We start from the raw sequence: 57,671 nt of genomic DNA, 5'->3' as shown, positions 1-57,671 counted from the left end.
CCTGCGCCGCTGGGACGCAGGCGACCACCATGTCGACGCGCTGCGCCGGCAGCTGCAGGCGGTCGACGCCGACGGCGAGGACGCGGCGGCGTTGTGCTTCGCGCTGTACAAGGAACTGGAGGACCTGGGCGACCTGGACGGCGCCTGGAACGCGCTGCGCCAGGGCAATGCGGTGATGTGGCGGCGGCTGCGCCACGACCCGCAGGCCGACGGCGCCCAGCACGCCGCCATGGCGCGGCTGGCGGCCGGCGGTGTCTTTGCCGCGGCCGATGGCGTGGAGGACGACGGCGGCGCGCAGCCGATCTTCATCATCGGCATGCCGCGCTCGGGCACCACGGTGCTGGAGCGCATGCTCGGCAACCATTCGCAGGTGGCGTCGGCCGGCGAACTCGGCGATTTCGCCCAGCAGCTGCGCTGGGCCGCCGACCAGGCCGGACGCGCGCTGCTGGACCCGCCGCTGCTGCAGGCACTGGCGACACTGGATTACCGCGGCATCGGCCAGGGCTATCTGCGGCAGGTGCGCTGGCGGCTGGATGGGCAGCGCCGCTTCATCGACAAGCTGCCGCCCAACTACCTGCTGGCCGGGCCCATCGCGCGCGCACTGCCGCAGGCGCTGATCGTGTACGTGCGCCGCGATCCGATGGCGGTGTGCTTCTCCAACTACCGGGCGATGTTCGGCGACTCCTACGGCTACAGCTACGACCTGGATGCGCTGGCCGCGCACCACCATGCCCACGCGCAGCTGATGCGTGCCTGGCAGCGGCACCTGCCCGGGCGGGTGCTGGAGATCGACTACGAAGCGATGGTCCACGATCCCGATGCGGCGCTGGCGCAGGTGCTGGCCCGCTGCGGCCTGGCTGCGGAGCATGGCGCCAGTGACCTGACCCGCAACGCCGCGGCTACCGCCACGCTGAGCAGCGTGCAGGTGCGCGAGCCGGTGCACGCGCGCAATGTCGAGGAATGGCGGCGTTATGCCGACCGGCTCGCGCCGCTGCGCGAGCGCCTGCAGGCGCCCGGGTGAAAAGAACAGGGGCGGCCGTGGCCGCCCCCGTTCCTTCCCCTGGCCGCAAGGGCTACTGGCTGCGCCCGAAGCGCCAGTTCACTTCGAGCATGTAGGAGCGGCCGTAGCCGTTGTAGTTGAAGATGTTGTAGTACGGATAGCTGGTGTAGGTGCGGTCGCGCGGCGGCCGTTCGCCGGTCAGGTTGTTGGCGGTCAGGCTCAGCGAAACGTCGTCGGTCACCGCGTAGTCGACGGTCAGGTTGAAGGTGGTCCACGCCTTGACCCGGCCGGCGTTGTTGGCAGCGTAACCCTGGGTGCTGTCCTGCGCGGCGAAGTTCGGCGTGCGCCCGTAGCGGATGCCGTACAGGGTGGTGGTCCAGTCGCCCATCTGCCAGCCCACGGTGCCACTGAAGATGTTCTTGAACTCGGACGAATAGTACGGATCGCGCAGCAGGTCGATCACCGGGTCTTCCGGGTACTGCTGGCTCTCGTGCTTGAGGGTGACGTTGTAGCGCGCCCCCAGCATGAAGCTGCCCCACGCATCGGTGGCCCAGCGGTAGTCCATGTTGGCGATGATGCCGCTCACGTCCTCCTTGGCCACGTTGATCGGGTTCACCGCCACCGTGTTGATCTGGTTCGGCTGCGGCGCGTTGGCCCCGGCGCGGCCGATGCGCTGTAGGGCATCGACGCAGGTGGGCGAACTGGCGTCCAGCTGGCCCTGGCGGCAGGCCGCTTCGTTGCGCAGCAGCAGGTCCAGGTCGAGATCGGCGACCTTGTTGTCGATCTTGATGCGGTAGTAGTCGGCGCTGACGGTGAACTGCGCATTGGGCGACCACACCACGCCACCACCCCACGACTTGGCGGTGATCGACTTCAGGTCGGGGTTGCCGGCGCGCGAGCCACGCACCTGTTCGTCGTTGTAGGAGCACTGGCTGATCGGGACGCCGGGTTCTTCGGTGGCACAACGGTAGTAATCGGGCACGAAGGTATAGAAGCCACTGTCGCCGGCGAACACGTAGGCCATGTCCGGCGACTTGAACGCAGTGGCGTAGTTGGCGCGGAACAGCAGCGAATCCAGCGGCCGGAACTCCAGCGCCGCCTTCCACGTCGCGCGCGAATCGCTGCCGCCACCCTTGTTCTTGTAATCGTCGTAGCGCCCGGACAGGCTGGCGGTGAGCCGGCTGAAGATCGGCACGCGCAGTTCCACCGCCGCGGCCCAGTTGTCCCGCTTGCCCGCGCCCTGGGTGCCGCTCAGGCCCCAGAACTGGTCGTTGACCACGCGCGGGTCGGTGGGGTTGCTCCAGGATTGCTGGCCGGCCTGCAGCACGCCGGCGAAGCCGACGTCGCCGGCCGGCAGCGAGAACAGCGACGTGTTGGTGAACTGCAGGTTGACGTTCTGGGTCCAGGTCTTGGACTTGGTGCGGATCTCGCCCTGGAAGCTGCGGTACTGCTCCGGCGTCAGCGGCGTGTAGAAGCCCGCGTCGTTGGGTTCGTAGATCGGGTAGCCGTAATAGTCGCCCAGCTGCGGCCCCAGGAAGTGCTCGCGGAAGAAGTCTTCCACCTTGTCCTTCAGCGGCCACCACTGGCGGCTGTCGATGTGGTACTCCGAGCGCGCGTAGTAGGCGTTGTAGTCCCAGTTGGACTGGCCCACGGTGCCCTTGATGCCCAGCGCGACGTTGTAGGAATCGGCGGTCTGGCGCTCGTTGTTGAAGTCGCGGTCGCCGGTCTCCTCCGGCGAGAAGATGCGCTGGTAGCTCTCCAGGTCGCCGGTGAGGTTGTTGAAGATGTAGCCGCTGGTATCGATCGAGGGCTGCCAGAAGCGCGAACCGGAGTTGCTCTCGTTCTTGGTGCGGTTGAGCAGCACGGTGGCGTAGACGTCGGTGCTGTCGTTGAGCGCATAGTTCAGGTTGGCGTAGCCTGACGCGCTGCGCTCCTTGTTGAGGATGGTCGAATAACCCGGCTCGTAGCGGCTGCCGCAGTAGTTGCCGCGCCCGGGACGGGTGTCGTAGATGGTTGTGCCGCCGAACAGGCCGGACAGCGGCGCGCAGGCAGCGGCACCGGGATCGATGTAGGCACCATTGCTGGCGTTGTGGACGAAGGTGCGGCTGCCATAGCGCGCGGCCGGGTTGGGGTTGTCGTTGGTGGAGTCGAAGTCCTTGCGGTTGAAGCCGTAGATCGGATCCTGATTGCTCAACTGCAGGCCGGCGGTCAGGTCCAGCTTGTCCCAGCTGTGGCCGCTGGTCAGCTGGAAGCGCTGGTTGCCGCCGCCGCCGCCGTCGTAGCTGCCCATGCGGAAGCTCATCTGGGTGCCATCCAGCCGCTTCTTCAGGATGATGTTGACCACGCCGGCGATGGCGCTGGAGCCGTAGATCGACGACTGGTTGCCGGGCGCGATGTCGATGCGCTCGACCATCGAGGTGGGGATGCTGGCCAGGTCGACGAAATTGCTCTGGCCGTTGTACAGCAGCGGGTAGTCGGCCATGGGGCGGCCGTCGATCAGGACCAGGGTGAAACCCGGATCCAGGCCCAGCAGGCTGATCGGCTTGGCCCCGGGGGTGAAACCGCCGGAGAACTGGCTGTCCTGCACCGCGCCGGTGGCCAGCGGCTGCGAGCGCAGTACCTCGTAGACGTCCTTGAAACCCTGTTTCTGGATGTCCTGCGCGCTGATCGAGGTGATCGGCGTGGCGGTTTCCACCTGGACCTGCGGGATCAGCGAGCCGGTGACGGTGATGCGGTCGAGGGTCTCGACGCCCTTCTTGTCGCCGCTGTCGTCGGACTGGGCGAAGGACAGCGGCGAATGGGCGGTGATGGCGGCGCAGATCGCGGCGCTCAGCAGCTGGCGTTTCATCAGATGGATTCCTGGCTCATGGCGGGTGGACGGTGGAACCCAGTCGGACCGGTGCTCTTCCATGAGCGGGCTCGCCCGCGGGGGGCCGCGACGACGCATGCATGACCGGAGGAGGCTGGATGCGTTCACGATAATTTAACCGTCCAGGTGAAACCGCCGTGATGATTCCGGCCTTCACGAGCGCCCGGTATGCTGTCGCTATGCTGCCCAAGACCTTCGCATTTGCCCTGTTTCTGGCCACGTTCGCCGCCGTTCCCTTCGCCCATGCCCGCGGCACGATCGAGAAGGTCCAGATCAAGGGGCTGGACAAGGGCGACGACGCGGCGATCATCGAGAACATCGAGGTGTCGCTGTCGCTGTACGACACCATCGGCAAGGTGCAGGGCGAGTCGCGCCTGGAGTACCTGCTGTCGCAGGCCGAGCGGCAGACCCGGCAGGCGCTGGAGCCGTTCGGCTATTACAACCCGACCATCACCGTCGAGGCGCCGCGCGAGGGCGACACGGTGCGGGTGGTGATCGAGGTGCACAAGGGCGAGCCGGTGCGGGTGCGCCAGTCGGAGGTGGTCATCACCGGCCCGGCCGCGCGCGACCGCTACCTGCAGCAGGACCTGGAGGACTTCCAGCCGCGTGAGGGCGAGCCGTTCGACCACACCACCTACGAGGCCAGCAAGGTGGTCATCACCCGGCGCCTGTCCGAGCGCGGCTACTTCGACTCGGACTTCACCCAGCGCAAGGTCGAGATCACCCGCGCGCAGGACGCGGCCGACATTTTCCTGAGCTGGGACAGCGGCCGCCGCTACAACATGGGCCGGATCACCTTCAACCAGGACTATTTCCGCCCCGGGCTGTTCGACCCGCTGGTGTACTGGGAGCAGGGCAGTTACTGGCACGAGGGCAAGCTCGACCGCCTGCGCGAATCGCTGACCAAGCTGGACTACTTCAGCACCATCGACATCCAGCCGCGCCCGGAAGACGCCTATGGCGACGGCGAGGTGCCGGTGGACGTGAACCTCACCCTGGCCAAGCGCACCATCTACACCGCCGGCCTCAGCTATGGCAGCGAGAGCGGCCCGGGTGTGCGCGGCGGGGTGGAGCGGCGTTACGTCAACAGCCGCGGGCACAAGCTCAACACGCAGCTGGACTACGCGCAGAAGCGCAAGAGCCTGGTCACCAGCTACCGGATACCCGCATTCCTCTGGCTCGACGGCTGGTACACCTTCGCCATCAGCGCCTACGACGAGCAGACGCGCTACCTGGACATGCGCAACTTCAAGCTCATCGGCAGCCGCAGCGGCGAGATCAACGAGTACTGGACCGCGATCGCCTCGGTCAACGCGCTGCGCGAGCGCTGGCGCTACAGCTCCGGCGACCCGTTCACCGACGCGGTCTACCAGTACTCGACGCTGGTGTACCCGCAGCTGACCGCCGACTACGTGAACGTGGACGACAAGGCCTTCCCGCGCCGCGGCTTCAGCGGCAACGCCACGCTGCGCGGCGGCATCCAGGGTGCCGGTTCGGACACCAGCTTCATCCAGGCCGACGCCACCGTGCGCTGGTACATGCCGCTGGGCGACAGCGACCGCCTGATCCTGCGCGGCCAGGCCGGCACCACCTGGACCGGCGACCTGGTGGTGATGCCACCGAGCCTGCGCTACTTCGCCGGCGGCGACCGTTCGATCCGCGGCTACGCATGGCGTGAAGTGGGGCCGCGCACGCCCGCCCCGGACAAGTACGCGCTCGGCGCCAAGCACCTGGTGGTCGGCTCGGCCGAGTACGAGCATTACTTCGGTGGCGGTCCGTGGGGCGCGGCGGTGTTCGTCGATACCGGCAGCGCCTTCGACAACACCATCGACCTGCATACCGGCGTGGGCCTTGGCGTGCGCTGGAAATCGCCAGTCGGGCCGGTGCGCATCGACATCGCCCATGGCCTGAACCACCCCGACTCGCAGTTCCAGCTGTACCTGAACATCGGAGCCGACCTGTGAGCCGCCGTCCCGCGTCCGCCGCGCCTGCCGACATCACCCCCGAGGAACGCGAGGCGCGCATCGCCGAACTGCGCGCGCGGCGCCGCGCGCGCATGCGCACATTGGCGATCCGCAGCGGCATCGGCATCGGCGTGCTGGTGGTGCTGGCGTCGCTGGCGCTGTACTGGCTGCTGCAGACCGTGGCCGGCCGCGACGTGCTGCTGGCGCAGGTGGTGGCGCGGCTGCCGGCCGATTCGTCGCTGACCTGGAGCAAGGTCGAAGGCCCGCTGGCCGGGCCGCTGGTGCTGCACGACCTGGACTTCCGCTACCAGGACATCCACTTCAGCGCCGCCCAGGCCTACCTGGACCCGGACATCCGCCCGCTGCTGGGGCGCAAGCTGCGCCTGGACCTGCTGCGCATCAGCAACGCGCAGCTGGAGCTGGGGCCGCCGGAGGACAAGCCGTTCGAGCTGCCGCGCTGGCCGGACGTCCTGCCGGCCATCACCCTGCCGCTGGCGTTGCAGGCCGACACCATCGAGATCGATGGCCTGCGCATCGTCCAGCAGGATGCGCCGCCGATCGACATCACCCGTATCCGCGGTGGCCTGGAAGCCGCCGACGGCGAGTTCCGCGCCATCGGCCTGCAGGTGGACGGCAACCTGGGCGACTTCGGCATCGACGGCCACTACCTGCCGCGCCAGGATTACCGCACCGACCTCACCGTGCGCGCGCTGATGCCGGCGCGGCCGGGCCAGCCGCGGACGCGGCTGGGACTGGTCGCGCGCGGCGACCTGGCGCACATGGAGGTGGCGCTGGCCGGGTACGCGCCCAGGCCGCTGCATGCCAGCCTGGTGCTGGATGGCCGCAGCGACCCGGTGTGGAGCGTGGCCGCGCGCAGCGAGGAACTGGACCTCGGCCAGCTGGTGCCGGCGCAGTACCTGGCGCAGGCGCCCGCGCCGCTGGCGCTGGATTTCAACGCGCGCGGCCGCGGCGGCAGCGCGCGGCTGCAGGGCCGCGTGCGCCAGGGTGACCAGGAACTGGTGCTGGCGCCGTCCAATGTCGTCATCGACAACCAGGTGCTGACCGTCTCGCCGCTGGTGGCCGAGGCCTTCGGTGGCGAGCTGCGCCTGCAGGGCAGCGCCGACTTCAGCGACACGCAGAACCCCGGCTTCCGCTTCGCGGTGGTCGCCAACCAGCTGACCTGGACCCCCGCGCCCGATCCGTCGGCGCCCGGCATCACGCCGGCGCCGCTGCACCTGAAGGAAGCGCGGCTCGGCGTGGCGGGCACGCTGAAGAACTGGGCGGCGATCGGCAAGGCCGAGGTCGCGCGCGAGGCGCAGGACGCCCGCCTGGACTTCGACCTGCGTGGCAGTGACCAGCAGGCGCGCATCGAGAAGCTCGCGGCGAGCACGCCCGGCGGCTCGCTCGATCTCACCGGTTCGGCGGCCTGGCAGCCGGCGCTGTCGTGGGACGTGGATGCGCGCCTGGCCAGCTTCGACCCGGGCTATTTCGTGCCGGGCTGGGAAGGCAAGCTGTCCGGCACGCTTGCCTCCCGCGGCAAGCAGCTGCCGCCGCCGGCCGGCACCGCGGACATGCGGTTCGAGGCCACCCTGGACGTGCCGCAGCTCAAGGGCAGGTTGCGTGGCCGCAGCGTCGACGCGCGTGCCCGGCTGGCCATGCAGGGCACCCAGGGCGAAGGCGACGTGCGCCTGGTGATGGGCGACAGCCGCATCGAGGCCAAGGGCAAGGTGGGCGACCGCCTCGACGTGGATGCGCGGCTGCAGCCGTTGCACCTGTCCGACCTGCTGCCCGGCGCCAGCGGCAGCCTGGCCGGCACCCTGCAGCTGCGGGGCACGCCGGCCCAGCCGGACGTCACCGCCGACCTGCGCGGCGACGGGCTGCGCTGGGATGACTGGAAGGCCGGCCAGGCCAGCATCAGCGGCCACCTGCCGTGGAAGGGCGACAACGGAGCGCTGCAGGTACAGGCCAGCGCGGTGGAAGCGGGCATGCTGCTGGACAGCGTGCGCATCGATGCGCGTGGCAGCGTGCAGAACCTGCGGCTGGAGGCCGACACCCGCAACGAACTGGGCGCGCTCGCCCTGGGCGGCAGTGTGCGCCAGGCCGGGCAGGCATGGCGGGGCGAGCTGGCGGCGTTGCGGGTAGCGCCGGTCAAGGGCGCGCCCTGGCAGCTGCGCCAGGCCGCGCCCTTCAGCGTGCAGGGCGGCAACTTCACCCTGGCCGACACCTGCCTGGGCTCGGACACCGGCGGTGCGCTGTGCGTGGGCGCCAACTGGCCGCGCGAGGGCCTCCGGCTGCGCGGCGATGCATTGCCGCTGGCGCTGGTGCAGCCGTGGCTGCCGCCGAACGCGGGACGGCGCATCTACCTGCGCGGCGAGGTCACCATCGATGGCCAGCTGCGCCCGCGCGGCAAGGCCTGGGAAGGCAGCTTCAAGGTCGCCTCGGCCGAAGGCGGCATCCGCCTGGGCGACAACGCCCGCGGCGAACTGGTGCGCTACGACCACTTCTCCATCAACGTGGACATGCAGCCCGGCGGCATCAACGGCTACCTCGGCGTCGGTTTCCAGGGCGACGGCTTCGTCGATGCCAAGGTGCGGACCGGCTGGGAGCCGAACGCCGCGCTCAACGGCGAGCTGTACCTGAACATGTCGCGGCTGTACTGGATGGAGCTGTTCTCGCCCGACCTGGTGCGGCCCAAGGGCCTGGTCGAAGGCCATGTCAGCCTGCGCGGCACGCGTGCGCAGCCCTCGCTCGGCGGCGAGGCCAAGCTCAGCGATTTCAGCGGCGAGTTCCCGGCGCTGGGGCTGGCCCTGAGCGAAGGCAAGGGCAGCTTCACCGCGCAGCCCGATGGCTCGGCGCGCATCGCCGCCGAGGTCAGGACCGGTGGCGAGGGCGCGCTGCGGGTCGACGGCGGCCTGTCCTGGTTCGGCGACGCGCAGCCGCTGCGGCTGCACATCGGCGGCGACAAGGTGCTGGTGTCCAACACCAGCGAACTGCGCGTGGTCGCCAACCCCGACCTCGACTTCACCCTGGCCGGCACCGCCATGGAGCTGCGCGGCAGCGTGCACGTACCCGAGGCGGCGATCGACCTGGAACGCCTGGACCGCGGCACCTCGGTATCCGAGGACGTGGTGGTGCTCGACCCGGTCGATCCGGAGCAATCGCGCTCCTCGCCGCTGGACATGGACCTGGCGGTCAGCCTCGGCGACAAGGTGAAGATGAGCGGCTTCGGCCTGAAGGGCGCGCTCACCGGAAAGATGCAGGTACGCGCGCGTCCCGGCCGCGAGATGACCGCCAACGGCGGGCTGGAAGTCAGCGGCCGCTACAAGGCCTATGGCCAGGACCTGACCATCACCCAGGGCCAGCTGCTGTGGAACCACGGCATCGTCTCCGATCCGCGCATCAACATCCGCGCCCAGCGCGGCATCGGCGAGGTCACCGCCGGCATCGTCGTCACCGGCCGCGCGCAGCAACCGCGCGTGGACGTGTGGTCCGATCCGGCGATGTCGCAGTCCGAGGCACTGTCCTACCTGGTCCTCGGCCGCAGCCTGAGCATGGCCAGCAGCGACCAGGCGCAGCAGGTCAACGCTGCCTCCGCGGCGCTGTCGGCCGGCAGCGGCCTGCTGGCCGCGCAGGTCGGGGCCCGGCTCGGCCTGGACGATGCCGGGGTCAGCCAGTCGCGCGCGCTGGGCGGTGCGGTGATCGGCGTGGGCAAGTTCATCACCCCCAAGCTGTACATCGGCTATGGCGTATCGCTGATCGGCAGCGGCTCGGTGCTGACCCTCAAGTACCTGCTGCGTCGCGGCTTCGACATCGAGGTCGAATCGAGCACGGTGGAGAACCGCGGCTCGGTGAACTGGCGCAAGGAGAAATAGCCGGGCCCGCGCCCGCGCATCCGTGGCGGGCGCCCGGTGGATCCGGCGTTTACCGCCCCATCGTCCGGGCGCGGCCAGGCCCGGCGCCTGTGCGGCGGGGAGGGCCGCGCCACCGCGCAGGCTGGTTCACGGCGCGGACGCGGCGGGCACGGGCGAGACGACCGCGCCGCGCAGCACCGGTTTGCCGGCGATCACGTCGGTCCATACCAGCCGCGCGCTGCCGCGGTCGGCGAGCAGGCGCGGGAAGCCGGTACCGCGCCCGCGGCCCTGCAGGATCGCAACCTGCAGGCGGCCGAGCTCGCGGTCCAGCGAAGGGCTGTAGCGGGCAAGCCACAGCGATTGCCCGCGCCCCTCCTCGCGCAGCCACGCCAGCCACAGGCCATCGGCATCGGCCGCTACCTGCACCCGTCCCTGTACCCCGGTGCCGCGATCCGGCACGCGCGGCGCGCCGAAGCTGGCGCCGCCATCGCTGCTGTGGGCCAGGCGCAGCAGCGGTTCGCCCTGCGGCGCGGTGTACCACGCCACCCAGGCATTGCCAGCGTATGCGGTGACCGCCGGGCCGTTCACCGGGCAGGCCGGCATGACCCAGTCGTCGGCATGGACCCGCCGTGCCGGTTGCCAGCCGGCGGCCGTGCGGCGACGCAGGTGGATGTCGCGGGTCTCGCCGGCGTCGCGGCCGCGATACACCAGCAACACCCCGCTGGCGTCGGCGTGGGCTCCGGTCTGGCAGCAGTCGCAGGTCATCGGGTCCAGCTCCTGCTCGTCGTGCTTGCCCAGTTGGGCATCGAAGCGGGCGCTGCGCAGGGTCATCGCGCCTTGGCCTTGGCCGTGGCCGTCGCCGTGCCCGGTGCCCGCGGTGCGACGTCCGTCCAGCCACGCGATGCCCATGCCGTCGGCGCCTTCCGGCCACAACGAAACAAAACCGTGTTCGGTGGCGGTGGCGTCATCGTGCACGGTGACCGGCGCCGACCACTGCCGGCCGTCGGCCGAGCGCGCCAGCTGCACGTCGTAGGCATACGGGGCATCGGCCGACCTGCGCAGCCATTGCGCCCAGAGCGCACCGTCGGCACTGGCGCGCAGGTGCGGCGTGTCGGCCCAGTTCACGAACCAGTCGTCGCCACGCGCGATCTGCCGGGCCGGCTGCCAGCGGCCGCCGGAAAAGCGCGCGTAGCGCAGCTGGTGGCCCTGTGCGTCCGGCGCCAGCCACGACAGCAGCAGGCTGCCGTCGGGCGCGGCCACCAGGTCCGGCTGCGCGGCGCTGGCGTCGGCCGCCAGCGGCCACGGTTCGGCATGCAGGCGCAGGGCCTGGCCGGCAGCCGCGGCAGCGGGCGCCGGCGCATCGCCGGAGCAGGCGCCGAGCAGCGCACACGCCAGTGCGAGGGAAACGGGGAAGATGCGCATGCGCGCAGGATAGCGGCATCGTGACCGTTGGCGGTTGCCCCCCCCCACCGGTGCCCGGCTACTGTCGCCCCCTGTTCTGTACCTGCTGGAGTTCCGATGAAGCGCACACCGCTTGCCGCCGACGCGCGAACTAGGACATCTGGGTACCCTGAGGGCGAGTGATAGGTAACCGTGCGATATGCGATGACATGGCCTATACCAGCCATGCTGATGGCGCATCTACTTAATTGAACCTCATGCAGTAGCGCTATGACGATCCGTAGATCGGAAGGCTCCTGTCGGTAGATCCGGCGGCGACGGAACGTGATCGGGTGGGCGCATTCAACCACTATTGAGATGCCAATGACGATCCGTTGCCATACTGACCCCGGCGGACATGACCTCGTCGGCGGCTGGCTAGCCGTCAGTGGATTCTCTCATCGGATCCAAGCATACATACTCCCAATAGGAGCGGGCGCACCGCGCAGGTTGTTGGCTTGATTGCAGAGAACACAGTTGTGGGGGATGTGGCAGCCGCCGCGACTGTCGGTGCTTCTACGATGATTGGTGCTTCAGCCAGATCGGAAAGCTTGAGTACAGGCACCGCAGACAAAGAGCAGACCGGCCGGTGCGGTACCCACGCAGTGGAAGCAACGAGAACGGTCGTGGTCGGATAGAGATGGCTTGATGGCGGAGGTCGTATGATCTACGTGGGGATTGGACTGCTATTGCTTATGTACGGACTCCGGCTACTGCTTGGCGGCACAAGCAATGTCTACTTCGGGATCGGCGTTTTCTCTAATTTTGGTAAATATGGAACTGTGTTCGGCGTATTTTTCTTGGTGGCCGGACTTGTGTTAATCAAGGCGGCAATGAGTTCCTTCAAGAACATGCAATAAGGCGTGGGGTAGTTTCCCGGCGGCGAGTAGAGGCTCCGGGTTTTCCAGATCCGTTCTTACTGATCGCGGATGGCACCGGCCACACCTGCGCAGTATCGATCCGTCCGTCACATGGTAGTTGCCTCCAAGAGCCGCCACCGCTACCGTCGCCTGCTGTTTCTGAATCCGCTGGAGTTCCGATGAAGCGCACACCGCTTGCCGCCGCCATGGCGCTGGGCATGAGCCTGGCTGCCGCCGCCAACGCCAACGAGGGCATGTGGATGCCCACGCAGCTGCCTGGACTGGCGAAGACGCTGAAGGAGGCCGGCTTCAAGGGTGACCCGTCGGCGCTGGCCGACGTCACCGCGCCGCCGTTGAGCGCGGTGGTGCGGGTGGGCGGCGGCACCGGTGCGTTCGTGTCCGCCGACGGCCTGCTGCTGACCAATCACCACGTCGCCTACGGAGTGATCCAGTACAACGCCAGCAAGGAGCACGACACCATCAACGACGGCTTCATCGCCCAGGGCCGCGATGACGAGCGCGCGGCCAACCCGGACTACCGGGTGCTGGTGACGGTGGGCTTCGACAAGGTCACCGACGAGGTGCTCAAGGAGGCGCGCGGCAAGAACGGGCGTGCCTACTACGATGCGGTGGAGAACGCGCGCAAGCGCATCGTCGCCGACTGCGAGGCCGAGGGCGGAGTGCGCTGCTCGGTGGCCAACATGTACTACGGCAGCGATTTCTACCGCATCCGCCAGCTGGAGCTGACCGACATCCGCCTGGTCTACGCGCCGCCGCGCGCGATCGGCAATTACGGCGACGAGATCGACAACTTCATGTGGCCGCGCCACACCGGCGATTTCACCCTGCTGCGTGCCTACGTCGGCAAGGACGGCAAGCCGGCACCGTACAGCAAGGACAACGTGCCGTACCACCCGCCGGCACACCTGAAGATGTCGCTGGACGGCCCGAAGGAAGGCGACTACGCGATGCTCGCCGGCTATCCGGGCACCACCTACCGGCTGCGCACCGCCGCCGAGTTCGCCAACCAGATCGACACGGTGCTGCCGCGCCGCGTCGAGGTGTTCCAGCAACTGATCGACGTGATCGAGGCGCAGGGCAAGGGCAATGCCGACGCGCGCACCCGCTACGCCTCGCAGCTGCAGTCGCTCAAGAACAACCGCAAGCGCGCCGCCGGCGAACTGGAAGGCCTGCTGCGCAGCGACGCCAAGACCCAGCGCGCGCAGGACGAGCAGGCGATGCTGGCCGCCACCGACGCCCGCTACAAGGCCGACATCGACGCGTTGTCCGCCTCGCTGGCCGCCGAGCGCGACGCCGGCGCCGGTGACTTCCTGGTGACGCTGATGTCCAGCCAGACCCAGCTGCTGCGCTCGGCCATGCTGCTGGAGCGCCTGCGCATCGAATCGGCCAAGCCCGACGCCGCGCGCGAGAGCGGCTACCAGCAGCGCGACCAGGCGCTGATCGAAGGCGTGCTCAAGCAGGTGCAGCGCCGCTACGACCCGGCCGTGGAGAAGGCCCTGCTCACCGCGCTGCTCACGCGCTACCAGCAGTTGCCCGACGCCCGTCGCGACGCGCGCTACGACGCGCTGTTCGGGCGCACCCCGGAGCAGCTGCGCAAGGCACTGGATACCCTGTACGCGGCGACCCGGCTGGGCGACGAGGCGCAGCGCCTGTCGCGCTTTGAGGCGGCCCGCAAGGGCGGTGCGCTCGAGGCCGATCCGCTGCTGGCGGCGGCTGCCACGCTGGTGGCGGCGCAGCTGGACGCCGAACGCGAAAGCAAGGAGCGCGAGGGCGAACAGCTGCGCCTGCGCCCGTCCTACATGCAGGCGCTGTTCGCCTGGCGCGCCAGCCAGGGCCGCGCCGTCTACCCGGACGCCAACAGCACGCTGCGCATCAGCTACGGCAGGGTCGAGGCGCTGCATCCGCGCGACGCGGTCAGCTATTCGCCGGTGACCACGGTGGCCGGCATCGTCGAGAAGAACACCAACACGGTGCCGTTCGACGCGCCCAGGCCGCTGCTCGATGCCATCGCCAAGGGTGATTTCGGCAGCACCGCCGACCCGGTGCTGAAGACGCAGACGGTCAACTTCCTGACCAACCTCGATACCACCGGGGGCAACTCCGGTTCGCCGGTGCTCAATGCGCGCGGCGAGCTGATCGGCCTGAACTTCGACTCCAACTGGGAGTCGGTGAGCGCCAGCTGGTGGTTCGACCCGCGCTACAAGCGGGCCGTGCACGTGGACATGCGCTACCTGCGCTGGCTGCTGGCCAAGGTCTACCCGGCACCGGCGCTGCTGGACGAAATGGGCCTGCCGCGGGAGTAAGCGCAAGCAAGGCCGGGGCCGGCATGGTGTCTGCCGGGCCCCGGCCGCGTCCCGTCCGGCGCGCGTGGCCGGGCGGCAGCAGGACGCCACTGGCCTAGAATGGCCGGGCGAACAGGGCGGGACAGGTCGTGGGGAAGCACTGATGCAGGTGGATGGGGAACGGCCGGCAGGCGATGCCGGTTGCCGGCTGGATGGCGTACGGATCTGGGTCGTCGAAGATGATCCCGAGTGGCGCGGCATGGTGGTCGAGGAACTCGAGTACCACGGTGCCGACGTGCGCGGCATCGACAGCGTCGAGGCGCTCTACCGCGAACTGGCGGTGGACCGGTGCGACATCCTCGTGCTGGATGTCGGCCTGCCGGGCGAGGATGGATTGAGCGCCACCGGCCACCTGCGGCGGATGGATGGCATGGGCATCGTGCTGGTCACCGGGCGCAGCGGTACCGCGGACATGGCGCACGGGCTCTCGCTCGGTGCCGATGTCTACCTGCCCAAGCCGCTGGAACTGCCGGTGCTGGTGGCTGCGCTGCACAGCCTGCACCGGCGCATGTCGCAGTCCTCGCCGGCCGTGGTTGCCCCCGGCGAGGCCGTCGCCGCATGGTACCTGCGCTCGGACGGATGGGACCTGCATGCCCCCAATGGCAAGGTGCTGACCCTGACCGCGGCCGAACGCGGCTTCCTGCGCGAACTGTTCGCCGTTCCCGGCGAGGCGGTCGACCGCGAGCGGCTCATCGCCGCGGTCACCGACCAGCCCTGGGATTTCGACCCGCATCGGCTGGAGGTGCTGGTGCACCGCCTGCGCACCCGGGCGCGCAACGCCACCGGCATTGTGCTGCCGGTGCGCGCGCTGCGCGGTATGGGCTACATGCTGGTCTCCGAGCCGATCCCCGCCGCCTGAAGGCGAAAACCGGCTTCCGCCAGCCGGCGCATGTGAATTCCGGAGAGCAACGGAGATTTTTTGATACTGCCGCGTTGCCGGCAGCTGTCGAGAATCCAACCCCGACGCCGCGGCCACGCATCGTGTGGCCGGCGTGCATGGGGACCGGTATTGGAAACGAAACAGGAAACGCCGCCGGCATGCGCGCCGCAGTCGTTGCAGGGCATGCGCATCTGGGTGGTGGAGGACGACCCGGAGTGGTGTGCGCTGGTGGTCGATGAACTCGTGCGGCAGGGCGCGGCGGCCCGCGGCATGGGCAGTGCCGAAGCCCTTTACCGCGAACTGGCGGTGGCCACCTGCGACATCGTCGTGCTCGACATCATGTTGCCGGGCGAGGACGGACTGAGCGCGACCCGTCACCTGCGCCGCACCGGCGACATGGGCATCGTGCTGGTCACCGGGCGCGGCAGCGCCGCCGACATGGCGCATGGCCTGTCGATGGGGGCCGATGTCTACCTGCCCAAGCCGCTGGAACTGCCGGTGCTGGTGGCGGCCCTGCACAGCCTGCACCGGCGCATGGTGGCCGGTGGCGGTACGGCGGCCGGCCCGGCGGCGGAGCCTGCCGGCAACGGCTGGAGCCTGCGCGCGGGTGGCTGGGAGCTGTGGTCGCCCGATGGCCAGGCCCTGGCCTTGTCGACAGCCGAGCGGGCGCTGCTGCACGAACTGCTCTCATGCCCCGGCACGCCCGTGGGCCGCGAACAGCTGATCGCCGCGCTCACGCCCACGCCGTGGGATTTCGACCCGCACCGGCTGGAAGTGCTGCTGCACCGCCTGCGCGCGCGCGTCCGTGGCGCCACCCGGCTGACCCTGCCGGTACGCGCCCTGCGTGGCCTGGGATATCTGTGGGTACCCACGCAATCCTGATTCCGGCCGACCCGATGCGTGCCGCCGCACGACGCTTTGAGAGCAACTGTGAGCAAGCGTCAGGAACTGCTACTGCCTTGCCAGCGCGGGCTGTCGAGAATGCCGCCCGAATGCCCTGACCGGGTGTTCCGCGCTTGCCCGCAACGGCAGGCACCGACGACACGCAAGGCCCGGGCCGCCAGGCAGCCGGGTGGGGCGCAACAGCTGCAACGCAGGGGAAAACCCGTGTACCAAACTCACGATCAGGCCGCTCGCGCGACGTCTTCGCGCGCGCATGCAAATGGATTTGCCGTCCGCGCAATGAAGCTCGCCGGCCTGTTGGCCGCGGTCGGATTCATGGCGCCGGCCGCCAACGCCGCCGTGACCGCGACGCAGGTGACCACGGCCGCGGACATCGGCATCGGCCAGGACGTGAACGTCACGGTCGACTGGACGCGTACCAGTGCCGGCGGCGACACCATCACGGTCGTCATCCCCGCCCAGCTCGGTGCCAACCCGCCCGCGCCCCCGGCCGGTTGTACCTACACCGCGCCGAACATGGTGTGTTCGACCACCGCCGGCAGCAGCGGCACGGTGACGTTCCCGGTGCGCGGCGTGACCGCCGGCGGTTTCAACCTGACCGCCACCGGCACCTCGGGTCCGTCCGCCGCCTTCTCCGGCAACGTGCGCAACGCCGGCGACCTCACCGTGGGCAAGGCCATGACCGTGCCGGCGAGCGGCAGCCCGCTGACCGGTGGCAACAGCACCTTCCGGCTGACCCCGAACATCGCCGCCGGCGGCAACAACGTGCCGGTGGGCGGCAGCATCGTCATCACCGACAACCTGCCGGACAGCGCGGCCACGGGCTTCGTGGCGACGGCAATCAACTTCGGTGGCCCGCTGACGCCGTCGTGCACCGCGGTGGCCACGGCCAACAGCAGCCGCGTACTGACCTGTACCTATACCGCCGGCGGCTCGGCGATCACCGCCGCGCAGCTCAACAGCAGCTGGATCGAGGTCAGTGGCACCACCCGCAGCTACGGCAGCTTCGTCAACACGGCGTCCATCAGTTCCGCCAATACGCTCTATATCGACCTGGCCGCGGGCAACAACACCACCAGCCTCAACTACAACACCGAGCCGGCCACCGACCTGGCGGCGACCATCAGCAGCTCGCTGAGCAACAGCTCGGCCTCGCCCTCGTCGGGCCTGAGCAACCAGACCATCACCCTGGGTGTGACCAACAACGGCCCCATGGCGTCGGCCGCCGGTGCCGTGGTCGAGACCATCGTTCCGGCCGGTTTCACCATCGGTGCACTGCCGCCGGGTTGTACCTCCGTGCCGGCCAGCAGCCTGACCATCGCCCCGCCGGTGAGCGGCGGCACCCAGACCGGAACCTGGAACGGCACCAAGGTCAGCTGCATCGCGGGCGCGTTGAACGTGGGCGTGTCCGCCTCGTTCGTCATCCCGGTGACGCTGGACAACGTGCGCCGCACCGGCGAGTACCTGCCCGCCGTGCTGACCCTGCCGCCCGGACAGGATGATGGCCAGCCGAACAACAACAGCGCCACCCGCCGTTACTGGATGGCGCCGTCGGCGGCCGACCTGGGGCTGAGCAAGAGCAAGCCGGCCAAGGTGGCACCAGGACAGACCATCAGCACCACCCTGACCGTCACCAACCGTGGTCCGGAAACGGTCAGCTGGAGCGCCTCGCAGCCGCTGCGCGTGGTGGACTGGCTGGATCCGCGCGAAATCACCAATGCCTCGGTCACCGCCACCAACGGCTGGGTGTGCACCGTCACCCCGGCCTCGCCGCGAACCGATGGCGCCAACCCCGCGCAGACGACGCAGGTCTCGTGCGAGCTGCCCGTCCCCGGCACCATGAGCGTCGGCCAGTCGCGTTCCTTCAGCTTCGCCCACACCATCGCCGACGCCGCGACCCTGGGGCCCAACCCGGTTACGTTGACCAACATTGCCTGTACCGGCAGCGAGGTGCTGCGCCTGCTGGGGCTGGACGCGAGCAACGGCCCGCAGCCGGCGGATCCCGAGGATGCCGGCGCGACCGGCGGCATCGCCGAGAACGGTACCAACGGCCAGGACTGCCAGGCCGCCAACGGCATCGGCACCATTATCGAAGACGTCCGCGTGGGCATCCGCAAGGAGTCCTCGGTGGACGGCACCACCTGGCACGATGACGTCGCCGACGCGCCGACGCTGGCCGCCGCCGACAACGACATGCACTGGCGGATGACCATCACCACCGCCGCGGCGCAGGCGACGATCCCGAACCTGCAGGTGAAGGACGTCTACAACGGCCTGATGCGGGCCGTCGGGCAGACGCCGAACTACACCACGCCGAACATCAGTTTCACCTACGACCTGAGCCAGGCCACGGGCGCAACGCACAGCTGCCCCGCCAGTATTTCCGGCAATCCAAACTCGTACGGCCAGGGCGGCAGTACCGTCGAGTCCGGCAGTACCTACGAGCAGACCTGCAATTTCAGCAACGTGCCGGCCGGCGCCACCATCGTGGTCACGGCCACGCTGTCGCGCCCGCTGGGGGCGCCCACCGGCCAGCTGAACAACACCGCCACGCTGGATTCGACCAACGCGTTCCTGAAGGACCTGTCCGGCGGCAACGTGATGAGCGACAGCGCGCGGGTGCTGGTGCTGCCGCGTGCCGACGTGGCCATGACCAGCAAGACGGTCACGACCAGCATCCCGGCCAGCGGCGGCAACAATCCGATGGCATCGGTCGGCGAGACCGTGCTGTTCACCCTGGTCGCCCGCAACCAGGGCCAGGACCACATCGCCGCCGGCAACTTCCGTATCACCGACAGCCTGTTCACCGGCGCGGCGACGCTGGCGACGCCGGCCTTCGAGGTGCTGGAAGTCAAGCCGGCCGATGCGGCCAAGATGAGCTGCGCGGCCAGCAACCTGGCCAGCGGTTCCATTTCCTGCGTCAACGTCACGACCATCTCCCGCCATGAAGTGCAGACGGTCACCGTGCGTGCGCGCGTCAAGAAGCCGCCGAGCTACACCGGCGCGCTGGGCGACAAGCTGTACGAGAACGTCAACAACACCGCCCAGGTCCACCTGGACAACATGTGCGAGTACCGTTTCGACGGGGTCGCCAACTCCAGCGCCTGTGGCGACGCCAACGCGCAGGCGAACAACACCGCCTCGGCCGTGTTCGACGTCACCGTGCCGTCGTTCGACCTGCAGCAGGGCAAGGTGCCGGTGTTCCCCGCCGGGCAGAGCGAGTTCCGCGCCGGCGACGACCTGCGCTACCGCTTCAGCGTCCGCAACGCCGGCCCGTCGATCGCCGAGAACATCGAAATGACCGACACCCTGACGGTGCCGTCCGGGTTCAGCCTGGTACTGCAGGGCACGCCGCAGAACATGAACGCGGGCGCGGCAAGCGCCGGCTACACCCTGGCCAGCAAGACCGTTGCCTGTACCCAGGCATCACCGAACGCCGCGACGGTGTGTAGCTTCGGCACGCTGGACGTGAACGAGGAAGTGAACTTCGAACTGGTGTTCCGGCCCACCGGCGTGTCCACCGCCCCGGTGATCTTCGGCAATGCCGTGCACGTCTGCGCGGACGAGACCAACAGTTACGAATCCTCCGGCAAGTGCACCGCCGATCCGCTCCAGGCCGGCAACAACCTGGCCGCGATCAACAACGTGCTGTTCCCGAGCACCGACCTGGAAGTGGTGAGCAAGACCGCCATGGTCTCGCCGGTCGACGTCGGCCAGGCCGTGCCGTGGCAGATCGTGCTGCGCAACAACGGCATTTCCACCTCCACCCAGATGCGCGTGGTGGATACGCTGCCGTCCGGCTTCGAGTGGATTCCCGGCACCGCCCCGGGCGTGGGAACCGCCACCGGTGGCGCCACGCTGGCCGCGGCCGGCGGCACCCTGGCCGTGCAGCCCGGCCCGCCGGCGCCGGACGCGGCGGACGTCTGCTATGTCTCCAACGGCGTCGCCAGCGTCACCAGCGCGACCCCGGTTCAGCAGGTGACCTGCCACGTCAACGGCAATTTCCCGGCGGGCAGTGGCTACACCCTGACCCTGCATGCGCGTCCCAAGGCGGGCGTGTATGCCGGGCCGTGGCTGACCGACGTGGACAACCACGCGGCCGTGCAGCCGGGCAAGGACGCGGCCAACGAGGACCTGGCCAAGGACAGCAATCCGAACAACAACGAGCAGGACGGCCCGGTGCAGGTGCGCAATGCCAGCATCGGCGGCCGCGTGTTCATCGACCAGAACAACAACGGCGATACCGACGCCGGCGACAACGGCCTGGCCAACGTCAGCGTGCGCCTGACCGGTACCGACGTCTACGGCAACGCGATCGACGTCACCGTCACCACCGATGCCGACGGCGACTACGTGTTCAACGGGCTGGCGCCGTCCGATGCCGCCGGTTACACCATCAACCAGGACCAGAGCACCGTGTCCGGTGGCTACAACAACGGCCTGCCGCAGCCCAACAGCACGCGCACCGTGCGCAACGGCACCAGTACCGGCGTGACCGACAAGGGCAGCGCCGGCATCGTGGCCAGCGGTGGCGTCATCAGCGGCGTGGTGCTCGGCAGCGGCGGCCAGGGCGTGCAGTTCGACTTCCCGGAAGTCACCCTGTACACGCTGTCCGGCCACGTGTTCCTGGACAAGAACGTCAACGACGTGCGCGACCCGGCCACGGATGAGCCCATCGCCGGCGCCACCCTGGAACTGCTGGAGCTGGTCGGCGGCGACTACGTGCCCGTCACCGGTCCGACCGGGACCGCGCTCACCGACGCCAATGGTTTCTACAAGTTCGTCGGCTTGGACCCGGCCAAGACCTACGCCGTGCGCGAAGTGCTGCCGGCCGGGCACCTGAACCGGCCCAGCGCGGTGAAGCCCGGTACCTGTGGCGGTGCCGGCTGCAGCGCCGGCAGCGCGCAGACCGGCGTGGCCGGCGACGCGCCGACCACCGACCGCATCAGCGGCATCCGCCTGACCGGCAACGGCGAGAACTACGACTTCGGCGAACAGGAAGGCGCCGAGATCCACGGCCGCGTGTTCATGGATTACGACAACGACGGCGTGCAGAACGGCAGCGACGGCGGCATCGGTGGCCAGACCATCGAGCTGCGCAACGCGGGCGGCACGGTGGTCGCCACCACGACGACCGCCAACGACGGCACGTTCTCGTTCAACCAGCTGCTGCCGGGCACCTACACCCTGCACCAGCCGAACCAGCCGGCGGGCACCGCCAACGGCATCACCACCGAAGGAACGGTAGGCGGTATCGCCACCGGCACCGCGACCGGCGTGAACACCACCCCGTCGCAGATCACCGGCATCACCGTGGCCCCGGGCCAGAAGTCGCTGGAGAACCTGTTCGCCGAGATCCCGACCCGCAGCACCATCGCCGGCCGGGTGTGGATGGACAACAACGACAACGGCGTGATCGACACGGGCGAGCAGGGCATCGGCGGCATCACGGTCGAGCTGTCCGGCACCGACGTCAATGGCAACGCGGTCACCCGCACCACCACCACCGGCAACGACGGCAGCTACCTGTTCGCCGACCTGCCGGCGGGCACCTATGCCGTCACCGAGCCGAACCAGCCGCCGCTGACGCTCAACGGCCAGACGGTACCGGGCAACATCGGCGGCGTGCCGCTGGCGGGCGCCACCGCGACCGGCAAGGCCACCACGCCGTCGGCGATCGGCAACATCGTGCTGGGCGAGAACCAGCACGCGGTGCAGAACAACTTCGGCGAGATCCCGATGAACGGCTCCATCGCCGGGCGGGTGTGGCTGGACCGCAACAACGATGGCGTCATCTCGGTCGGCGAGAACGGCATCGCCGGCGTGACCGTGCGCCTGACCGGCACCGATGCCCAGGGCAACCCGGTGGTGGCCGAGGTGCGTACCGATGAGAACGGCTACTACCTGTTCGACGGACTGGCGCCGGGCACCTATGCCGTGACCGAGCCGGAACAGCCGGCAGGCACGTTCAACGGCCGTACCCGTGCCGGCAGCCACGGTGGCGACGCCACCGCGGTGACCACCACGCCGTCGGCGATCAGCGGCATCGTGCTGGGCGCCAACGAACACTCGGTGGCCAACAACTTCGGCGAGATCCCGCCGGCATCCATCGCCGGCCAGGTGTGGTACGACGACAACGACAACGGGCGCATCGACGCCGGTGAAACCGGCATCCCCGGCCAGGAGATCGTGCTGGAGGGCGTCGACGACCTCGGCAACCCGGTCCGCACCACGGTCGTCACCGACGGCGATGGCCGCTACCACTTCCCGAACCTGCGCCCGGGCCGCTACAAGGTGACCCAGCCCAACCAGCCGCCGCAGACGCAGAGCGGGCAGACGGTGCCGGGTACCACCGGTGGCGACGGCACGCCGAAGAGCGAGCCGGTTTCGGTCATCAGCTGGCTGACGCTGGAGCCGGGCATCCACTCGCAGTCCAACAACTTCGGCGAGCTCAACACCGACGTGCCCGACCTGCGGGTCAGCAAGTCGGTGGATCCGGCGACCCTGGTCACCGGCAGCGCCGCGACCTACCGCATCGTGGTGCGCAATGCCGGCCTGGCCGCGACCAGCGGCGAGTACGAGGTGCTCGACCGCCTGCCGCAGGGCGTGACCCTGGCCGATGTCCCGACGGGCGACGGCTGGAGCTGCACCGGCGCGGCCGGCGACACCCGCTTCAGCTGCCGCAGCAGCACCGTGCTGGCAGCCGGGCAGAGTGCGACGGCGGTGATCAGTGCGCTGGTGCGCGTGGGCGCCGATGCCAGCGCCGGTACCGTCAACAATGCGGTGCTGGTCGCCGGCGGCGGCGAGCCGGAATCGCGCCGCCCGACGCCGGAAGAACAGCAGGCGCTGGAAGGCGGCGACGTCGGCATCCTGCCGGTGTGCGAGGCCGAGGTGGTGCACAACGCCTGCCGCCTGCCGAGCGAACTGGTGAAGGCATGGCCGGACGTGGTGGTCAGCAAGGCCGCCGACAGCGCCGTGTTCACCGTTGGCCAGCAGGCCAGCTACCTGATCCGCGTGCGCAACATCGGCGAGCGCGCCACCGACGCCGAATACGTGGTCAGCGAACACCTGCCGGCCGGCATCGTGCTGTCGGGCCTGCCCGCCGGCGATGGCTGGACCTGTACCGGCAGCGCGGGCGAGCGCCGCTTCGAGTGCGCCAGCGCGCGCGAACTGGCTGCCGGTGCGACCCATCCGGGCGCGATCAAGGTGCCGGTGGACGTACTGCCGGAAGCCGTGCGCCAGGGCACCGTGAACAACGCGGTGGTGGTGTCCGGCGGCGGCGAAGATCCGCAGCGCAGGCCGGGCGAGGAACAGTGGAAGCAGTTCGAGGAAACCCCTGGCCAGCTCGACCTGTGTGACCCACAGATCAGCCAGAACCTGTGCCGGGTGCCGAACGAGGTGCAGGAAGCGCCGGAAGACACGCTGCTGGTGATCAGCAAGCGTGGCGACCGCGCCATGGCCGAGATCGGCGACACCGTGCAGTACACCATCGAGGTACGCCACGTGTCCGGCAGCGCCGCGCGCACGGTGAACATCGTCGACGTGCTGCCGCGCGGCTTCACCTACATCGACGGCACCGCCCGCGTCGACGGCCGCGTGCTGGACGAACCGCTGGGCAGGCCGGGTCCGCGCCTGGGCTTCGACCTGGGCCCGATCGCCGCCGGCGGCCAGCTGGTGCTGACCTACCGCGTGCGCATCGGCGTGGGCGCGCTGCAGGGCGACGGCATCAACCGCGCGCAGGCGCACGGCTGCTCGATCCCCGGCGGCTGCATCGATCCGGTGGGCCTGAACCCGCTGCCGGGTTCGACCCCGTCCAACCACGCCCAGTACCGCGTGCGCGTCACCGGCGGCGTGTTCACCGACGAGGCCTGCGTGCTGGGCAAGGTGTTCGTGGACTGCAACAACAACCACGTGCAGGACCCGGAAGAACTGGGCATCCCCGGGGTGCGCCTGTACTTCTCCGACGGCACCTGGCTGGTCTCCGACTCGGAGGGCAAGTACAGCTACTGCGGCCTGCCGCCGAACAGCCACACGCTGAAGGTCGATCCGTCGACCCTGCCGGTCGGCGCACGCCTGACCACCAGCAGCAACCGCAACCTGGGCGACGCCGACAGCCTGTTCCTGGACCTTAAGAACGGTGAGCTGCACCGCGCCGACTTCGTCGAGGGCAGCTGCGCCAACCCGGTGCTGGAGCAGGTCAAGGCGCGCCGTACCCAGGGTGAGGTGCGCGCACCGGAGAGCGAGCCCGGCCAGTCGCCGCTGCGTTTCGAAAGCAAGCCCGTCCGTGCGCCGCAGCAGGCCACGGATACGGCCAACCAGAGACCGATCGTGGATCCCAGACCCAACCCGCCCCCGGCATCGGCCGCGCAGGAGGTGCAGCCATGAGCCGCCGCGACTTCCCGCGTACGCCGCCGCGCCTGAGCCTGCTGGCCTGCGCGCTGGCTGCCGTTGCCGTACCGGCGATGGCCCAGAGCGTGGGCACCAGTACCCGCTTCACCCCGGTGCTGGGTGATGCCAGCACCCTGTACCCGCGCTCGCCGGCGAGCGTCGATGCCGCACCGGAAGCGGTGCCGGCGCGGCCGGGCCAGGTCGACTACGCCCTCAACCGCGGCGTGGACCTGGTCCGCGTCGAGGTCGACCGCGACGGTGTGCCGGCCGACGGCCAGACCCCGGTGCACGTGCGCGTGCAGCTGCTCGATGGCGAAGGCAAGCCGCTGGCCGGCCGCGCCTACGCCACCATCGAGAGCAGCGGCGGTCGCGTGCGCCTGCCCGGTTCGCGTACCGACGAGTTCGGTCCCGGTGCCAGCGATGCCGACAAGGTCACCCCCGGCGTGCAGCTGGTGGTGGAGGACGGCGTGGCCGAGTTCGACCTGCTCGCACCGCACGAGCCGCAGGACGTGGTGCTGCGCATCACCGCCGGCGGCCGCACTGCCGAGGGCGTGATCGGCTTCCTGCCGGAAATGCGCGAGCTGCTGGCCACCGGCCTGATCGAGGGCGTGCTCAATTTCCGCAACAGGTCCAATGCCGGGCTGATCTCGCCGGTGCAGCACCACGACGCCTTCGACCGCGACATCCGCCGCTGGGAGAAGCAGTTCAACAACGGCAAGGCCAATGCCGCCGCGCGCACCGCGTTCTTCGTCAAGGGTCGGATCAAGGGCGAGTACCTGCTCACCGCCGCCTACGATTCGGACAAGGACGTGCGCGGCCGCCTGCTGCGCGACATCCAGCCGGAGGAGTTCTACCCGGTCTACGGCGATGCGTCGCTGCGCGGCTTCGACGCGCGCTCGGCCGAACGCCTGTACGTGCGCATCGACAACAAGCGCAGCTACCTGCTGTACGGCGACTTCCAGACCGGTGACACGCTGGCCACGGTCACCGGCATCGGTGGCAGCGGGCCGATCCCGCAGCGCAGCCTGAGCACCTACAACCGCACCGCCACCGGCCTGGGCTGGCACTTCGAGAGCGCGCGCGCACGCGGCAACGTCTTCGCCATCGAGGACTCGCTGCGCCAGGTCATCGAGGAGTTCCGCAGCCAGGGCAGTGGCCCGTACGCGCTGCGCAACAACACGGTGCTGGAGGGCAGCGAGCGGGTGGAAGTGATCGTGCGCGACCGCAACCAGCCGACCCGCATCGTGTCGGTGCGTCCGCTGGCGCGGCTGGTGGACTACAGCTTCGAGCCGTTCTCCGGGCGCATCCTGCTCAACCAGTTCATGCCGTCCTTCGACAGCGACCTGAATCCGGTGTCGCTGCGCATCACCTACGAGCTGGACCAGCAGACCGAGAAGTTCTGGGTGTTCGGCGCCGACGGCCAGTTCAAGCTGGGCGAACGGCTGGAAGTGGGCGCCTCGGCGGTGGAAGACCGCAACCCGTACGCCGAGTTCCGCATGGGCAGCGCCAACGCCGGCTACCGGTTCGGCGAGAACACGATGCTGGTCGCCGAGTTCGCGCGCACCCGCAGCGAGGTCAACACCAGTTCGCTCAACCAGGTCGCCTCGCAGGGCCTGAAGGACGTGGTCGGCGAGGTCGAGGGCGATGCCTGGCGCGTCGAGTTCGCGCATGACGGCGACAAGTTCGATGCGCGCCTGTTCGCCGCGCGCACCGATCCGGCGTTCAACAACCCGGCGTCGCCGCTGTACGGCGGCCGCGGCGAGTACAACGCGCGCCTGGGTTACGCGCTGGGCCCGCGGCTGGAGCTGTATGTCGAGGCCCTGCGCAGCGAAGACCGCAATCCCGATGGTGGCGAGCGCGAAGCCGGCGGTGCCGGCGTGCGCGTGGCCGCCACCGAGCGCCTGACCCTGGACGTCGGCCTGCGCAGCGTGCGCGAGACCATCGGCGTGACCTCGCCGTGGTCGATGGGGGCGCCGTTCGGCCAGGCCGGCGGCCTGACCGGCGGCTTCGCCACCGGTGCCGGCGGCGGCGCGCTGGGCTATGGCCAGCAGGCGCTGGACCCGGCCACCGGGCTGATGGTCATCAATGGCCCGTCGTCCGGCAGCCTGATCACCAGCGACCTGCCGGTCGGCACCAAGCTGGAATCGGACAGTGCCCGCATCGGCCTGGGCTACCGTTTCAGCGAGAAGTTCAGCGGCGGTGCCGAGGTCGAGCAGAGCGTCAACGGCGAGGACCGCCACCGCGTGGCCGCCGGCGTCGACTACCAGGTGTTCGAGCGCAGCCGCCTGTATGGCCGCTACGAGAAGCAGACCGGCCTGACCAGCGCCTACGGCATCACCACCACCGACCGCCAGGCTGACGCGCTGGTGTTCGGCGTGGACAGCAGCTACCTGCGCGATACCCAGGCATTCAGCGAATACCGGCTGCGCGATGCGATCAGCGGCCGCGACGTGCAGGCCGCCTCGGGCATCCGCAACAACTGGGACATCCGCGAGGGCCTGCGCCTGAGCAGCTCGGCCGAACGGGTCAACGTGATCGCCGGCGACACCGGCGACAGCACCGGGCTGGCGCTGGCGCTGGACTACAGCGCCAACCCGCTGTGGCGCGGCGCGGTGCGCGTGGAGCACCGCATCTCCGAGGACGTGGCGCACACCGAGGCCAACGAGGCGTTCGATACCACGCTGCTGCAGTTCATGCTGGCGCGCAAGCTCAGCCGCGACTGGACCCTGCTGGGCCGCAACTACCTGCTGGCGACCAACTACAAGGAACGCGGCGACGTCCTGCAGGACCGCTTCCAGCTGGGCCTGGCCTACCGCGACACCGACCGCAACCGGGTCAACGCGCTGATGCGCTACGAGTACAAGCTCGAACGCGACGAAAGCGGATTGACCCTGCTCGACGGCCAGGTGGTCAACGGCACCAGCCAGGACGTGCGTACCCGCGCCCACATCGTCTCCTCGCATGCCGACTGGCATCCGTCGCGGCCGTGGTGGCTGACCGGGCGCGTGGCCGGCAAGTGGCAGCGCGACCAGTTCGCACTTGCCGACGGCGCCCGCGTCAACAGCAGCTTCCGTGCGCTGCTGTTCTCCGGCCGCATCGTCTACGACATCACCGAGAACTGGGACGTCGGCGTGCTCGGCTCCACCTTCCGTGGCCAGTCCGGCGGCAACCAGTACGCCTACGGCGTGGAAGTGGGCCGCCTGCTGCGGCAGAACCTGTGGTTGTCGGCCGGCTACAACTGGACCGGCTTCGAGGGCGACCGCGACCTCAACGGCTACGAATACACCCAGCAGGGCCTGTTCCTGCGCCTGCGCTTCAAGTTCGACGAAGACCTTTTCCGCCGTGACCCGGTGCGCTACCGCGACCCGGCCCGCTGAGGACGACCCGATGACTCTCCCGCATACCCGTTCCACCCTGTCCCGCGCGCTGCTGGCGACCGCCCTCCTGTCCGCCCTGGCCGGCACTGCCGCCGCCCAGCAGACCCGGCTCAACCCGCAGGAAAAGCGCATCACCGACGAGGCCATCCACGCCGACCTGCAGGGCTACGAAGCCACGCAGGGCCGCATCCAGGCGCTCAACGACGCCGGCCGCCCGGTGCGCGACTACCACCTGTCCAAGGCGCAGTGCTGGCTGGACGTGTCCTTCCACGAGTACACCCGCAACGACCGCAGCGCGTTCCCGCAGGAGGCGCTGACCGAGTCGGAGAAGCTGATCGTGGCCATGGAGACCGGCGTCTCGCCGATCCCGACCGATACGCCCCTGGTCAACAACGCCAAGTACCTGCGCGACGACCTGTGGCAGCGCCTGAAGGCGATCCACGGCACCCCGGGCTTCAGTTGCGCGCAGCAGGCCGTGGCCTGTGGCGAGGTCGAGCTGGTGCACGCCGGCAACGAGTTCAACCAGCAGCAGTGGCGGCACTCCAAGCCGTACATCCAGATCGCCGAAGACCTGGTCAACGATGCCGAGGCGATGGCACGCCAGTGCGCCGTGGCGCCCGCCGCCGCGGCGCCGACGCCCGGCCCGCTGATCGCCAACGTGCTGTTCGAGTTCGACCGCGATGGCCGCAAGGACATCCGTACCTACTCGCTGGAGAGTATCGACCGCGCGCTGGCCACCCTGGCCGGCGAGCAGCGCGAACTGGCCGGGGTCACCCTGGTCGGGCACGCCGACCGCATGCAGGGCAAGGGCTTCGACTACAACCAGGGCCTGTCGCAGCGTCGCGCGCAGACGGTTCGCGAGCTGCTGATCGGCCGCGGCATCGCCGCCGACCGGATCCGCTACGAATACCGCGGCGATACCCAGCAGGTGCAGCAGTGCGATGGCGTCAAGCCGCGCGCCGCGCTGCTGGAATGCCTGCTGCCCAACCGCCGGGTCGAAGTGCGCTTCGAACTGGCCCGGTAATTGCCGCGTCGCGTGAACAGCCGGGGTCCGGGTCGGTTAATGCGTGCGCGCAGCGGCCGGCGGGTCCCGGGTTCAGGGCAGGTGGGAAACCCGACCCTGGCCCCGGTTTTCGTCCCGCGCTGGCGGGGCACCGACGTCGCGCGGCGGTGCCCACGACATCGGCCGGCCGCCGCCGATCATGATCCAGCCCTGTGCCAGGGCCTGTTCCGGATCGCGCAGGATGCTGTACAGGTCGACGTTGCGGCCTTCGGCCAGGCCCCACAGCCCGGCCCAGGTGCCGGTGCCGCTGCGGCGCGCCACCTGCAGCGCCCGGCTGGCCGCGCGCAGGGTATCGGCATGGCTGGTGGCGGTGCCAGGGAACAGCGGGTGCGGGGCCACGCCGGCGGACATGCTGGGCGTCAGGCACTGGCCCGGCGCGACATCCACCTGCATCCGCTGGATGCTGCGGCACAGGTGCGCGGCCAGCGCGAACGCCGCGGCCTGGGTGGTGTTGGCGCGGATCACCACGAAGGTCGCCCCGCCCCAGCGGGCCACGTGGTCGTGCTGGTCGCTGTTGCGCACCAGTTCTTCGGCCACCGCGCGCAGCAGCAGGTCGCCGGCGGCATGGCCGTGCAGGTCGTTGAGCGCCTTGAAGCCATCGATCTCCAGCAGCAGCACCGCGCTGCGCGCGTCGCCGGTGCGCACTGACATGGTGGCGTCCAGCAGGCGTTGCGCCTCGCGCCGGTTCGGCAATCCGGTGAGCGCGTCGATGGCGCCGAGCCTGCGCAGCCGACGCTGCTGGCGGCGCATGCGCAGGTACAGGCCGCCGCCGCCCAGCAGCAGGACCGCCACCGCGGCCAGCGCTGCGTTGCGCAGCAGGCGGTCGCGGCTGGCCTCCTGGACGGCGTTGATGCGGATCGGATCCAGCGCCTGCTCGGCCGTGGCCTGCAACCTGGCCAGGCGGTTGAGGTTGTCGCCCTTCATCTGCGCCTGGTCGATCTGCCTGGCCTGGCGCAGGTAATCGCGCGCCTGGGCGGTATTGCCGAGAGCCACGCTGGTCTCCGCCAGCAGGTCCAGACTGTCGCGCGCGCCTCCGGGGAACTTGCCGGCTTCGGCCAGCGCCAGGGCCTTTTCGCCGAGATCCCGGGCCTGCTCCGGTTGCGCCTGCTCCAGTGCGATCCGTGCCAGCCGCTGCAGGGTGACGATCTGCCCGAGCGGATCATTCTGGGCCTGCCATGGCAGCACGGCCAGGAACTGCGCCCGGGCCGCCTCCAGGTGACCGCCGGCACGCTGGATCTCGGCCCGGTGGCTGCGGATCCGGTGCAGCATCACGTCCTGGTTGGACACGCGGTTGGCGATCGACTCGGCACGTGCGAAGGCACGCTCCGCCTCTTCATGGCGCCTGAGCCGCAGCAGCGTGTAGCCGTGGTTGTAGTGCAGCATCACGTCCTGCGGCAGTGGCGGCCGGCGCAGGTGGTCGGACAGCGCCAGTGCCTGTTGCTGGTAATGCAGCGCACCCTCGGGGTCGTCCATCTGCTCGGCGCGGATCAGGGCGATGCCGCTCAATGCGGTGATCTGGCTGCCCACGTCGCCTTCGGCGATGCCGCGTTCCAGCATCGATTCGAGCAGTTTCAGGCCCTCGGCGGTCTGTCCATTGCGCTGCAGCAGCGTGGCCGCCATCTGCATCGCCCGGCTGTGTTCGATGGCGGGCAGCTCCGTCGTCCGCAGCAACGCCTGCACCCGCGCCGCCGATTCCAGGCTGGCGTCGCCCTGGCCAAGCAACTGCCGGGCGAAGCCGCGGCATCCCTCGGCGCCTATTTCCACCACCGGCGGCAGCGCCGGCATGTCCAGCAGTTTCGTGGCCATCGCCAGTGCTTCGCGCGGGGCGCCATGCACCGTTGCGTGGCAGCGTCCCACCTGGTCCATCAGCCTTACGTCGGCGTCGGTGCCCTGGGCACCCGCGGGGCCGGCCGGGGCCATTGCCAGTGCCGCCCAGGGCAACAGGCTGCGGAATCGAATGACACGAAGCGGTGGGAGCATGGCGTCCGGTGTTTCCAGGCGGGGAAAGTCCGGCAACGGACGTGGCTAATATAGCCGCACTGCCTGGGCGCCGGGCGCCACATCGCGCCGCCTTCGCGGCTGCATGCCGTGCCCGCCCGGCGTGGGTGGGTGCCTGGACGACGGGCGTCCGTAATATAGCGGCAACTTTCCATGTATCGCGCGGCCATCCGCCGTGCCGGGGACTACACCCGATGCTTTCCGGAACCACCCGGCCCGGGGATCAGCCCGAGCCACCACGCGCCACGCGTGCCACCGACCGCCCACGGCGGCCTGCGGTGGTCGATGCCACCGAAGCGCGCGCCATGGCGATGCTGTTGCGCTTGCTGCTGGCCGTGGCCGGCTACCAGCTGCTGCTCCTGCTGTGGGGCGCAGCGGGCACCGCGGGGCTGGCGCAGGGGCTGGGCGTGGCCGGCATATTGACCTGCGTGGTTTCGCTGGAGCTGCTGCGGCGCCGCCGCCTGCACCTGTCGGTCCTGGTCTTCGTGGTGCTCAACCTGGTGCTGACCTCGGTGGCGTATGGCTACTGGGGCCTGCGCGCGCAGATGCACGGGCAGTTGCTGCAGCTGCTGCCGGTGCTGCTGGCCGGGGCGCTGCTGGGCCGCCGTGCGCTGTGGCTGGCGACCACCTGGCTGGCCGCGCTGCTGGCGCTGGGCGCATGGTTGGACGCGGCCGCCGCCTTCTACCTGCCGGCGCGCGTGGAGCTGGCGTTGCGCGACCTGGTGCTGGCCGGCTTCGGCACGCTGGTGGTGGCGTTCGTGCTGGACCAGTCGCTGTCCGCGCTACGCGACAACCTGCGCATCGCCCGCCGCCGCGGCGCCGACCTGGCGCGCAAGCGCGATGCGCTGCAACTGGAAATGCAGGAAAAGGAGCGCTCGCGCGAGCAGCTGGTGCACGCGCTGAAGATCGAGAACGTCGGCCGGCTGGCCAGCGGCGTGGCGCACGATTTCAACCATCTGCTGGCGCTGATCATGGGATATGCCGGCAAGGGCCGCCGCAGCGACGATCCGGCGGAGCTGAAGGCGGCTCTGCAGGGCGTGGAGTCGGCCGCACGGCGCGCCGGCGCGGTCACCCGCCGGCTGCTGGACTTCAGCCGCCAGGACGTGGCGCGGCCGCAGCTGCTGGACGCGGCACCGACCATCGCCGCGATGGAGCCGATGCTGCGCCAGTTGTTCGACGCGCGCATGGTGTTCGAACTGGACACCGGCCAGGTGCAGTGCCAGATCCATTTCGACCCGGCGCAGCTGGAGCTGGTGCTGTTGAGCCTGGCCGCCAATGCGCGGCAGGCCATGCCCGACGGCGGTACCTTCCGGCTGGCGTTGTCCTGCCCGGAGCCGGGCAACGAACTGCGGATCGAAGTGAGCGACAGCGGCCATGGCATGAGCGAGGAGGTACGGCTGCGCTGCATGGAGCCGTTCTTCACCACCAAGCCCAGCGGCCAGGGCACCGGCCTGGGCCTGGCGGTGGCGGTCAACCTGATTGCCGCGGCCGACGGCCGCATCGAAGTGGACAGCGCGCCGGGCGAAGGCACCCGGTTCCATCTGTACCTGCCGGCGCGGGCATTGTCCGTCGAGCCGGCGCCGCCGGCCGGGGGCGGCGAAACGATCCCCTGCTGAGCCGCGCCGGGCGGCCGCCACGGCGCGGGCCTGGCAGCGGCTACACTGCGGCACGGCCCGTCCGGAAACGCGTCCTTGGTCTCAAGCTGGATCCTGCTGCTGGTCTCACTCGGCTATGCCGCGCTGCTGTTCGGCGTGGCGTGGTGGGGCGACCATCGGCCGATGTATCCGGACCGGCCGTGGCTGCGGCCGGTGATCTACAGCCTTGCGCTGGCGGTGTACTGCTCGTCGTGGACCTTCTACGGCGCGGTCGGGACCGCGGTGCGCTACGGCATCGGCTACCTGCCGATCTACCTGGGGCCGCTGCTGCTGCTGCTGTTCGGCTGGCGCATCATCGAACGGCTGGCGCTGATCGCGCGCAGCGAGAATGTGGTCTCCATCGCCGATTTCATTTCCTCCCGCTACGGCCGTTCGCGGCGGCTGGCCGCGCTGGTGGCGGTGATCGCGCTGATCGGCGTGGTGCCGTACCTGGCGCTGCAGTACAAGGCGGTGGCGATGAGCCTGCGGGTACTTACCGGCGACAGCGGCGGTGGGGGCGTGCTCACCGATCCGGCGCTGTACGTGGCGCTGCTGATGGCGCTGTTCGCCACGTTGTTCGGCACCCGCCAGGTGGACGCCACCGAGCACCACCACGGCATGATGCTGGCCATCGCCCTGGAATCGATGATCAAGCTGCTGGCGATGGTGGCGGTCGGGGTGTTCGCCTACGTCTGGCTGTCCGACCGCGGCACCGCGGTGGTGGCGTCGGCGCGCACCCTGTTCGAGGGCACGCCGCCGGTGGGCTTCGTCTCGCAGACCCTGCTCAGCTTCCTGGCGCTGATCTGCCTGCCGCGCCAGTTCCACGTGGCGGTGGTGGAGTGCGGCGACGTCGGCGACGTGCGCCGCGCGCGCTGGCTGTTCGGCGGCTACCTGGTCCTGATCTCGCTGATGATCGTGCCGATCGCGGTGGCCGGCAACGCCCTGCTCGGCGGGGGCGGCGTGGTCGACGACGCGCTGGTACTGGCGCTGCCGATGAGCAGCGGCAACACCGCGCTGGCGCTGGTCGCCTACGTCGGTGGCTTCTCCGCGGCGACCGGCATGGTGATCGTGTCCTCGATCGCGCTGGCGACCATGATCAGCAACGATCTGGTGATGCCGCTGCTGCTGCGCCGCAGCGGCGACCACCGTGAGGCCGCCGACGTCGCCTCGCGCGTGTTGTGGATCCGCCGCCTGGCGATCCTGCTGCTGGCGCTGGTGGCCTATGGCTACTACCGCGGCAGCAACAACGACACCATGCTCGCGACCTACGGGCTGATGGCGTTCGCCGCGGTGGCGCAGTTCGCCCCCGGCCTGATCGGCGGCCTGTACTGGCGCGGCGCCAGCCGCCGCGGCGTCGGCACCGGCATGGCGGTGGGTTTCGCGCTGTGGATCTACACGCTGCTGCTGCCGGCGCTCAGCCATGGCGGCTGGCTGGACGTGGGGCTGGTCGAGCGCGGCCCGTTCGGCATCGGCTGGCTGCGGCCCGAACAGCTGTTCGGCCTGCGTGGCTGGGACCCGCTGACCCATGGCACGTTCTGGTCGCTGCTGCTCAACTCCGCGACCATGCTGCTGGTGTCGATGCGCTGGCGCCCGGGGGTGGCCGAACGGCTGCGCGTGGCGCCGTTCCTGGAGCCGTACGCACGGCGCCCGGCGGTGGCCGGCGACTGGCCGGCGCACGTCAAGGTGCGCGACCTGCTGGCGCTGGCCACGCGCGTGGTCGGCGACGTGCGCGCGCGGCGCGCCTTCGTCGAACAGGCGCAGGCGCTGCAGCGCGAGTTCCAGCCGGCCGCCGCCGCCGACCGCGCCTGGGTGCAGTTCACCGAACGCCTGCTGGCCGCGTCCATCGGCGCCGCCTCGGCGCGCCTGCTGCTGACCAGCCTGCTGCGCGGTTCGGGCATGGACCTGGGCGAAGTGGTGGCGGTGCTGGACGAGGCCGGGCAGGAGCTGCGTTTCAACCGCGAGATCCTGTCCACCACGCTGGAGAACATCAGCGCCGGGGTCAGCGTGGTCGATCCGGACATGCGCCTGACCGCATGGAACCGCCGTTACCAGCAGATGTTCGGCTATCCCGACGGCATGCTCTACGTCGGCCGCCCGGTCGCCGACCTGATCCGCTACAACGCCGAGCGCGGCGAGCTGGGCGAAGGCGACATCGAGATGCAGATCAACCGGCGCATCGGCCACATGCGCGCCGGCACGCCGCACGTGTTCGAGCGTACCGGCGCCGACGGCAAGGTGATCGAGCTGCGCGGCCAGGCGCTGCCCGGCGGCGGTTACGTCACCAGCTACAACGACATCAGCGACTTCAAGCGCGCCGAGCAGGCGTTGCTGGAGGCCAACGAGACCCTGGAGCAGCGCGTGGCCGAGCGCTCGCAGGCGGCCGAGGCGGCGCAGCAGTCCAAGACCCGCTTCCTGGCCGCCATCAGCCACGACGTGCTGCAGCCGCTCAACGCCGCGCGCCTGTTCGCCTCGGCGCTGCGCGACGGCCTGCAGGAGGGCGACGAGCAGCGCCACCTGGCCGAGCGCGTGGACGCCTCGCTGCGTGCGGCCGAAGAGCTGCTCGACGGCCTGCTCGACGTGTCGCGGCTGGATGCCGGCGGGCTGCGTCCGACCGTCACCGATTTCGATGCCTCGGTGCTGGTGCGCGAACTGGCCGCGCAGTACACCCCGGTGGCGGCCGGGCGCGGGCTGCGCCTGCACGTATTCGCGCGCCAGGCATGGGTGCGCAGCGACCGCCGCCTGCTGCGGCGGGTGCTGCAGAACTTCATGGCCAACGCGCTGCGCTACACCCGCAGCGGGCGCATCGTGCTGGCGCTGCGGGTGCGCGGTGGCCAGGTCGAGCTGCAGGTGTGGGATACCGGTCCCGGTATCCCCGAGCACCACATGCAGCAGATCTTCAACGAGTTCCACCGCTACCAGCAGCCGTTCGACTGGGGCGAGCAGGGCCTGGGCCTGGGCCTGTCGATCTGCCAGCGCATCTCGCGGCTGCTCGGCCATGGCCTGGATGCACGCAGCCAACCCGGCCGCGGCAGCATGTTCTCCATCACCCTGCCGCGCGTGCCGACGCCGGCGGTGGCGCCGCCGCCGCGCGCCATGCCGGCGTTCGGCGGCGACGAGGCGCTGGCCGGCCTGCGCGTGCTGTGCGTGGACAACGACCAGGAGATCCTCGACGGCATGCGCGCGCTGCTCGGCCGCTGGAAGGTGCAGGTGATCGCGGCCAGCACCGTGGACATGGCGCTGGAGAAGATCGCCGAGCGGCCCGACGTGATGCTGGTGGACTACCACCTGCACGACCGCATGGACGGGCTCGACGCGCTGGTCGCGCTGCGCGCGGCCGCCGGCCGCCCGCTGCCCGGCGCGCTGCTCACCGCCGATGGCCGCGACGAGCTGAAGCGGCTGGCGCGCGAGCGCGGCTACCGGGTGTTGACCAAGCCGGTGAAGCCGGCCTCGCTGCGTGCCTTCCTGACCGCCCTGCGCTGAGGCCATCGCGCTGGCGGACCTGCCGGCGGCGCGATGCCGCCGGCGTGCCGCAGGCCGCCAGGCAGGTGCGCCGCAGCGGCCGGGACGCGGTGTGCACGGCCGCCGCCGCGGCCCTGCGCTCAGGCCGCGCCGTGCAGGTGCTCGTACAGGATGCTGGCGCCGATGACGATCAGGATCACGCCGCCGACGATCTCCGCGCGCTTTCCGACCAGCGCACCGAGCACGCGGCCGAGCATGATGCCCAGGGTCACCATGACCAGCGTGCACAGGCCGATGACCAGCGCCACCACGCCGATGTGCACGTCCAGGAAGGCCAGGCTCACGCCGATCGCAGCCGCGTCGATGCTGGTGGCCAGGCCGGTGGCGGCCAGCGTCCAGAAGCGGTTGTGGCGGTTGTCGCCGGGTTCCTGGGTGTCCTCTTCGGCATCCGGGCGCAGCCCGGCGACGATCATGTGCACGCCCAGCGCGCCGAGCAGCACGAACGCGATCCAGTGGTCGAACGCTTCGACGTACTGCGACGTGGCGCGGCCCAGCAGCCAGCCGAGCAGCGGGGTGATGGCTTCGATCACGCCGAAGATCAGGCCGGCGCGCAGCGCGTCGGGCAGGCGCGGCCGGCGCATCGCCGCACCCTTGCCGATCGCGGCGGCGAAGGCGTCGGTGGACATGGCGAAGCCGATGAGAAGGATGGACAGGGGGGACATCGGGTTTTCCTGGCCGGGCGGACACGGACGGCACGCGGCGCGCCCGACCTGACGTTGCGCTCGCATGCCGTTGGTCTCGCCAACCGTGGAACCGGTCGCACGCGCCACGACGCAATGGTCGAGTGTGTTGACGCGTGCGCTTCCAGACGCTGGAAGCAGGCTACTCCCCAAGGGAGCGCGGATTCTAGCACGCCGCCGCGGCCGTCGCCGTGCAGGCGGCGGCGGGCGAGAGCGGGGCTGACATGCTGCCGTCATCACCCGCTGGCTTCATTGCGCCGCGCGCGGCGACCGACGTGCCCCCCCGCTCGCGGAATGCCCTAAAGGTTGCGCGCCGGCGGCCGATCCAGAGGCGTCCCCACGCCCGGAGTCGTGCAATGAAGTTCCCGCTTGGAATCGCCCAGAAGCTGCGGTTGAGCCTGCTGGCGCTGGTGGTCGGCCTGGCCGTCATCGGCTCGGCCTATGCCTGGCTCAGTGCCGGCACCCGCGCCGCCGACCAGCGACTGCAACGTTACCAGCAGGACGCGGCGCGGCTGGAGCGCCTGGCCCGCGCCTTCGCCGAGACCCGGCGCGCGCAGGCCGAGTATGCCATGTCGTTTTCGACCACCGCCGGGCAGGCTTTCGGCAAGGCGCGGGCGCAGCTGGGCCAGGCATTGGCGCCGGTGCCCGGCGCCGAACCGTGGCCGCCCGCGCTGGCTGCCGCGCTGCACGCCTACCTGGAATCGGCGCGCCTGCTGGACGAGCGCATCGGCGAGCTCGGCCACGATGCCGACAGCGGCATGCAGGGCGAACTGCGCGCGGCGGTGCATACCGTGGAGAACCTGATCGGTGATTACCGCGAGCCGGAGCTGCAGGTATCGATGCTGAGCATGCGCCGCTACGAAAAGGACTTCATCGCGCGCCGCGAACAGAAGTACGCCGACGAACTGGGGGCCGAGGCGATGCCGTTCGAACTGCTACTGCAGCGCGCACGCATGCCGGAGCCGGTGCGCGCGCAGGTGCGCGAGGCGATGCAGCGCTACCAGGGCGCGTTCCTATCCTATGCGGCGGCGCGCTTCGGCGTCGACAGTGAGACCCAGGCGCTGGACGAGTATGCCGCGCAGGTGGATCCGGTGATCCTGCGCCTGCAGCGTGACCAGCGCAGTGCGCTGCAGCGGCAACAGGCCGGGCAGGCCGCCGCGCGCAGCTGGATGAACGCCGCCTTCGCCGCCACCGTGCTGATCGTGGGGGTGCTGCTGGTGACGCTGCTGGTGCTGCTGCTGCGCGCCATCGACCGCCCGCTGGCCGCCGCCGCGGCCTTCGCCGGGGCGATCGCCGACGACCACCTGGATGGCACCCTGGTGGTGCGCAACCGGCATGACGAGATCGGCCAGCTCGCCACCGCGCTGATGCAGATGCAGGCGCGCCTGCGCGAACGCATCGCCAGCGAGCGCATCGCCGCGCTCGCCAACCAGCGCGTGCGCCAGGCGCTGGACGTGGCGCGCGCCGCGGTGCTGGTGACCGATGGCGAGGGCTGCGTGGTCTACGCCAACGATGCCCTGCGGCAGACCTTCGCACGGGCCGGCGTCGAGATGCCGGCCGCAACCGGCGCGGCGGTGGCCGCGCTCGGCCCCGACGTGGCCGCGGTGCTGGCGCGGGTGCGCGATGGCGGCGGCACCATCGACGCCGAGGTGGAGCTGGGCAACACCGGGTTCTGGCTGCGCGCCAGCCCGGTACTCGAGCAGGGGCAGGTGCTGGGGCTGGTGATGGAATGGCAGGACCGGCGCCTGGAGCGGGTGATCGCCAACGAGGTCGCGGCGGTGGTCGCCGCTGCCGCCGGCGGCGACCTGGAAGGCCGCATCGAACTGGCCGACAAGCAGGGGTTCGTGCTGGAGCTGGGCGGGTGCATCAACGCGTTGCTGGACAGCGTGCAGTCGCAGGTCGGCGACGCCACCCGCGTGATCGGCCACTTCGCCCGCGGCGACCTGAGTGCGCGCATGCGCGCGGATGGCGGTGGTATCTACGCGCGGCTGCGGCAGGGGCTGGAAGTGGCGATGCGCCAGGTCGGTGCCATCGTCTCCAGCATCCAGCAGTCGGCCGGCAGCGTACAGGCGGCGGTGGCCGACATGGCCGGCGGCACCCGCGAACTGTCCGCCCAGGTCCAGCAGCAGGTCGACGACGTGCATGACGCGCTGCAGCGCGTGCGCTCGGTGGCCGGGGAGGCGCGCGAGAATGCCGACAGCGCGCGCCACAGCGCCGAGATCTCCGAGGCCGCCAGCATCGCCGCCGAGCGCGGGCGTGAAGCCACCACCGCCGCGGTGTCGGGCATGGAGCGGCTGCGCGCGTCCTCGCGCCACATCCGCGAGATCGTCGCCACGGTGGACAGCCTGTCGTTCCAGACCAACCTGCTGGCGCTCAATGCGGCGGTGGAAGCGGCGCGCGCCGGCAGCCACGGCCGCGGCTTCGCGGTGGTCGCCGGCGAAGTGCGGCAGCTGGCGCAGCGCTCGGCCGAGGCCTCGCAGCAGATCCGCACGCTGGTGGATGCCTCGCTGCAGCAGGTCGAAGCCGGCGCCCACCTGGTCGACAGCAGCGGCGAGGCGATGCAGGACATCGGCGGCCGCGTGCAGCAGGTGGTGGCGGCGATGGCGCGCATCGACGCGGCGTCGGCGCGTCAGGTCAGCGCGGTGGACGACGTCGAACGGCTGCTGCGGCGTATCGGCGAGGGCACGCGCCAGAGCGACAATGTCGCCCGGGCCTCCTCGCAGGCGGCTTTGGCCATGCGCGAGCAGGCGCAGGACCTGGCGGCGGCAGCGAAGCATTCGTGCTGGGCGGTCACGACGCGCCGCGGCCCGCACGCGTGGCCTGATGCCGGGTGCGGTGGCGGCAGCCCGCGCCACCGACGGCACGCAGGTGCCGGCTCAGTCCTCTTCCGGCGGCAGCACGATGCTGTCGTCGTCGATGGCCAGCTTGCCTGCCATCAGCACCGCCTGGGTGCGGTTGGTGACGCCAAGCTTGCGCAGGATCGCGGTGACATGCGCCTTGATGGTGGCCTCGGACACGTTCAGGTCGTAGGCGATCTGCTTGTTGAGGCGGCCGGCGCCGAGCATCTGCAGCACCCGGAACTGCTGCGGGGTCAGCTCGCGCAGGCGCTGGCCCACCTCGCGCTCCTCGTGGTCGGTGGGCGGCACGTTGTGCGCCTCCGCCGGCGCCCAGCGCTCGCCATCGAGGATGGTGCCCAGGGCATGGCCGATGGTGTCCGAATCGGCCGATTTTGGAATGAAGCCGAACGCGCCATGGTCCAGCGCACGCCGCATCACCGTCGGCTCCTCGCGCGCGGACACCACCACGATCGGCAGCTGCGGATGCAGCGAGCGCAGGTGCACCAGCGCGTTGAAGCCCTGGGCACCGGGCATGTTCAGGTCCATCAGCACCAGGTCCGCGTCGGGGTGCTGCTCGGCCAGCGCATACAGCGCCTCGACGCTGTCGGCCTCCAGCAGCTGCACCCCGGGAATCACCCGCTGCACCGCCCCGCGCAGCGCTTCGCGGAACAGCGGGTGGTCGTCGGCGATGAGCAGGGTGGGCATGGGGGCGGGAGCGGTCGGCAAGCGGGGGTCGGGGACGTGCATCGGCAGGGCAGGCGGTGGAACGTGAGGGACGGGGGGACGATGCGGGCAACGCTGTCGCCGTCGCGCCGTGCCGGCCCCCACGCGGTGCCCGCACGCCGGTTCAGCGCACCTTGCGCTCGTCCACCAGCGAGGCCACCACCGACGGATCGGCCAGGGTCGAGGTGTCGCCCAGCTGGTCAGGTGCATTCTCGGCGATCTTGCGCAGGATGCGGCGCATGATCTTGCCCGAACGGGTCTTGGGCAGGCCCGGCGCCCACTGCAGGTGGTCCGGCGCGGCGATCGGGCCGATCTCCTTGCGCACCCACGCCACCAGTTCCTTGAGCAGCTCGTCGGTCTGCGCCTCGCCCGCCACCAGGGTGACGTAGGCGTAGATGCCCTGGCCCTTGATGTCGTGCGGGAAGCCGACCACCGCCGCCTCGGCCACCTTCGGGTGGCTGACCAGCGCGCTCTCCACTTCGGCGGTGCCGATGCGGTGGCCGGAGACGTTGATCACGTCGTCGACGCGGCCGGTGATCCAGTAGTAGCCGTCCTCGTCGCGGCGGCAACCGTCGCCGGTGAAGTAGCTGCCCGGGTAGGTGCGGAAGTAGGTGTCGATGAAGCGCTGGTGGTCGCCGTAGACGGTGCGCATCTGGCCCGGCCACGAGTCGCGGATGATCAGGTTGCCCTCGGTGGCGCCTTCCTGGATCTCGCCATCGGCATTGACCAGCGCCGGCTGCACGCCGAAGAAGGGCAGGGTGGCCGAACCGGGCTTGAGGTCCATCGCGCCCGGCAGCGGCGAGATCAGGATGCCGCCGGTCTCGGTCTGCCACCAGGTATCCACGATCGGGCAGCGCGCCTCGCCGACCACGTCGTGGTACCAGCGCCAGGCTTCGGGGTTGATCGGCTCGCCGACGCTGCCGAGCAGGCGCAGGCTCCTGCGCGAGGTGCGCTTGACCGGCTCCTCGCCGTCGCGCATCAGCGCGCGGATCGCGGTGGGCGCGGTATAGAAGATGGTGACCTGGTGCTTGTCGATCACCTCCCAGAAGCGCGAGGTATTGGGGTAGTTCGGCACGCCCTCGAACATCACCGAGGTGGCGCCGTTGGCCAGCGGGCCGTAGACGATGTAGCTGTGGCCGGTGACCCAGCCCACGTCGGCGGTGCACCAGTAGATGTCGTCCTCGCGCAGGTCGAACACCGCCTCGTGGGTGTAGGCGGCGAACAGCAGGTAGCCGCCGCTGGTGTGCAGCACGCCCTTGGGCTTGCCGGTGGAACCGGACGTGTAAAGGATGAACAGCGGGTCCTCGGCGTTCATGCGCTCCGGCTCGCACTGCGCCGGCTGGGTGTCGACCACGTCGTGGAACCAGCGGTCGCGCGGCGCCTGCATGTCCACCGCCGCACCGGTATGGCGCACCACCAGCACGGTTTCCACGGTGTGGGTGCCGGGCAGTTTCAGCGCGGCGTCGACATTGGCCTTCAGCGGTACCTTGCGGCCACCGCGCAGGCCTTCGTCGGCGGTGATGATCAGCTTGCTGCCGCAGTCGCCGACGCGGTCGGCGATGGAATTGGCGGCGAACCCGCCGAACACCACCGAGTGGATCGCGCCGATGCGCGCGCAGGCCAGCATCGCCACCGCGGCGTCGACGATCATCGGCAGGTAGATGGTGACGCGGTCGCCCTTGCCGACGCCGAGGTTGCGCAGCGCGTTGCCGAGCCTGCACACGCGTTCGTGCAGCTCGCGGTAGGTGACCTTCTGCGCCGGCGCGTCGGGGCTGTCCGGTTCGAACAGCAGCGCGGTCTTGTCGCCGCGGGTGGCCAGCTGACGGTCCAGGCAGTTCACGCTGACGTTGAGTTCGCCGTCCTCGAACCACTTGATGCGGAAATCATCGAGCTGGTAGCTGACGTTCTTGATCCGGGTCGGCTTGGTGAACCAGTCCAGGCGCTCGGCGGCCTTGGCCCAGAACGCATCGGGATGCTCCACCGATTCGCGGTACTGCTGCTGGTACGTGGTCTTGTCGATCCGCGCCCGGGCGGCGAACGCGGGATCGACGGGATAGAGATCAGCCATGGCAATACCCTCACCTTTGCACTTGTAACCAATGGAGGAGCCGCATCCTGCGACGCGGCCGCGACCTCCCAAGTGTGCCGCATCACCCCAGTCGCGCGCTGCCCCGCGGCTTAGACGATGGTCGAATACCCGCCCGCTTTCGACTAATGGCGAATAGCCGCCTGCGGCGAACGCCGCGCACCCTGCCGTTGACCGTGCGACCGACGCGGCCGTCAACGCCAGCCGGAGAGAGGCAGACCTGATGAACAGACACGTGTTGAAACCAGCGGGCCACGCGTTCCCGGCCACTGCGCCGATGGTGCGCCGGCCACTTGCCGCCGCGTTGCTCGTGGCGCTGCTGGCGCCGGGCATGGCCTTTGCCGGCACCGCCAGGGAACAGGCGCTGGAAGCCCGCGTCGCCGAGCTGGAGCGCCAGGTGCAGCTGCTGCTCTCCACCCAGCAGCAACAACAGGGCGCCATCACCCAGGCCCAGGGCGATGTGCAGCAGGTGCGTGCCGAACAGGCGGCCGCCGCCGCCATGCCGGCCAGGCCCGCGGTACCGGCCGGCAAACAGCCGATCCAGGTGACCAGCATCACCCCGGGCGCCACGCCGGGCACCACCTTCAAGTTCGGCGGCTTCATCAAGGCCGATTTCCTCGCCACCCGCACCGGCGACGGACAACTCGCCGACGACGCCACCGGCCGCTCGCTGTACCTGCCGGGACAGACGCCGGTGCACGGCGCAGGCGGCTCGGGCAAGGCGTCGAGCGTGGACTACAACGCCCACGCCAAGTTCTCGCGCTTCAACCTGGGCGTGGACCACGTGGCCGAGAACGGCGACAAGGCCGGCGCGCTGGTGGAGATGGACTTCTTCGGCAATGCGCTGGGCAACCAGACCGCGACCAACACCTACGGCGTCACCCTGCGCCATGCCTACATGTACTGGAACAACTGGCTGGCCGGCCAGACCTGGTCCAACTTCATGGACGCGGCCTCCATTCCCGAGGCGGTGGACTTCGTCGGCCCGACCGACGGCGTGATCTTCGTGCGCCAGGCGCAGGTGCGCTACACCAGGGGCGGCTTCAGCGCTTCGCTGGAGAATCCGGAAACCACCCTGGTCGGTGCCACCAGCTCCGACCGTGGCTCGCTGCCCGACCTGACCGCGCGCTACGGCTGGAAGGGCGACTGGGGCACTTTCGGCGTGGCCGGCCTGCTGCGCCAGCTGAAGGTGGACAACCAGGCCACCGGCGCGCACGCCACCGCCACCGGCGGCGGCCTGACCCTGGGCGGCAAGTGGGTGATGGGCGGCAGCGATTCGCTGCACTACCAGCTCACCGGCGGCCAGGGCATCGCCCGCTACATCGGCCTGGGCATCACCGGCGACAGCGCCTGGGACGCGGTGCGCGACGAGCTCGACCCGACCGGGGTGATCGCCGGCTACGTCGGCTGGCGCCACGCCTTCACCCCGAAGCTGCGCACCAACCTGATCTACGCGCGCAGCGACTACGACAACGACGCCTCGATCACCGGCCAGCTGGTGACGAAGAGCGTGCAGTCGATCCGCGGCAACGTGTTCTACACGCCGATGCCCAAGGTCGATATCGGCGCCGAGCTGATGTACGGCGTGCGCGAGATCGAGAACGGCCGCAAGGGCGACATCAGCCGCGTGCAGTTCACCACCAAGTACAGCTTCTGAGTACCCGGCAGCGGCACCGCGACGGTGCCGCTGCCCCAGGAAACGCAGTACGCACCATCTCCCTACCCCCACGGGGAGCACTCATGCCCGCACCGGCGCGCACTGCACGCCTGCGTCCGTATTCCCGAAATCTGGAGAATCCCGATGAATGCTTCCGTCGATCCCCGTGTTGAGCGGATCGCCTCCCACCCGGCCTACCAGCGGCTGCGCCAGTCGCGCAACCGCCTGGGCTGGATCCTCACCGCGCTGATGCTGCTGGCCTACTACGGCTACATCGGCCTGATCGCCTTCGACAAGGCATTCCTCGCCACCCCGCTGGGCGAGGGCCGGATCACCACCATCGGCATCCCGATCGCGCTGGGGCTGATGGTGTTCACCATCCTGATCACCGGCTTCTACGTGCGCCGCGCCAACAAGGAGTTCGACCAGTTGACCCAGCAGATCGTGGAGGACGCGCAATGACCCGTCCGTTCCTGCGCCCGGCCGCGCTGCTCGCCCTGCTGGCCGCCAGCGGCGCGGCCCTGGCGGCCGGCGGCGACATCGGCCAGACCGTGCGCCAGCCCACCAACTGGACGGCGATCGTCATGTTCGCCGTATTCGTGCTGGCGACCCTGGGCATCACGAAGTGGGCCGCCGCGCGCACCCGCTCGGCGTCTGATTTCTACACCGCCGGCGGCGGCATCACCGGCTTCCAGAACGGCCTGGCGATCGCCGGCGACTACATGTCGGCGGCGTCGTTCCTGGGCATCACCGCGGCGGTGATGGCCAACGGCTACGACGGCCTGATCTATGCCATCGGCTTCCTGGTCGGCTGGCCGATCCTTACCTTCCTGATGGCCGAGCGGCTGCGCAACCTCGGCCGCTTCACCTTTGCCGACGTCGCCGGCTACCGCTTCGCGCAGAAGCCGATCCGGTTGTTCGCCGCCTCCGGCACGCTGGTGGTGGTGCTGTTCTACCTGATCGCGCAGATGGTCGGTGCCGGTGCGCTGATCAAGCTGCTGTTCGGCCTGGACTACTGGATCGCGGTAGTGCTGGTGGGCGTGCTGATGATGGTCTACGTGCTGTTCGGCGGCATGACCGCCACCACCTGGGTGCAGATCATCAAGGCGTGCCTGCTGCTGTCCGGCGTGACCTTCATGGCGCTGATGGTGATGTGGCAGTTCGGCTTCAGCTTCGAGAAGCTGTTCTCCACCGCGGTGCAGGTCAAGGCCCAGATCGCCGCCAACGGTGGCAAGAGCGCGGAGGAGGCCGCCGCGGCCGGCCTGTCGATCATGGGGCCGGGCGGGTTCGTCAAGGATCCGATATCGGCCATCTCCTTCGGCATGGCGCTGATGTTCGGCACCGCCGGCCTGCCGCACATCCTGATGCGCTTCTTCACCGTTCCCGATGCCAAGCAGGCGCGCAAGTCGGTGTTCTGGGCCACCACCTGGATCGGCTACTTCTACATCCTGATCTTCATCATCGGCTTCGGCGCCATCGCCCTGGTCCTGACCAACCCGGCGTACGCCGACCCGGTCACCGGCACCATCCAGGGCGGGCCGAACATGGCCGCGGTGCTGGTCGGCAAGGCGGTGGGCGGCAACCTGTTCATGGGCTTCATCTCCGCGGTCGCGTTCGCCACCATCCTGGCGGTGGTGGCCGGGCTGACGCTGTCCGGTGCCTCGGCGGTGTCGCACGACCTGTACGCCACGGTGATCATGAAGGGCAGGCCGCCGGCGGGCACCGAACTGCGCGTGTCGCGCGCCACCACCCTGGTGCTGGGCGTGATCGCGGTGCTGCTGGGCATCGCCTTCGAGAAGCAGAACGTGGCCTTCATGGTGTCGCTGGCCTTCGCCATCGCCGCCTCGGCCAACTTCCCGGTGCTGATCCTGTCGCTGCTGTGGAAGGACTGCACCACCCGCGGCGCGGTGATTGGTGGCTTCCTCGGCCTGGCCTCGTCGTTGCTGCTGACCCTGCTGTCGCCGTCGGTGTGGGTGGATACGCTGGGCAATCCGGCCGGCAGCGCGCCGTTCCCGTACACCAGCCCGGCGCTGTTCTCGATGACCATCGCCTTCGCCGCCATCTGGCTGTTCTCGGTGCTGGACAACAGCGCGCGCGCCAAGGCCGAGCGTGCGGCCTACCCGGCGCAGCAGGTCCGTGCCGAGACCGGCATCGGTGCCAGCAAGGCCGCCGACCACTGACGGTCACCCGTTCCTGATGTGTGTGCAGACAAGGGCCGCTCCGCACAGGGCGGCCCTTGTCGTTCCATCCACTCCACGCGGGACGGGGACGACGTTGCCGGCGCTCAGCCGGCGGTTTCCCACCAGATGAAGGCCCAGCGGCACGTAGGAGCCGGCCCGAGCCGGTTGTCGTGGGACGCCGCGTGCCAGTCGCACAGCGATTGCCGCTCCGTGGCGGTGAGTTCGCCGAACATCGCTTCGGCCTGTTGCAGCAGGTCCGCCACGTCCTTGTCGGCAGCGGGCGCTGGCACCGGGAGGTAATCCACGCGCGGCAGGCGGCCCATGTCCAGCAGCAGGTTGACCGGGTAGCGATGGTCCGGCATCGGCGTCCACGTGCGGCGCAGCAACGCGGCCAGCTCGCCGGCGCCGGTGCGCGGGCCGGTGGCGAAGGTGATGCAGGCGCGCCGGCGCGCGTGCGCGTCCAGCTTCGCCAGCGCCTGTGCCAGGTCCGGCACCATCAACGAGCGCGAGGCGATGGCGACATCGCAGCGCGGCACCGCGCTCCAGTCGTCCTCCCAGGACAGCTGCCACGGCTGGATGTTGCCGACGCCGGCGCGGGCGATCGCCGCGTGCAGGCCATCGAGCATGCCGCGGCTGTAGTCCAGCGCATGCACCTGCCGCACCCGCGCGGCGATGGGCAGGCTGAGCAGGCCGGGGCCGCAGCCGACGTCGAGCACGCTGTCCACGCCGTCCAGGTCCAGCCGCGCGAGGAAGGCGTCGCTGTAGTCGTCGTGGCGTCGTTTCCAGCCCGGTTGCGCCGCCCGCGCATCCCACGCGCTGGCCGGTTTGGGCGCGTAGCCGCAGGCCTGCAGGTGCTGGCGGTAGCGGGCGGCATGGTCGATCGGCGGGGGCAGCGCGGTCATCGCGGCATGGCTCCGGTGGCGGGAAGGGAGGCGGCGATGCGCGCGGCGTCCACGCCATACAGCGTGGCCAGCCGGGCGGGCGTGGCGACTTCGTGCGCCGGGCCCAGTGCCTGCAGGCTGCCACCGGCCATCAACGCAATGCGGTCGGCCACCTGCAGTGCATGCTGCGGCTGGTGTGTGGACAGCAGCACGCCGATGCCGCGTCCGGCCAGCGCGCGCACGGTGTCGAGGATGCGCAGCTGGTTGCCGAAGTCGAGACTGGCGGTGGGTTCGTCCATCACCAGCACCCGCGCCTGCTGGGCCAGCGCCCTCGCGACCAGCACCAGTTGCCGTTCGCCGCCGCTGAGGGTATCCACCGTGCGCGCGGACAATGCGGCGATGCCCAGTTCGTGCAGGCAGGCGTCGGCGATCTCTTCATCGGCGCGGCCCGGTGCGGCCAGCAGGCCCAGGTGCGCGGCGCGGCCCATCCCCACCAGCTCGCGCACGCGCCAGGCGAACGGCAATGGCGCAGCCTGCGGCACGTAGCCGAGCAGGCGCGCGCGCTGCGCGCGGTCATGGCCACGCAATGGCCGGCCATGCAGCCGCACCTCGCCGGCCACCGCCGGCAGCAGGCCCAGCAGGGTACGGAACAGCGTGGTCTTGCCGCAGCCGTTGGGGCCGAGCAGGCACACCACTTCACCGGCCTGCAGCGACAGCGCCAGCGGCGCACCCAATGCGACGCCGGCATGGCCGATGGCCAGCGCGCGCGCTTCCAGCAGCGGAGTCGCGGCGTTCATGCGCGGCCTCCGCTGCGGGCCAGCACCCACAGGAAGCACGGCACGCCGACGCAGGCGGTGAGAATGCCCAGCGGTAGTTCGATCGGCGCCAGCGTGCGCGCCAGGGTGTCGGCGGCCAGCAGGAAGCTGGCGCCCAGCAGCAGGCTCGCCGGCAGCTGCCGGCGAAAGTCGGCGCCGACCAGCAGGCGCGCGATGTGCGGCACCACCAACCCGACCCAGCCGATGATGCCGGCCAGCGACACCGCTGCCGCGGTGCACAGCGTCGCCGCCGCGATCAGCGTCCAGCGCAAGGGAACGACCGCCACGCCGAGCGCGCTGGCCTCCTCGTCGCCCAGCGCCAGCAGGTTCACCCGCCAGCGCAGCAGTACCAGCGGCAGCAGGCCGGCCAGCAGCAACGGTGCGCTGACGCGCAGGTCGTCGCCGACCACCGCGTTCAACCCGCCGAGCAGCCAGAACGTGATCGACGGCAGTTGCGTGTACGGGTCGGCCAGCAGCTTGAGCAGCGAGATGCCGGCACCGAGCAACGCCGATACCGCCACGCCGGCCAGTACCAGCACCAGCACCGGCTCGTGGCGGCGCACCAGGGCGGCGACCAGGCACACCAGCGCCACCGCCGCCAACCCGCCGGCGAAGGCGAAACCCTGTACCAGCAGCATCGGCAGGCCGAGGAACAGCGCCAGCGAGGCGCCCAGCCCGGCACCGGCGGAAACGCCGAGGATGTCCGGTGATACCAGCGGGTTGCGGAACATCGCCTGGTAGGCGGCGCCAGCAGCCGACAGCGCCGCGCCGATCAGTACCGCTGCCAGCACCCGCGGCAGGCGGATGTGCCACAGCGCCGCATGCACCGTCGGCGGAACCGGCTCGCCGATGCCGAACAGCTGCGATGCCAGCGCCTGCAGCAGCATCGTCGGCCGCACCGGGAACTGGCCGACAGCGAAGGCCAGCAACAGCATCGCCAGCAGCAGGCCCCAGCCACCGGCGTGCCAGGCCCAGCGCGGCACAGCACCGGCTCTCACCGGCCATGCTCCAGCGCATCGGCGATGCCGGCCGGCAAGCGCGAGCCCCACAGCAGACGGTGCAGTGCGTCGATGCGCGCCCGCAGCGCGGCCGGCGCCAGCGCCGGGGTAGCGCCGGGGTGCAGCCGTGCCAGCAGCCATGCCAGCCCCGGCAGGCGGTTGATGCCCGGCGGGCCGTCCAGCCAGCCGAACGGCAGGGTCGGCGCGCAGTGCAGGCGTCCGCTGCGTACCGCGCGCAGGCTGCGCCAGCGCGGGTCCTGCGATGCGCTGGCGGCGAATGCCGCATCCTGGGTCAGGATCACGTCCGGGTCCCACGCCAGCAGTTGTTCCAGCGATACCCGTGCCAGCCCGCCGCTGCCGACGGCGGCGGCGACGTTGCGGCCGCCGCAGAACTCGATGACCTCGGTATTGATCGAACCGGCAAGCCCGCTCTCCAGACCGTCGCCGCCGCGGCCGTAGTAGACCGTCGGCCGGGCGTCGGGGGTGCGCGTGGCCAGTACCTCGTGGACCAGCGCCAACTGCGCCTCGGCAGCCTGCGCGAGCGCTTCGCCGCGTGCGGTCACGCCGAGCCGCCGGCCGACGTGGCGCAGTTGGGCCGGGTGGTCGGGCAGGCGGCCGGCCACCAGTTCAATGGGAATGCCGGTCTGCCGCCACACCCGTTCGGCGGAGGAGCGATGGTTCGCATCGAAATCGCCGGCGTCCAGCACCAGTTGCGGCTGCATCGCCAGCAGCCGCTCCAGGCTCACCGTGCTGCCGCGCCCCGCCAGCCGGCCAATCACCGGACGCGTGCGCAGGGGCGCGGGCAGCAGCGCCAGCGCCTCGGGCGCCATCCGCATCGGCCAGCCCAACAGCCGTTCCGGCGCCAGCGCGGCGATCAGCACGGCCGCCGGAGCGCCGGCGGCAAACACCCGTCCGGGTACGCCCGTGGGCTCCCCCAGGCGCAGCACGCGCTGCGCCGGCATCGCGCGCAGCGGGCCGTTGCCCGCCGCCAGCAGCGGCGCCAGAGCCAGCGCCTGCAACAGCGCGCGGCGCTTCATCCCGCCAGCGCCGGCGTGGTGCGGCATGCATCCCACCAGCGTTGCAGGGCGTCGTCGCGGGGAGGCAGTTCGCGTGCCTGTCCACCGGTGAAATCACGCCATGCGGCCAGGTAGCGCGCGTTCACCACGGTGAGCAGCGGGATGCCGGCGAGCATCAATGCCAGCAGTTCGTCGGCCATGCCCCGTCCCTGCGCTTCCAGCGTGCCGAAACGGTTGGCGATGGCCAGTTCGGCCGGTTCCCGCATGGCCCGCCGCAGCACTTCGCTGGCATCGGCGATGCCGCGCGGGTCCAGGTTGCAGCCGCAGGCGGCCGCTCCCAGCGCCTGGCTGATCGGGTAGCGGGCGGTGCGGTCGGCCACGTCCATCAGCACCATGCGCTTGCCGTTGGGCGCGGCCTCGTGTGGCAGCGCCACCAGCCCGCGCACGCGGTGGCCGGCAGCCAGTTGCCGCGTCGCAAAGGCTGCCAGCACCGCGTCCGGGTCCGGGCCGTCGCCGGCATCGTGGACCAGCGCGGCAATGCGTACGGGAATGAGCTCGGCCATGCTCAGAATCTCCTGTTGACGTTGACGAACCAGGTACGGCCCGGCATCGGGTAGCCGTCGGCCAGTTCATACCACTTGTCACCGACGTTGCGGACGCCCAGGTCCAGGCCCAGTCCGTCGCGCGGCATCCAGCTCGCCTTCACGCCCACCGTGCCGAAGCCTGGCAGCTCGCGCACCGGGGCGGCGGCATTGGCGTAGCTGACCCGGCGGCCCTGCTCGGCCTCCAGCGTGGCCTGCAGGCGCAGCTGCGGCAGCGCGGCCCAGCCCAGCACCAGGAACAGGCGCTGGCGCGGGCTGTCCAGCAGGGCCACGTTGCGGTTCTCCAGATTGGTGCGGCGCAGCCAGGCGTAGCTGCCCTGCAGCTCCCAGTCCCCGGCCAGCTGCTGTTGCAGGCCCAGTTCGACGCCGAGGTGACGGGCGCGGCCGATGTTCTGCGCACGGTTGCAGGTGCTGCCGCCGCAGGCCGTGGAGGCGACCACCTCGTTCTGGATCAGGTCGTCGATCAGGCTGTGGAATACCGCAGCCTGTACCTGCGCGCCCTCCCACCAGCGGCCGCGCAGGCCGAGTTCGAGATGGGTGGCATGTTCCGGCGCGAGGTCCGGGTTGGGCAGCGCCGCGCCCATGCGCGCCGAATAGCGGTCCTTGATGGTCGGGAAGCGGGTGCGGCGCGCGGCGCTCGCGTACCACTGCCGGTCCGGTGCCAGCTGCTGCACGTATTCGAGCACGGCGTTGGTGGCGTCGGCGCTGCCGGTGGGCCAGTAGTAGACGCGCCTGGCCTCGCGGCGGTCGTGGCCGAGGCCGAAGCGCAGGTGCGAGGCAGCGGTCAGGGCGAAGCGGTCCTCCACCGCCACCGAGGTGGTGACGTCGCGGTAGTCCTTGGTCGGCGCGTTGCGGTTGCGGTCGCTGTGCCGGTCGTCCTTGTAGTGGATGGCCAGCTGCAGTTCGTGGCGCTCAAGCGCGGTGCCGGCCAGGGTCACCGAGCCGCCGACGGTGCGGTCGTCGTAGACGCTGGGGAAGCTGCCGTTGTCCAGCCCGGTTGCGTAGCTGCCGTCGGTATAGGCCTCCAGGCCGTTGCCGTAGGTGTCGCGGTACACGCGGGTGCGCAGCGTGGCGTGCCGGCCCAGCCGGGTGTTGCCGACGAAGTACAGGCTGTCCTTGTCCCACCACGGCCAGCGCCAGTAGCGGATGCCGCCGCGCGCGCTGCCGGTATAGACCGGATTGCCCTTCTCCCCGTCCTGGCGGGCGTAGCCCAGGGCGTACTCGTCGCCATCGCGCGGGGTGTAGCCGAGCTTGAACGACAGCCGGCGGTCGTCGCGATCGGCGTTGCGGCGATCGTCGCCGGTATCGGTGGGCACGCTCTTGTAGTCGCGGAAACCATCGGGCAGCGGGAACGTGTCCGCCTTCAGCTGCGACCAGCCGAGCTGGTAGTACCAGTCGCCCCGGCTGCCGCCTAGGTTCAGCGCGGCCTTGCGCTCGCCGCCATCGGCGATGCCCAGTCGCAGGTTGCCCTCGAACGGGCGCTCGGGGCGGCGGCTGACCAGGTTGATCGCGCCACCGAGGATGTTCGGCCCGTACAGCAGCGAGGCGCCGCCGCTGGCGACCTGGATCTGCGCGAGGTCGAAGGTGGTGAAGCGGCCGAAGTCCACGTAGCCGTCGTACGGGACGTACAGCGGGACGCCGTCAAGGAAGACCGGCACCTGCCGCGGGTCGAAGCCGCGCAGGTAGAGCATGTCCTCGTTGCGCGAATTGCGCGACAGGCTCGCACCGGGCAGTACGGCGACTGCCTCGCCGACCGTGTCGCGGTCCAGCTGCTGGATGCGTACGGCATCCAGGGTGCGCTCGGCGACGGTGGCCGAGCTGCCGCGGCGGGCATGGACATCGACGCTGCCCAGGGTGAACACCGGGGCGGAAGACGGGGCGTTGGCGGCGAAGGTCGACAACGGCAGGAACAGCGCGGACAGTGGCAGAACGAAACGGCGGGTACGCATCTTGGCGGTCCTCGGATTCCGTTATATCCAGAATGATATAGCGGTGGGTACAACCAATTCCCACGGTCGACCCGGTCATCGATTCTTGCCCCGCGCGCCTTGGCCGTCCTTGACGAAGGTCAAGCACGGCCGATGTAGCTGCCGCCGTACACTGCACGCTCCCGCAGCGTGATGGACGAGCAACCGCGACATGGCCGATTCTCCCCTGCATGCCGCTGTCGAGCCGCACGGCCACCTGTGGCTGAGCGTTGAAGGGAAAAGCCTGGGCGGCCGCGGCCGCTTCGCTCTGCTGGGCCTGATCGATGCCTGCGGCTCGATCAGCCAGGCCGCCAGACGCATGGGCATGACCTACAAGAACGCGTGGGACGCGGTGGACGCGATGAACACCGCCGCCGGCGAACCACTGGTCGCGCGTACCGTGGGCGGACGTGGGGGCGGTGGCGCCCGGCTCACCGAGCGCGGCCGCCAGCTGATCCGCCACTTCGAGCAGCTCGAACGCGAGCACCGGCGCTTCCTGCATTCCCTCCAGTCCCTGCCGGGGCTGGGCGACGATTTGGCCCTGATACGGAGGATCGGAATGGTCACCAGTGCGCGCAACCAGTTCCACGGGCATGTCCGCGGCATCGTGGCCGGTGCGGTCAACGACGAGGTCCTGCTGGAAGTGACCCCGGGACTGCGGATCGTGGCCACCATCACCCGCGACAGCGTGCACAGCCTCGGGCTGGAGGTGGGGACACCGGCCTTCGCGCTGGTCGACGCGTCGTCGGTGATCGTCGCCCGCGACGTGGAGGGCGCCCGCTATTCGGCGCGCAACCGTTTCAGCGGCACGGTCGGCCGCATCAGCCAGGGCGCGGTCAACGACGAAGTCGTCGTGGACGTGGGCGATGGCTGCAGCATGGTGGCGATCATCACCCGGGAAAGCGCGCGGGCGCTGGCGCTGGAACCGGGAATCGTGGTCACGGTCCTGTTCAAGGCATCCAGCGTCATCGTCGGCGTACCCCACTGAGCCGCGCGGCCGGTTTGACCGCCCCGTGCATTGGGCGCAAGCTCTCGCGAGGCATGACACGGGACAGAGCACCATGACCGCAGCGACTTCGATGAGCGCACCGGATGGCAAGTCTCCACCCTCGCACCTGTGGCGCGTGTTCTGGCTGCAGGGCGTGATTCCCAGCAACCTGCTGTGGGCGGCGGCGCTGTGGGCGCTGGCGCAAGGCATGACCGAACTGCTGCTGGGCCTGTTCGTGGTGCTGCTGCTGTATACCGGCTGGATCATCCCGGCGGTGTGGCGCGCCGCACCCTCCGCGCGCAACCCCAACTACGGCGTGGCCGCACGCGGGCTGACCGTGGTGTGGGGCCTGAATACGGTGCTGGTGGTGTTCTTCCTGACCCTGCAGCTGGTGGCTCAGTAGAACTGGACCGGTTCGCCGGCGCGGTCGAAAGCCGCAAAACGGCTGACCTGCCCGTCGTTGATCGCGTTGACCATCAGCCGCAGCGGCTGCGCCGCTTCGTCGGGGGACGGGGCGACGCCGGCGCGGCCTTCCAGCGCGGCGACGAACACCAGGTCCCAGGCCACGCCGGTGGCGGTGGATTCGGCCGCCAGCGCGGCGAACGAGGCGACTTCGCGCGGTGCCTTGTCCACGCACAGCACCGGCGCCAGCGTGCCGCCCTCGCCGGCGGCATGGCGCGCGTGCTGGTCGCTGCTGGGGGACTCGGGAAGTTCCGCGCGCACGAATACGAACAGCAGGCGCTGCGGCTCGGCCTGTTGCAGCGCGGCGCGCAGCAATCCATCGAAATCGCTCAGCATCATGGCATCGTCACGGTAAGAGAACGCGGTTGCGGCATGCTGCCATACCTGTCCGGCGCATGATTGATCCATGTCATGTCGGCGCCGATGTGCGACAAGGTAGGCTGGCAACCCATTGACGCAAGTGGGAGTATCCCGGCGTACCGGGCCAGTGGACGACGGTGGAACCGCCATGAGCCAGCTCACCGACGGCTTCGGTCGCAGCTTCCCCTACCTGCGGCTGTCGCTCACCGAGGCATGCAACTTCCGTTGCAGCTATTGCCTGCCCGATGGTTACCACGCCGACGGGCGGCCGCGCTTCCTGGCGGTGGATGAGATTGCCCGGCTGGTGCGCGCGTTCGCCACCCTGGGCATGCACAAGATCCGTCTGACCGGCGGCGAGCCGAGCCTGCGCAGGGACCTGACCCGGATCATCGCCACGGTGGCGCGGGTGCCGGGCATCCGCAAGGTCGCCATCACCACCAACGGCACCCGGCTGCCGCGCTACCTGCCGGACTGGCACCAGGCCGGGCTGAGCGCGCTCAACGTGAGCGTGGACAGCCTGCAGCGCGAGCGCTTCCATGCCATCACCGGCCACGACCGGTTGCCGGAGGTGCTCGAAGGCATCGCCATGGCGCAGGCGCTGGGCCTGCAGTCGGTCAAGCTCAACGCGGTGCTGCTGCGTGACCGCAACGACGACGAGCTGCCGGCGTGGATGGAGTTCCTGCGCGAGCGCGCGCTGAGCGTGCGCTTCATCGAACTGATGCGCACCGGCGACAACGGCGACTATTTCCAGCGCCACCACCTGCGCGCCGACGTGCTGGTGGAGCAGCTGCAGGCCGCCGGCTGGAGCCTGCGCCCGCGCGCCGCCGACGCCGGGCCGGCGCGCGAGTACGTGCACCCGGCCTATCGCGGCAGCATCGGCATCATCGCGCCGTACTCGCGCGATTTCTGCGCCGGCTGCAACCGCCTGCGGGTCACCGCCCGCGGCGACCTGCGGCTGTGCCTGTTCGGCGATTTCGGGGTGGCGCTGCGGCCGTTGCTGCAATCCGACGCCGACCACGACGCGCTGCTGGCGCGCATCACCACCCAACTCGGCCTGAAGGCGGCCGGGCACGGATTGCACCAGGGCCGGACCGGGTTGACCCCGCACCTGGCCTCGATCGGAGGATGAGCAACACGATGAGTGGTCAGATGAATGCGGCTTTCCACATGGCCGATGTCCGCGACAAGCGCGTTACCCGCCGCCGTGCGGTGGCGGTGGGCGAACTGCACGCCGGGCCGGTGGCCTACCCGCTGATCGTCGAGCGCCGCCTGCCCAAGGGCGATGCGCTGGTGATGGCCGAGATCGCCGGCCTGCAGGGCGCGAAGATGGCCTCGGCACTGATGCCGCTGTGCCACCCGCTGCCGCTGGAGCTGGTGCACGTGTACTGCGCGCCGGTGCCGGAGCGGCAGGCGATCCGGGTGTGGTGCGAGTGCGCGAGCGAAGCGCGCACCGGCGTGGAGATGGAGGCGCTGGCCGGGGTCAATGCGGCCCTGCTGACCCTGTACGACCTGAGCAAGCCGGTGGAGCCGGCGCTGCGCATCGAGGGCATCCGCCTGCTGTTCAAGGAAGGCGGCAAGAAGGGCCTGTGGCTGCACCCCGACGGCATGGACGAGGCCGAGCGGGCCCGCTTCAGGCCACGCCCGCCGCAGGGCCTGGGCGGCGCCGCGTGCGCGGTGCTGACCCTGAGCGACCGCGCCAGCCAGGGCATCTACGACGATGAATCCGGCCCGCGCCTGGTTGCCGGACTGCAGGCGCTGGGGGGCGATGTCGTGGCCACGGAGCTGCTGCCCGACGGCGTCGAGCCGCTTGCCGGTCGCCTGCGCGCGCTGGCCGCTGCCGGCGTGCGCCTGTGCCTGTGCACTGGCGGCACCGGGCTGGGGCCGCGCGATCTGGCGCCGGAGGCGTTGCAGTCGCTGGGCGCGCGCCGCGTGGACGGGCTGGCGCAGATGCTGCGTGCGCTCAGCGCGCAGCACACGCCGATGGCCTGGCTCAGCCGCGCCGAGGTGGTGCAGCTGGACGGCATGCTGGTGTTCGCGCTGCCGGGCAGCCCGCGCGCGGCGGCGCAGTGCCTGGACATCCTCGCGCCGGTACTGGGCCACGCACTGGCCATGGCGGGCGGCGCTGGCCACGGGAGCGCGGCATGATCGCCTATGACGAAGCGCTGCGGCACCTGCTCGACGCCGCCGTGCCGCTGCCGCCCGAACGGGTACCGCTGGAACGGGCCGAAGGGCGGGTGCTGGCCAGCGATGTGCTCAGCGCGCAGTCGCTGCCGCCGTTCGACAATTCGGCGATGGACGGCTTCGCCCTGCATGCCGGCGGCACGCCACTCGCCGCCGGCACGGAGTTTTCCGTACAGGGTTGGCAGGCGGCCGGCGACCCCGGCAGCGCCGCCGCGCGGGACGCTGGCGGCGCATGGGAAATCATGACCGGCGCGCGCATGCCCGTCGGGCTGGACAGCGTGGTGCCGATCGAACAGGTCACCCTCCTCGACAGTCACGACGGCAGGCCCACCCGCATCGCACTGGGCGCGCAGGTCAGGCCCGGCCAGCACGTGCGCCTGCGCGGCGAGGACGTGGCCGAAGGCGAGCGCGTGCTGTGCGCCGGCCAGCGCCTGGATCTCAACGCCTGCACCCTGCTGCATGCCATCGGCGTGGGCGAACTGGCGGTCGCCGCGCGGCCGCAGGCCGCAGTGATCGCCACCGGCAAGGAACTGGTAACTGATGCGGCGCAGGCGCTGGACTCCGGACAGATCCGCGACAGCAACCGGCCCTATCTGGTCGGCCGCCTGCGCGCGGCCGGTGCGCAGGTAGCGTGGCAGGGCACGGTCGGCGACGACGTGGCCGCCTTCGATGCGGTGCTGGACCAGGCGCTGGCGGCCGGTGCGCGGGTGCTGGTGAGTACCGGCGCGGTGTCGCAGGGCCGCTACGATTTCATCCCCGATGCACTGCGTGCCCGTGGCGCGCGCATCGTTTTCCACAAGGTGGCCATCCGCCCGGGCAAGCCGCTGCTGTTCGCGGTGCTGTCCGACGGCGCGTTGTACTTCGGGTTGCCCGGCAACCCGGTGTCGGCGGCGGTCGGCCAGCGCTTCTTCGTCGAGCCGGTGCTGCGCAGGATGCTCGGCATGGACGCGGAGCCGGCGCTGTACCTGCCGCTGCTGGCCGATGCGCGCAAGCCACCGGGCCTGCGCTTCCATGCCCGCGCGCGGGTCGAGGTGGATGAACGCGGGCAACTGGGCGTGCGACTGCTGGCCGGGCAGGAATCGTTCCGCCTGATGTCGATGCTGCACGCCAATGCCTGGGCGGTGCTGGA

General features: G+C 70.3%; 32 protein-coding genes and 1 pseudogene (2 of these 33 running past the window's edge). 20 read left to right on the top strand and 13 right to left on the bottom strand.

Features of this window, described 5'->3' with window-relative positions; all coding sequences use genetic code 11:
* On the top strand, window positions 1-1,021 hold the 3' portion of the coding sequence (locus tag QQA12_RS16030) for a sulfotransferase (protein WP_226049851.1). The gene continues 542 nt to the left of window position 1, outside the view; only the last 1,021 of its 1,563 coding nucleotides appear in the window; the start codon falls outside the window, past its left edge; its stop codon occupies window positions 1,019-1,021.
* A 52-nt stretch (window positions 1,022-1,073) separates the two neighbouring features.
* On the opposite strand, the gene QQA12_RS16025 is transcribed toward QQA12_RS16030, so the two are convergent.
* Window positions 1,074-3,848: a TonB-dependent receptor gene (locus QQA12_RS16025; protein ID WP_226049850.1), complete on the bottom strand. Its 2,775-nt coding sequence runs from the start codon at window positions 3,846-3,848 to the stop codon at window positions 1,074-1,076.
* Between the two features lie 200 nt (window positions 3,849-4,048).
* On the opposite strand from QQA12_RS16025, the gene QQA12_RS16020 reads away from it, so the two are divergent.
* Complete coding sequence (locus tag QQA12_RS16020; RefSeq protein WP_226049849.1) at window positions 4,049-5,833, top strand: autotransporter assembly complex family protein; 1,785 nt, start codon at window positions 4,049-4,051, stop codon at window positions 5,831-5,833.
* Between the two features lie 92 nt (window positions 5,834-5,925).
* Window positions 5,926-9,705 carry a translocation/assembly module TamB domain-containing protein gene (locus tag QQA12_RS16015; protein WP_226049968.1) on the top strand — a complete coding sequence of 1,260 codons (3,780 nt, stop codon included), beginning with the start codon at window positions 5,926-5,928 and terminating at the stop codon, window positions 9,703-9,705.
* 126 nt (window positions 9,706-9,831) lie between these two features.
* Here QQA12_RS16015 and QQA12_RS16010 read toward each other — a convergent pair whose 3' ends face one another.
* Window positions 9,832-11,106, bottom strand: a complete 1,275-nt coding sequence (locus QQA12_RS16010) for a sialidase family protein (protein WP_226049848.1) — start codon at window positions 11,104-11,106, stop codon at window positions 9,832-9,834.
* Between the two features lie 1,057 nt (window positions 11,107-12,163).
* On the opposite strand from QQA12_RS16010, the gene QQA12_RS16005 reads away from it, so the two are divergent.
* From QQA12_RS16005 to QQA12_RS15980, 6 genes are all read left to right on the top strand, one after another.
* Window positions 12,164-14,308 (top strand): S46 family peptidase, encoded by a 2,145-nt coding sequence (locus tag QQA12_RS16005; RefSeq protein ID WP_226049847.1) that lies wholly within the window; start codon window positions 12,164-12,166, stop codon window positions 14,306-14,308.
* Between the two features lie 142 nt (window positions 14,309-14,450).
* Window positions 14,451-15,206, top strand: a complete 756-nt coding sequence (locus tag QQA12_RS16000) for a response regulator transcription factor (protein ID WP_226049846.1) — start codon at window positions 14,451-14,453, stop codon at window positions 15,204-15,206.
* A 150-nt stretch (window positions 15,207-15,356) separates the two neighbouring features.
* Entirely contained in the window at window positions 15,357-16,109 is a 753-nt protein-coding gene (locus QQA12_RS15995; RefSeq protein ID WP_226049845.1) for a response regulator transcription factor, read from the top strand.
* 300 nt (window positions 16,110-16,409) lie between these two features.
* Complete coding sequence (locus QQA12_RS15990; RefSeq protein WP_226049844.1) at window positions 16,410-24,515, top strand: SdrD B-like domain-containing protein; 8,106 nt, start codon at window positions 16,410-16,412, stop codon at window positions 24,513-24,515.
* Entirely contained in the window at window positions 24,512-27,895 is a 3,384-nt protein-coding gene (locus QQA12_RS15985) for an Ig-like domain-containing protein (RefSeq protein WP_226049843.1), read from the top strand. Before QQA12_RS15990 ends, QQA12_RS15985 begins: the two co-directional genes overlap by 4 nt.
* A 10-nt stretch (window positions 27,896-27,905) precedes the next feature.
* Window positions 27,906-28,919 (top strand): OmpA family protein, encoded by a 1,014-nt coding sequence (locus QQA12_RS15980; protein ID WP_226049842.1) that lies wholly within the window; start codon window positions 27,906-27,908, stop codon window positions 28,917-28,919.
* Window positions 28,920-28,991: 72 nt separating this feature from the next.
* On the opposite strand, the gene QQA12_RS15975 is transcribed toward QQA12_RS15980, so the two are convergent.
* Window positions 28,992-30,764: a GGDEF domain-containing protein gene (locus QQA12_RS15975; RefSeq protein ID WP_233324842.1), complete on the bottom strand. Its 1,773-nt coding sequence runs from the start codon at window positions 30,762-30,764 to the stop codon at window positions 28,992-28,994.
* A 497-nt stretch (window positions 30,765-31,261) separates the two neighbouring features.
* On the opposite strand from QQA12_RS15975, the gene QQA12_RS15970 reads away from it, so the two are divergent.
* Together QQA12_RS15970 and QQA12_RS15965 are read left to right on the top strand one after the other, a co-directional pair.
* Window positions 31,262-32,572 (top strand): ATP-binding protein, encoded by a 1,311-nt coding sequence (locus QQA12_RS15970; RefSeq protein ID WP_233324841.1) that lies wholly within the window; start codon window positions 31,262-31,264, stop codon window positions 32,570-32,572.
* 75 nt (window positions 32,573-32,647) lie between these two features.
* Window positions 32,648-36,070, top strand: coding sequence for a PAS domain-containing hybrid sensor histidine kinase/response regulator (locus QQA12_RS15965; RefSeq protein ID WP_054668425.1), 3,423 nt, complete (start codon window positions 32,648-32,650; stop codon window positions 36,068-36,070).
* 119 nt (window positions 36,071-36,189) lie between these two features.
* On the opposite strand, the gene QQA12_RS15960 is transcribed toward QQA12_RS15965, so the two are convergent.
* Window positions 36,190-36,771, bottom strand: a complete 582-nt coding sequence (locus tag QQA12_RS15960; protein WP_054668424.1) for a manganese efflux pump MntP family protein — start codon at window positions 36,769-36,771, stop codon at window positions 36,190-36,192.
* A gap of 242 nt (window positions 36,772-37,013) precedes the next feature.
* On the opposite strand from QQA12_RS15960, the pseudogene QQA12_RS16470 reads away from it, so the two are divergent.
* A pseudogene (locus tag QQA12_RS16470) lies at window positions 37,014-39,404 on the top strand (methyl-accepting chemotaxis protein); the annotation flags it as partial.
* A 261-nt stretch (window positions 39,405-39,665) separates the two neighbouring features.
* On the opposite strand, the gene QQA12_RS15950 reads toward QQA12_RS16470, so the two are convergent.
* Both QQA12_RS15950 and acs read right to left on the bottom strand, forming a co-directional pair.
* A complete protein-coding gene (locus QQA12_RS15950) occupies window positions 39,666-40,331 on the bottom strand; it encodes a response regulator transcription factor (RefSeq protein WP_054668422.1) in 666 nt (221 codons plus the stop codon).
* A gap of 142 nt (window positions 40,332-40,473) precedes the next feature.
* Window positions 40,474-42,417: an acetate--CoA ligase gene (acs, locus tag QQA12_RS15945; protein WP_226049839.1), complete on the bottom strand. Its 1,944-nt coding sequence runs from the start codon at window positions 42,415-42,417 to the stop codon at window positions 40,474-40,476.
* A gap of 241 nt (window positions 42,418-42,658) precedes the next feature.
* Here acs and QQA12_RS15940 point away from each other — a divergent pair, with 241 nt between their 5' ends.
* The 3 genes from QQA12_RS15940 (at window position 42,659) to QQA12_RS15930 (ending at window position 46,272) form a co-directional block, all read left to right on the top strand.
* Entirely contained in the window at window positions 42,659-44,092 is a 1,434-nt protein-coding gene (locus tag QQA12_RS15940) for a DcaP family trimeric outer membrane transporter (protein ID WP_225546659.1), read from the top strand.
* Between the two features lie 144 nt (window positions 44,093-44,236).
* Window positions 44,237-44,554, top strand: coding sequence for a DUF485 domain-containing protein (locus QQA12_RS15935; RefSeq protein WP_054668419.1), 318 nt, complete (start codon window positions 44,237-44,239; stop codon window positions 44,552-44,554).
* Entirely contained in the window at window positions 44,551-46,272 is a 1,722-nt protein-coding gene (locus tag QQA12_RS15930) for a cation acetate symporter (RefSeq protein WP_226049838.1), read from the top strand. The genes QQA12_RS15935 and QQA12_RS15930 overlap by 4 nt, the downstream gene beginning before the upstream one ends.
* 104 nt (window positions 46,273-46,376) lie before the next feature.
* Here the strand turns inward: QQA12_RS15930 and QQA12_RS15925 are convergent, their stop codons facing one another.
* The 6 genes from QQA12_RS15925 to QQA12_RS15900 are packed head-to-tail and all read right to left on the bottom strand — an operon-like array spanning window position 46,377 to window position 52,533.
* Window positions 46,377-47,174: a class I SAM-dependent methyltransferase gene (locus QQA12_RS15925; protein ID WP_226049837.1), complete on the bottom strand. Its 798-nt coding sequence runs from the start codon at window positions 47,172-47,174 to the stop codon at window positions 46,377-46,379.
* Window positions 47,171-47,950, bottom strand: a complete 780-nt coding sequence (locus tag QQA12_RS15920; protein ID WP_226049836.1) for an ABC transporter ATP-binding protein — start codon at window positions 47,948-47,950, stop codon at window positions 47,171-47,173. Before QQA12_RS15920 ends, QQA12_RS15925 begins: the two co-directional genes overlap by 4 nt.
* Window positions 47,947-48,966, bottom strand: coding sequence for an iron ABC transporter permease (locus QQA12_RS15915; protein WP_225546658.1), 1,020 nt, complete (start codon window positions 48,964-48,966; stop codon window positions 47,947-47,949). Before QQA12_RS15915 ends, QQA12_RS15920 begins: the two co-directional genes overlap by 4 nt.
* Complete coding sequence (locus QQA12_RS15910) at window positions 48,963-50,030, bottom strand: ABC transporter substrate-binding protein (protein ID WP_225546657.1); 1,068 nt, start codon at window positions 50,028-50,030, stop codon at window positions 48,963-48,965. Before QQA12_RS15910 ends, QQA12_RS15915 begins: the two co-directional genes overlap by 4 nt.
* Entirely contained in the window at window positions 50,000-50,545 is a 546-nt protein-coding gene (locus tag QQA12_RS15905; protein ID WP_056932385.1) for a DUF2478 domain-containing protein, read from the bottom strand. The genes QQA12_RS15910 and QQA12_RS15905 overlap by 31 nt, the downstream gene beginning before the upstream one ends.
* A 2-nt stretch (window positions 50,546-50,547) precedes the next feature.
* The gene (locus QQA12_RS15900) at window positions 50,548-52,533 is read right to left on the bottom strand and encodes a TonB-dependent receptor (protein WP_226049835.1); all 1,986 of its coding nucleotides are present in this window, start codon (window positions 52,531-52,533) and stop codon (window positions 50,548-50,550) included.
* Between the two features lie 190 nt (window positions 52,534-52,723).
* On the opposite strand from QQA12_RS15900, the gene QQA12_RS15895 reads away from it, so the two are divergent.
* On the top strand, window positions 52,724-53,539 hold the full coding sequence (locus QQA12_RS15895; protein WP_056932383.1) for a TOBE domain-containing protein: 816 nt from the start codon (window positions 52,724-52,726) through the stop codon (window positions 53,537-53,539).
* Between the two features lie 73 nt (window positions 53,540-53,612).
* Window positions 53,613-53,942 (top strand): hypothetical protein, encoded by a 330-nt coding sequence (locus tag QQA12_RS15890; protein WP_054668411.1) that lies wholly within the window; start codon window positions 53,613-53,615, stop codon window positions 53,940-53,942.
* On the opposite strand, the gene QQA12_RS15885 is transcribed toward QQA12_RS15890, so the two are convergent.
* Window positions 53,936-54,340 carry a ribonucleotide reductase subunit alpha gene (locus tag QQA12_RS15885; protein WP_233324840.1) on the bottom strand — a complete coding sequence of 135 codons (405 nt, stop codon included), beginning with the start codon at window positions 54,338-54,340 and terminating at the stop codon, window positions 53,936-53,938. The two genes, QQA12_RS15890 and QQA12_RS15885, sit on opposite strands and share 7 nt — an antisense overlap.
* Window positions 54,341-54,509: 169 nt before the next feature.
* Between QQA12_RS15885 and moaA the strand changes: the two genes are divergently transcribed.
* The 3 genes in view from moaA to glp are tightly spaced (at most 8 nt apart) and all read left to right on the top strand, a layout consistent with a single transcriptional unit that may run on beyond the window.
* Window positions 54,510-55,490 (top strand): GTP 3',8-cyclase MoaA, encoded by a 981-nt coding sequence (moaA, locus tag QQA12_RS15880; RefSeq protein ID WP_226049833.1) that lies wholly within the window; start codon window positions 54,510-54,512, stop codon window positions 55,488-55,490.
* Window positions 55,491-55,498: 8 nt separating this feature from the next.
* Complete coding sequence (gene moaCB / locus QQA12_RS15875) at window positions 55,499-56,506, top strand: bifunctional molybdenum cofactor biosynthesis protein MoaC/MoaB (protein WP_054668829.1); 1,008 nt, start codon at window positions 55,499-55,501, stop codon at window positions 56,504-56,506.
* Window positions 56,503-57,671, top strand: partial view of a gephyrin-like molybdotransferase Glp gene (gene glp / locus QQA12_RS15870; RefSeq protein WP_226049832.1) — the 5' portion only. 97 nt of this gene lie beyond the right edge of the window; the window shows 1,169 of its 1,266 coding nt (coding positions 1-1,169); its start codon is at window positions 56,503-56,505; the stop codon falls past the right edge of the window. Before moaCB ends, glp begins: the two co-directional genes overlap by 4 nt.

The sequence above is a fragment of the Stenotrophomonas sp. 17(2023) genome (assembly GCF_030345315.1).
GTDB classification, from domain to species: domain Bacteria; phylum Pseudomonadota; class Gammaproteobacteria; order Xanthomonadales; family Xanthomonadaceae; genus Stenotrophomonas; species Stenotrophomonas acidaminiphila.
The sequence above is the reverse complement of the archived record's forward strand: the minus strand, read 5'-3'. Positions and strand labels throughout refer to the sequence as shown.

Coding starts and splice junctions, on each gene's coding strand:
- QQA12_RS16025 (WP_226049850.1), bottom strand. CDS start 3,848: ATGAAACGCCAGCTGCTGAGCGCCGCGATCTGCGCCGCCATCACCGCC.
- QQA12_RS16020 (WP_226049849.1), top strand. CDS start 4,049: ATGCTGCCCAAGACCTTCGCATTTGCCCTGTTTCTGGCCACGTTCGCC.
- QQA12_RS16015 (WP_226049968.1), top strand. CDS start 5,926: ATGCGCACATTGGCGATCCGCAGCGGCATCGGCATCGGCGTGCTGGTG.
- QQA12_RS16010 (WP_226049848.1), bottom strand. CDS start 11,106: ATGCGCATCTTCCCCGTTTCCCTCGCACTGGCGTGTGCGCTGCTCGGC.
- QQA12_RS16005 (WP_226049847.1), top strand. CDS start 12,164: ATGAAGCGCACACCGCTTGCCGCCGCCATGGCGCTGGGCATGAGCCTG.
- QQA12_RS16000 (WP_226049846.1), top strand. CDS start 14,451: ATGCAGGTGGATGGGGAACGGCCGGCAGGCGATGCCGGTTGCCGGCTG.
- QQA12_RS15990 (WP_226049844.1), top strand. CDS start 16,410: ATGAAGCTCGCCGGCCTGTTGGCCGCGGTCGGATTCATGGCGCCGGCC.
- QQA12_RS15985 (WP_226049843.1), top strand. CDS start 24,512: ATGAGCCGCCGCGACTTCCCGCGTACGCCGCCGCGCCTGAGCCTGCTG.
- QQA12_RS15980 (WP_226049842.1), top strand. CDS start 27,906: ATGACTCTCCCGCATACCCGTTCCACCCTGTCCCGCGCGCTGCTGGCG.
- QQA12_RS15975 (WP_233324842.1), bottom strand. CDS start 30,764: ATGGCCACGAAACTGCTGGACATGCCGGCGCTGCCGCCGGTGGTGGAA.
- QQA12_RS15970 (WP_233324841.1), top strand. CDS start 31,262: ATGGCGATGCTGTTGCGCTTGCTGCTGGCCGTGGCCGGCTACCAGCTG.
- QQA12_RS15960 (WP_054668424.1), bottom strand. CDS start 36,771: ATGTCCCCCCTGTCCATCCTTCTCATCGGCTTCGCCATGTCCACCGAC.
- QQA12_RS15950 (WP_054668422.1), bottom strand. CDS start 40,331: ATGCCCACCCTGCTCATCGCCGACGACCACCCGCTGTTCCGCGAAGCG.
- acs (WP_226049839.1), bottom strand. CDS start 42,417: ATGGCTGATCTCTATCCCGTCGATCCCGCGTTCGCCGCCCGGGCGCGG.
- QQA12_RS15940 (WP_225546659.1), top strand. CDS start 42,659: ATGAACAGACACGTGTTGAAACCAGCGGGCCACGCGTTCCCGGCCACT.
- QQA12_RS15935 (WP_054668419.1), top strand. CDS start 44,237: ATGAATGCTTCCGTCGATCCCCGTGTTGAGCGGATCGCCTCCCACCCG.
- QQA12_RS15930 (WP_226049838.1), top strand. CDS start 44,551: ATGACCCGTCCGTTCCTGCGCCCGGCCGCGCTGCTCGCCCTGCTGGCC.
- QQA12_RS15925 (WP_226049837.1), bottom strand. CDS start 47,174: ATGACCGCGCTGCCCCCGCCGATCGACCATGCCGCCCGCTACCGCCAG.
- QQA12_RS15920 (WP_226049836.1), bottom strand. CDS start 47,950: ATGAACGCCGCGACTCCGCTGCTGGAAGCGCGCGCGCTGGCCATCGGC.
- QQA12_RS15910 (WP_225546657.1), bottom strand. CDS start 50,030: ATGCCGCACCACGCCGGCGCTGGCGGGATGAAGCGCCGCGCGCTGTTG.
- QQA12_RS15905 (WP_056932385.1), bottom strand. CDS start 50,545: ATGGCCGAGCTCATTCCCGTACGCATTGCCGCGCTGGTCCACGATGCC.
- QQA12_RS15900 (WP_226049835.1), bottom strand. CDS start 52,533: ATGCGTACCCGCCGTTTCGTTCTGCCACTGTCCGCGCTGTTCCTGCCG.
- QQA12_RS15895 (WP_056932383.1), top strand. CDS start 52,724: ATGGCCGATTCTCCCCTGCATGCCGCTGTCGAGCCGCACGGCCACCTG.
- QQA12_RS15890 (WP_054668411.1), top strand. CDS start 53,613: ATGACCGCAGCGACTTCGATGAGCGCACCGGATGGCAAGTCTCCACCC.
- QQA12_RS15885 (WP_233324840.1), bottom strand. CDS start 54,340: ATGATGCTGAGCGATTTCGATGGATTGCTGCGCGCCGCGCTGCAACAG.
- moaA (WP_226049833.1), top strand. CDS start 54,510: ATGAGCCAGCTCACCGACGGCTTCGGTCGCAGCTTCCCCTACCTGCGG.
- moaCB (WP_054668829.1), top strand. CDS start 55,499: ATGAGTGGTCAGATGAATGCGGCTTTCCACATGGCCGATGTCCGCGAC.